Raw genomic sequence first — 56,131 nt, forward strand, 5'->3', positions numbered from 1 at the left:
GTTACACCAAGGACAAGAAAGACTTCAACACGGTTGCTGCTGATAACATCACGCAAATCAGCCCAACCAGCGCCGATGTCAGCAAAGGCAAAATCAACTGGGACCTGAGCGGCACCTACAAGTACAACAAGGACGTGAATTTCTACGGCCGTATCGCCACCGGTTTCCGCGCACCGAGTATTGCGCCAGCCAGCGATAAAGTACCTGTGACCATCGCCAATGCCGAAACCATCACCTCGTATGAAGCCGGTATCAAGGCCGACCTGTTCGAGCGCCGCGCCCGTCTGGCGTTCAGCGTCTACGATTACCAGATCAAGAACCAGCAATTGACGGTAGTGGGCGGCGACTCGAACGTGACGCGTTTGATCAATGCAGCCAAGACCAATGGCCGCGGTGCGGAACTGGAACTGGAAGGTTTCGTCACGCCTAGCCTGAAGATGTCCTTCGGCGGCAGCTACAACTTTACGGAAATCAAGGATCCTACCCTGTCGGTCGCCAAGTGCGCCAGCTGCACGGTATTGAACCCGATCAATGCTGCTGGTAACGTCGTCATTAATGGCAACCCGCTGCCGCAGGCGCCGAAGTGGACCCTGACCGCGACGGGCCGCTACTCGATCCCGACCGACAACGGCGAATTCTTCGTCTTCACGGACTGGTCGTACCGCAGCGAAATCAATTTCTTCCTGTACCAGTCGACCGAGTTTACCGGCAAGCCATTGCTGGAAGGCGGCTTGCGTACCGGTTACAACTGGGATGGTGGCAAGTATGAAGTGGCCTTGTTTGGCCGCAACATCACCAACACCCGCCGCGTGACGGGCGCCATCGACTTCGACAACCTGACCGGCTTCATCAATGATCCGCGTCAATGGGGTGTGCAGTTCAAGGGCAATTTCTAATTGCCTGACTTCAGACGCCGGCTCCGGCTGGCGTCTGCTTTGACCCGTTGACGGTTCGCGCCGCAGCGGGTTTTTTTATGCCTGGAATTATTTGGGCAGGCGCGACAGCAGTTGTGCCCAGGCGGGTATTGCTTGCCGCCAAAAGTCGTCGATATTGTCCGCGCGCACATCGAGGCCTAGAAAACGGGCGGCTGGCAGCAGCGCTGTCGCCAGCAAGTTTTCCGGTGCCGTGCCTGCATCGAAAGCCAGCGCTCCCGTCTGCTTGGACAGTTTTTCACCGAGTTCGTTATTGACCACCGGCACGTGCATGAACTGTGGATGGGGCAAGCCCAGCAGCTCCTGCAGATACAGCTGGCGCGGCGTGGAGTCCAGCAGGTCGGCGCCGCGCACCACGTGCGTGATCGCTTGCTCGCCATCATCGACCACCACCGCCAATTGATAGGCCCAGAAACCGTCGCCGCGCAGCACGACAAAGTCACCTACCTCGGCCGCAATATCCTGCTGTTGATGGCCCTGCCAGCGGTCGATAAAACTATAGCTGGCGTGGCCAGCCTGCGGCACGCGCAGCCGCAAGGCCCGCGCTTCCTTGCCCGGCGCCAGGCCATGCCGACAGGTGCCCGGATACACGGACACGCCATTTTTGGACGCGCCGGCCCGCAAATTCGAATCGGCAATTTCCTTGCGTGAACAACCGCACGCATACACCAGCCCATCCTCTTTCAAGCGCTGCAGCGCCGCTTGATACAGCGGCAAGCGCCGGCTCTGCCACGTCGCCTCGCCATCCCACAACATCTTGCAGCGCTGCAAACTGGCCAGGATCGCCATATCCGCGCCCTCGACATTGCGGTCATAGTCCAGGTCCTCGATACGCAGCAGCCACGTCCCCTGATGCACCTTCGCATCGAGATAACTGGCCATGGCGGCAACAAGTGAACCCATATGCAAGGGGCCGGAGGGGGAGGGGGCGAAGCGGCCGATGTAGGGGGTGGTGGGGACAGTCATGCGGGTAAATATGCTGGAAAAGATTGTTGCTGTTACTTTATTGGGGCTTGATCTACGGAACTGTAGGGGCAAGTATTGGTCAGAGTGAAAACCAAGTCAAATCGAAACCTGATAGCGCTGACTTTTATTTTATCTGTGATAATTGGATTTGATAATCTCATTTTTTCTTTTGATACAGTATAGGTAACTGACCTGCCTAAAGAGGTTTTTCCACCTAAAACTCTCTCTCTCCTTTAGCAAGATTTGGATTGGAAGTTATTTTAATTTCTTTGCCGTTGTCTTTTATTTGTATTGCAAATTTGTCAATTTTTGTTTGTTTCTTTTTGAATTCTGTATATGCTGCAAATCAGATGCATGACGTGATGCATGTCGTCGCGTGGCTGTGCGGTGGTGTGCTGGCCGAGAAAGCTATCGTCGCCGAGCCTGCTTTCGCCTGTGGCGCACAGGGTCAATCCCCGTACCTCGCTGGCGCGCAAGACCAGCACGATGTCGTAGCGCAGCAGCGGCTGGCCGAACAGTATCAGCATGTTTTTCAATTGCACGCTGTTGGGCGCACCCGGCAGGAAGGTGGCATGTTGTTGCGCCGTCAAGGGGCAGATGCGCAGGCGCGCGGCCAGTGCGCACCTGCGCCCGCATCGAAGCGCAGGCTGGCCGAAGGCTTGCGCAGGAAACGCACCGGTATGCCGTCGGGCACGTCTTCGGCCAGCAAGTCGCCGCCGGGCCAGCCAGTAGTGGCCGCCGCTGGCTGGCGGTTCGCCTGGCAGGGAAGAATACAAGGGCAGGAAAGTGGTCAGGTGTTCCCCGGCCTCGTCCTTGCGCACCATGGTCACGCTCTCGATGCTGTGGATGTCATAGGCAGATGCATGCGTGGCGTCGGCGATCAGGGCGTGATCGGCTTCGGTATGCGTGAGCCGCAGCGGCACGCCAGCCTTGCTGAACAGGTTGACCACGGGCGTGCAGCCCAGCAGCAGGTTGTCGCGGCTGACGCTCGCCAGCAGGCGCGCTGCATGGCTGTCGCTGCGCAAGTGGCTGAGCGGCAAGTGCAGGGTGAACTGGCGGCATTGCGCGGGCAGCAAGGCACCCAGCATGGGCCAGTCGATATCGAAGAAATGAAATTTTTCCGGGAAGGCAAAGTACTCGGTCAGCAGGCCCAGTGCCGGGTGCGAGCGGGCGTCAAACGGGATCAGCGCATCGGTGTCGGCATACCCGGCCGGGCTCAAGGGCATGCCGGCGACGGACAGCCAGGGACTGTGCTCATCGAGCGCAATATAAGCGCCCGCGTTGCGCAAGAACAAGGCGTCGAGCAGGGCCGCGCGCACCGACGGTTCGCCATCGGCGAAGACGCGCAAGTGGCGCAGGCCGGTTTGCTCCAGCTGATAACTGTCGTTGCTGCTGGCAAAAGTGATGCTGAGCAAGGCGCTCGCGCCGTCTGGCAGGCGCAGTCCGGGCGGGGGTGCGATGATGGCGTGAAAGCGCAGCTTCGCGATCGTCAGCGGCGCCAGCGTCACCTCATAGGCGCTGCTGAATTTGCAGGCCACGCCCTGTACCGGATGCGAACGCAGCACCGTGCCGCGCGCCACGGTGGTCAACTGGCTGCCGGCCGGTGTTTCTTCCTGAGCGATGCGGGCGATGGAGCACGAGGGGAAGGGCCGCAGATAATGCGGGTACAAGGTTTCCAGCAGGGAGTCGGTGAATTGCGGATAGTCGTCGTCGAGGCGTTTGGCGACGCGGGCCGTGAGCAGGGCGAAGGACTGGATCAGCCGTTCGATATGCGGATCTTCACAGGTGTCGCCAGCGATCAGCAGACGCCCGGCCGCCTTGGGAAAGCGGCTGGAAAATTCCCGCGTGTACTGGCGAAACAGGCCCAGTTCGCGCTCGTAATACGGTAAGAGTTGTTCCACGGTCGCGCTCTCCGCCAGCAGGAAAGTTCCATGCTGGCATCAGGCGCAGTGGTGGATATTGATTTCTGATAATGAACTTGCCTGGCCGCCTATTTACGCGCTGCGTGGCACTGCGGGTGCAGCCTTGCTGTTGCCGGTGGTTGCCGGCGCTGCGCCACCCTTGCGGTACAGCATCAAGGTGGCGATCAGCCCGCAGACGGCGGCAAAGGTCATCCACAAACCGGGGGCGGCGTTGTCGCCCGTGGAGCCGATCAGGCCGGTGGCGATCGCCGGCGTGAAGCCGCCGAAGATGGCCGTGGCCAGGCTGTAGGCCAGCGAGAAGCCGACCGTGCGCACCTCGACCGGCATGACTTCCGTCAAGGCCACCACCATCGCGCCGTTATAGCTGGCGTACAGGAAGGACAGCCACAGTTCCACGGTCAGCATTTTCTGGAAGCTGGCGTCGTGCACCAGCCAGCTCAGCGCGGGGTAGGTGCTGAGGATGGCCAGCAGGCTGAAGCACAGCAGCAAGGGCTTGCGGCCGATGCGGTCGGACAGCGCGCCCATGATCGGCAGCCAGATGAAGTTGGAAATGCCGATGCAGAAAGTGACGATCAGGCTATCGCTGGTGCTCAGTTTCAGCACGGTCTTGCCGAAGGTCGGGGTATAGACGGTGATCAGGTAAAACGACACGGTGGTAAACGACACCAGCATCATGCCGGCCACCACCAGGCGCCAGTTGCTGACCATCGACTGGAAGATGGCCTTCAGTTCCGGGCGGTGCTTGCGCTGCTTGAATTCTTCGGTTTCCTGCAGCGAACGGCGGATGATGAACAGGATGGGCACGATCATGCAACCGACAAAGAAGGGAATGCGCCAGCCCCAGGCGCCCACTTGCAGCGGGGTCAGGACCTGGTTCAGGCCATAGCCGAGCGCGGCGGCGACGATGATCGCCACTTGCTGGCTGGCCGATTGCCAGCTGACATAAAAGCCCTTGCGGCCCGGCGTGGCCATTTCCGACAGGTAGACCGAGACACCGCCCAGTTCCACGCCGGCCGAAAAGCCCTGCAGCAGCCGTCCCGTCAAGACCAGGAAGGGCGCCAGGTAGCCGATGGTGGCGTAACCGGGCACGAAGGCGATCAGCATGGTGCCGGTCGCCATCAGGGCCAGGGTGACGATCAGGCCCTGGCGGCGGCCGACGCGGTCGACGTAGGCGCCCAGCAGGATGGCGCCCAGCGGACGCATCAGGAAGCCGGCGCCGAAGGTCATGAAGGTCAGCATTAGCGAGGCGTAGGCGTCACCGGCAGGAAAGAATGTCTGGGAAATATAGTTGGCGTAAAAACCGAACAGGAAAAAGTCGAACATTTCCATGAAGTTGCCACTGGTGACACGTAACACGGTGCCGAATTTCGACTGCGCAGGGGGAGAGAGGGTGGTCATTGAAGTCTCAGTAATGTTATCAACCGCCTATCTTGTTGCAGGCGGCTTTGGTAGTAGCCAGGTTGCAACTACATTTGCAGCCACGGTTTCATCTCTATTATTACCGCTTTTTACGTTCGTTGTGTATGAGGGTTTACCACGTCAGGCAGGAATAGTTTCCAATGGGAAAGGCCTCTAATAAAAACTGCTGTAATATTGCCAGCAGTGGGAGCAGAACCGCAGCTGGCCTGCGTTCCCGCCCCATCCCCACCACAGCACAGCAGAGCCATCAAAGGCCGTACGGAGAGTGATTCATGGAACGATTGGCAGTATTTAAAATCATTGCGTTGCAGGCAAGTAAGGGTGAGCTGACCTTCCCCGCCAACGTCAAGGCCACCTTGAAGCTGCAGGATGCGCTCGATGATCCCGACTGCCATATCGAGGCGGCCGCGCGCATGGTGATGGCTGAACCGCTGCTGTCGGCCAGGGTCGTGGCGCTGGCCAACTCGGCCGCCTACAACCGTTCGGGCAATGAAATCGCCAATGTGCGCGCTGCCGTCTCGCGGCTGGGGTTTGCCACCCTGAAATCGATGGTGGCGTCGGTCATCGTGCGCCAGCTGGGCAGCCAGATCACCGATCCGCAGTTGCGCGCCAAGGCCGCCAAGCTGTGGGAGCACACGGCCCATGTGGCGGCCTTGAGCCAGGTGATCGCCAAAAAAGTCACGCATGTCGATGTGGAAACGGCCATGTTTGCCGCGATCGTGCACGAAGTGGGCGGTTTTTATTTGCTGTCGCGGGCCGAGGAATATCCGGGTTTGCTCGACGACAATACGGAAGACTGGATCGAATACGGCGAAAAGCTGATCGGCCGCGGCGTGCTGCGCCAGCTGGAAGTGCCGGACCTGGTGCTGCAAGCGGTGGAAGGCATGTGGCATGGCGGCAGTCCGTTTCCGCCGCGCACCCTGGGCGCGACCCTGGTGCTGGCGAACGATTTGTCGCCGGTGGCCTCGCCCCTGCATCCGCCCGACAGCGCCGCGCGGCGCCAGGCGGCGGCGAAGATCGATTTCGGCATCGGCGGCAGCACCCTGCACACCATCCTCGATGAATCGGCGGAAGAGATCGAATCGCTGGCGGCGGCCTTGCTGGTCTAGCACGATAGCCCACACGCTTGCATGTCTTGATAGGTGGGCTATTCGTCATTTACGCCATATGGCGTGCGTCATAGACTTTGTTTAGAGCAACCCCTTTTAATCTAAACAAGGATACATCATGGCACGCTTTACAACATTGCAAGCGACAACGGTGCGCAGGCACACGACACGGTTTCTGGCGCGCATCGGCATTTCAGTGGCGCTCGCCACGGCATTTGCCGGGATGCCGGCGCCAGCGGGCGCTGCCGGCAAGGGCAAGGTACTGGTGATCATGTCCAGTGCGCATCAACTCGAATTGCGCGACGGTAAACAATACGCGACGGGATATTACCTGGATGAATTGGCGGTGCCCCTGCGCAAATTGATCGATGCCGGTTACACGCCGGTGTACGCCAGTCCGGATGGGACGGTGCCATCGTATGACCGGGTTTCCCACGACAAAATGTTTTTCGATGGCAGCGAGGAAAAACTTGCCGCGGCGGTCAAGCTGGTGCAGGGAGAGCAGGGGCCCGTGCATCCGAAAAAACTCTCGGCCGTGCTGGCCGAAGGCACGGCTGGCTATGCCGGTATCTTTATCCCCGGTGGCCATGCTCCCATGCAGGATTTATCGCAGGACCAGGAGCTCGGCAAGATTCTGTTGACCTTCCATGATACGCAGCGTCCCACCGGCGTCATTTGCCATGGTCCGACCGCGTTGCTGTCGACCTTGAGCGATCCGCTGGCATTCCGCAAGGCGCTGATCGCCGGCGATATCGAGAGCACCAGCAAGATTGCGGCCGGCTGGCCGTATGCGGGTTATCGCCTGACGGTCTTTTCATCTGCCGAAGAAAAATTCATCGAAGGGCCCAAGGCGCAGCTGGGCGGTTACGTGCAGTTCCACGCGGCCGACGCACTGGCCGAGGCTGGCGCGCATGTGGACCGGGTGGCGGCCTACCATCCGAACGTGGTGGAAGACCGGGAACTTGTCAGCGGCGAACAGCCGTTTTCGTCCGATGCGTTTGGCGATGCCTTTGTCGCCAGGCTCGATAGCTACCAGGCGCGCTAGGCGGCAGCAATACGGGCGTGGCGGCGCAGTACTTGCGGCGGCTGCCCGTAGGCGCGCAGGAAAGCGCGCCGCATCCGTTCCGGATCGGCAAAGCCGGTTTCCTGCGCCACGATGTCGATCGGAAGGCGCCCCTGTTCTATCATCAGCCTGGCCGCTTCCAGGCGCAGGTTTTCGATCGCCTTGGCCGGCGATTGTCCGGTCTCGGCACGAAACGCCCGGCTGAACTGGCGCGGACTCAGGCAAGCCTGGGTGGCCAGTTCATCGACCGATAGCGGATTGCGCAGGTGACTTTCGGCATATTTCAAGGCGTTTTGAATCCGGTCCGATCTGGGGCTCAGTTCCAGCAGGACGGAATGCTGCGACTGGCCGCCTGCGCGCCGGTGATGGACCACCAGGTTTTTTGCCACCAGCCGCGCGACGTCGGCCCCCAGGTCTTTTTCCACCATGCCCAGCGCCAGGTCGATGCCGGCGCTCATGCCGGCAGACGTCCACACGGGCCCATCGTGGATAAAGATGCGGTCTTCCTCGACCGTTATAGCGGGGAACTTTTTTTGCAGGTCGCGCGCCGCGTACCAATGCGTGGTCACGCGGCGACCATCGAGCAGGCCGGCATCGGCCAACACCAGCGCACCGCTGCACATGGACGCCATGCGCCGCACGGTGGGCATGGATGCGCGCAGGAAGTCCAGCAGCGCGGGGCTGGCGGGCGGCGCACCGACGGCGCCGCCGACGATCAGGGTATCGAAGCCGTCGTGGTGCAGCTTTTCGGTGCCGATCGACACTCCCATGGAACTGCGCATGTTGCCGCCGTGTTCAGACATCACGCGGATCTCGTAGACTGCCTGGCCGGTGACCAGATTGGCGAACTCGAAGGCCGATAGGGCGGCAAAACTCATGAACTGGAAATTCTCGGTGGCGATGAATCCGATGCGTTGCATGTAGGGCTCCGGCAGGCTGCTAAGGATGTCTTAAAAAGCGGGAATCAAATGATATATGCCATATTACCGCAATGGCCGATGGCGCGTGCCGTCATTGCTTATGCCATATCTGCATTTTGATGCCTGTTTCACATGGCATACAATCATTGGCCCGGCTATCCGCCGTCCGCTGACAGAATCACCTCCTCTTACCAAAAGGATTTTATGCAGAAGCTGTTTTCTTCCCTGGCCGCCACGGCGCTCGCCGCCAGCCTGGCCCTGGCTTTCCCTGCCCATGCGGCAACTCCGTCCAACTTGCCGCTGGTGCAGGAAGCGCCGCTGCGCGCCCACCTGGCTTTCCTGTCGAATGACTTGCTCGAAGGCCGGGGCACGGGCCAGCGCGGCGCCGACCTGACGGTGGCCTACCTGGAAACGCAGGCGCAGATGGCGGGCTTGAAGCCGGTGCGCGGCAACAGTTATCGCCAGTCGGTGCAGATTGCCGGCGTGAAATCCTTGCCGGCCGACAGCAGCCTGCAGGCGGTGGCCGGTGGCAAGGCCGTGCCGCTGGCTTTTGGCCCGGACTGGGTGTGGGCGACCGGCGACTCGGTTGCCACGCATACCTTCGATGCGCCGCTGGTGTTTGTCGGTTATGGCATCACGGCGCCGGAAGAAGGCTGGAATGATTTCAAGGGCGCCGATGTCAAGGGCAAGATCGTGGTCATGATGGTCAACGATCCACAGCCGACCGAAGCGGAGCCGAACCGTTTCGCCGGCAAGGCGCTGACCTATTACGGCCGCTGGACCTATAAATTCGAAGAAGCCAAGCGCCAGGGCGCCGCTGGCGTGTTGCTGATCCACACCAAGCCATCGGCCTCGTATGACTGGAGCGTGGTACAAAACAGCTGGAGCGGCACCGAGCGCTTCCAGCTGGCCGAGCGCACCCCGGGCACGCCGCTGCAGGGCTGGATCACGGAAGACGCGGCGCGCCGTCTGTTCGCTGCCGGCGGGCAAGATTTGGATGCCTTGCGGGCCAGGGCCGAGCGCAAGGATTTCCAGGCGGTCGCGCTGGACGTGAAACTGGCGGGCGAAATGAAATCGGCCGTGCGCAAGGTCGAGCAATTCAACGTGGCCGGCATGGTGCCGGGCACCGATGCCAGGCTGAAAGATGAAGCCGTCATCTACAGCGCCCACTGGGACCACCTGGGGATACAGCCGAAAGAGGGCGACAAGCCGGGCGCCGACATCATTTATAACGGCGCCGTCGACAATGCGTCGGGATCGGCCGGTTTGCTGGCCATGGCGCAGGAAGCGGCGAAAAAGCCGGCCAGGCGCACGCAGATTTTCCTGTGGGTGGCGGCCGAAGAGCAGGGCTTGCTGGGCAGCGCCGCGTATGCAGCCGATCCGCTGTGGCCATTAAATAAAACCGCTGCTGCGCTGAATTTGGACAGCCTGAACTTCGTGGGCGCCACGCACGATATCGGCGTGCAGGGCAGCGAACGCACGGAACTGGGCGCCATGGCGGCCACGGTGGCGAAATCCATGGGCATGCATATCGCACAAGCGCGCCCGGACCTGGCGGGCGGCTATTTCCGCAGCGACCACTTCAGTTTTGCCAAGGCCGGCGTGCCCGCGTTTTCCATCAATGGCGGCCGCGAGTATGTAAAAGACGTGGAAGCCTCGAAAGCCAAGGCAGCCGCTTACGGCCCGCGCTACCATCAGGTGACCGACGAATACGACCCAAGCTGGGATCTGTCCGGCATGACGCAGCAAGCCCAGTTCACCCTGAACCTGGGCCAGGCAGTCGCCAATGCCGTCAAAATGCCGGCCTGGAAGGCGGGCGATGCGTTTGGCAAGGTGCGCGAGCAAGCCAAATAACACAGTTGCAGCATGAAAAAAACCGCTCGGTTTGTATGAACTGAGCGGTTTTTTTGTGGCGCCATTCAAGCGCCATTCAAGCTTGTGCCAGGCGCCGCTGGTCGAAACTGTATTTGCCCCACACCAGCAGCATCAGCAGCGGCATGGCGCCGCCGACGGCGCACAGGGCCAGCCAGCCGCCGGCGGCAAAGCTGGCGCTGGCCAGCGCGGAGCCGGCCGAAGCGCCGATAAAGCCGGACGCGATGAACACCGTGGTGACGCGGGCGCGTGCCTGCGGCGCCAGTTTATAGATGATGGACTGGTGCGTCACTTGCAAGCCCATCACGCCCACGTCGAGCAGCACGATGCCGATCAGCAAAAGCGTCAGCGAATACGCGCCCAGGCCGATGAAGGCCCAGCCTGCCAGCGAAGCGATGGCCAGCAGCCAGGTCGCCTGGCGCGCATAACCGCGGTCGGCCATGCGGCCCGCCGTGTTGGCGGCCAGCGCGCCGGTGGCGCCCGCCAGGCCGAACATGCCGATCTGCAATTCCGAGTAATGATAGGGCGCGCCGCTCAGCAAGAAGGTCAGTCCGGTCCAGAACACGCTGAAAGTGCCCAGGCCCAGGCCGGCGAACAGGGCGCGCTGGCGCAGCAGCGGTTCCTGGCGGATGATGTCGCCCAGGGACGCCATCAGCTTGCCGTATTGCAGCTTGCCACGAGGCGCTTCGTCGGGCAGGATGTTGCGCAGTATCAGCAGCAAGGCGGCCACGACGGCAGCCGCCAGCACGTAGACGCTGCGCCAGCCGCCGCTGATGTGGGCGACGATGCCCGACACTGTACGCGCCAGCAAGATTCCCAATAGCAGCCCGGTCATGACGGTGCCGACCATGCGGCCACGGCTATGGTCGGGTGCGTAGGACGCCACCATCGCCGTGACCACCATCAGCGCGCTGGCCGTGATGCCCATCAACACGCTGGCGATGGCGAAAATGTAGATATTCTGGCTGGTAGCGGCCAGCAGCAGGGCGGCGATCTTGGCCAGCAGCATCCAGGTCAGCAGTTTGCGGCGGTTCAGCACGTCGCTGAGCGGCACCAGGAATACGATGCCCAGCACATAGCCGATCTGCGTGGCCGTGACCAGGTAGCCGGCGTGGGTGACGCTGACGCCGAACGAGGCGGCCAGCATGGACGTCAAAGGCTGGACGTAATACAGGCTGGCGACGAGCACGCCGGCGGACAGGGCGAACAACAGGATGCGGGTCGAGGTCAGCAGGGTGCTGGCGTCGATCTTGGGGCTGGCTGGTTTCATGCGGTACGACTTTCTTGGAGTGATGCTTTTGGAGGTGCATGATAGCGCCCAGGCGGTTTTCCTGCCGGGCGCCGGCGATTTTGCCAGCGAGGCTGATTACATTGACAAGACAAAAAAATCCCGGCGATCGTTGCCGACAGCCGGGATAAAGGTATATAGCGGGATATACCAGGAGGATAAACAGATAAATTCCTTGTTACGCTTCCGCAGCCAGTTCAGCATGCACCTGCGCCGTGATTTCGTAGGAACGCAGGCGGTGCTGGTGGTCGAAGATTTGCGAGGTGATCATCAGCTCGTCGGCGCCGGTTTCCCGGATGAATGCCGCCATCTTCGCTTTCACCGTGGCAGGCGAGCCGATGGCCGTGCACGACAGCACGGAATCGAGCATGGCCCGCTCTTGCGGTCCCAGCTGTTCCAGGTAGCCAGGCACCGGCGGCTGCAGCCGCGATGGGCGTCCCGTGCGCAGGTTCACAAACGCTTGCTGCATCGAGGTGGCGCGCAAATGCGCTTCTTCATCGGTGTCGGCCGCAAATACGTTAAAGCCCAGCATCACGTGCGGCTTGGCCAGCTGCTTCGATGGCTTGAAGTTGGCGCGGTAATACTCGACGGCCATCTTCATCATTTGCGGCGCGAAATGCGAGGCAAAGGCGTAAGGCAAGCCCATGTGGGCGGCCAGTTGCGCGCCGAACATGCTCGAACCGAGTATCCAGACCGGCACATTCGATCCCTTGCCCGGCACGGCCAGCACGCGCTGGCGCGGTTCGTCGGACATATAGTCCATCAATTCCAGCACGTCTTGCGGAAACTGGTCGGCATCCGATTGCAGATCGCGGCGCAAGGCGCGCGCGGTGGTCTGGTCGGAGCCGGGCGCGCGGCCCAGGCCCAGGTCGATGCGGCCTGGATACAAGGCTTCCAGGGTGCCGAACTGTTCGGCGATCACCAGTGGCGAATGGTTCGGCAGCATCACGCCGCCGGCGCCCACGCGGATGGTCCTGGTGCCAGCCGCCACATGGGCGATGACCACCGCCGTGGCGGCGCTGGCGATGCCGGGCATGCCGTGGTGTTCGGCCAGCCAGTAGCGGTTAAAGCCCCAGCGTTCGCCATGCTGCGCCAGGTCCAGCGTGTTCTTGAAAGAAATCGCGGCGCTGCTGCCTTCGGCGATGGGGGCCAGATCGAGTATGGAAAATGGAATCATGAGAGCAATATCGGGCTATTGGGGTAAATCACAATGGACGATTTGTCTATCCCCTGATGCGCGCAGGGTTGTATGCGCACTGCGCTGGACTGTGCAGGAAAGACAAGGCTGGCGCTATGATAATGCGAAACGGCTTTTTGCGTACTGATCGGTAAAAAACTCGTGCTTATTGGAAATTCAATACGGCAATGTTAAAGTGATCATCCGACTTTTTCCTGCCTGATCGATTCCTTCATGCTCAAGAAACTTGCCCAGCGTGCCTTGCTGCCGCTGCTGATCCAGTGTGCTTTCCACTTGCCTGTACACGCTGCCGATGCTGTAGTCAGTGCTGAAGCGCAAGACACTGCCCGCTACGCGCTGGCGACCTATCCCGAAGCGATGATCGGCAGCCTGGCGAAGATGGTCAGTTTCAACACCGTGGCAGACCCTGCCGTGCCGTTTGAAAGCAATCCGCAGCACACGGGCTTCAAGCGCTACCTGCAGCAAGAGGCGCAGCGCCTGGGCTTTGATTTCCACGACTACGGCCACGTGGTGGTGATCGGCATGGGAAGCGGCAGCGAGCGCGTGGGCGTGATCACGCATGGCGACGTGCAGCCGGTGGACCCCGCCAAATGGGCGCGTTCGCCATTCGAGCTGGACCGTACCAGCGAGCCGGGCAAGCTGCTGGGACGGGGCTCGGAAGACGACAAGGGGCCGATCGCCACGGCCCTGTATGCAATGAAATCCATCCAGGATAAACAGGTGCGGCTGCGCAAGCGGGTGGAACTGTATGTGTACATGGCCGAGGAATCGGATTGGGAACCGTTGAAACAATTTCTCAAGACCCATACACCGCCGGACATCAATATCACCATCGATGCGGAATACCCGGTGGTGACCGCCGAAAAGGGATCCGGCTCGATCAAGCTGAACCTGCCGGCAGATACGGCCTTGCCGACTGGCATTGCGCCCGTCTTGCGCAGCCTGACAGGTGGTTTTTTCGGCAGCCAGATACCGGAAGATGCGCAAGCCACCATCGAGCGCGCGCCTGCCGCGCTGGAAGCGCAGATACGCGCCCGGGCACAGCAGCAAAAAGGCATGCGCTACACTTTTGAGCGCCAGGGCACGACCCTGACCGTCAAGGCGCAGGGCGTATCGGCCCATTCGTCGAAACCGGAAGATGGCCTCAATGCCATCAGCATGCTGGCCGACGCCCTGGACGTGCAGCCATGGACGGGCACGCAGGCGGCCGACATGCTGTCATTCCTGAACCAGCTGGTGGGTACGGGACTTTATGGCGAGAAATTCGGCCAGATTGCCTACCGCGATGCCTTCATGGGACCGATGACCGTGGCGCCCACGGTGCTCAAGCAAAACCATGGTGAGTTGCAACTGAATATCAATCTGCGCCGGCCGCAAGGCAAGACGGCCCATGCCTTGCGCCAGCAAGTGCTGGACGCGTTTCATGGCTGGCAGGCCCAGCGCCAGGTGGCAGCCGAGCTGCAGGTGCAGATCGGCGAACCATGGCTGCAAACCAGTGCGCCGCAGATACCTACCTTGCTGCAGGTATTTTCCCATTACACGGGCATCACCAATCCGCAACCGGTGGCCATCGGCGGCGGCACCAATTCGCGGCTGTTCCCGAACGCTGTCAGCTTTGGCCCCGCCATGCCGCACACGGTGTACACGGGCCATTCCGAACATGAATTCATCACAGAAAAACAGTTGCTGCTGAACTTGCAGATGTACACGGCCGTGCTGATCGAACTGGCGAAATAGCGGCTTTTACCCCGCCAGAAAGCAGGAACCTTTATTCAGGGCCGGAGTCTTATTTCTCCATATCATACGAAGGGAAGGTCATGGCACATTGCAGAAAACGGGGAAGTAGCCTGGACAGTACGGCGGCGCCATGAACTGGCCGCTGGAGCGGGAAGTGGCGCACAAGCTGGCGCAGATGCGTGGCTGGCTGGAGCAGCAGCGCGCCGGGGCCGTGCGCTTGCGCGGTGCGGACTGGTTTGCCTGGGCCACGGCCGGGGCATCGAACAGTCAACAGCCGATGAGCCCCTGCGGCGGTGCCGAGCTATTGGTGACGCGCGACGGGGCGTACATCCTGAGCGATGAAGCGGAAGCACCCCGCCTGCGCGAGGAAGAGGTGCGCGGACCATGGACGTGGCAAGTCTCGCCGTGGATGCCGGCGCAACTCCATGAATTGCGTGAACATTTCGTGCAGCATGCAGCTGGCGGCGCTGTGGTGTTGTCCGACTTGCCCCGTCTGCATGAACGAGGCTTGCTCCGCAGCATGTGCGAAGAGCGGCTGGTCTTGCTGGAACCGGAGCAGCGGCGCTACCGCCACGTGGGCCAGCTGGCGGCCAGCGCGGCCAGTGCCGCGTTGCGCCTGGCGCGCCCGGACTGGACGGAACAGGAACTGGCGGCAGCCTGCATCCGCGCCCTGTGGTTGCGGGGCTTGCAGGCGGTGCATGTGATGGCGATGGGCGCGGAGCGCCAGCCGCGCTACCGGCGCGCACCAGCCAGTGCCGCCCTCCTGGGCGCGCGTGCCGTGCTGGCCGTGTGTGCACGCCGCCATGGCCTGTGCGCCAGCCTGAGCCGTCAAGTGTGCTTCGGCGAAGCTGGTCAGCGGCTACGCAGCCGTGTCCGCAATGGTGCCGCTACGGAAGTCAGTACGGCAGCCAATAAGGGGGCCAATAAGGGGGCCAATAAGGGAGTCAACCCGGCAGCCAATAAGGCCGCGATTGCGGCAGACGCCAATACGGATCCCGGCAAGCAGTCCCATCAGCAGGCCAAAGAGGATAGCAGCCAGCGGGCCAGCCAGGATGCCAACCCCCGTAATGGGCCCACCAGTGGCGTGACTGCCGGTGTGACGGGCGTTGTCACCAGCGGACTCACTAGCGGACTTACCAGCGGACTTACCAGCGGACTCAGCAGCCAGTTCGCCAGCGGCGCTAATGATGACACCGCTGCTGTCATCACGGGCCATGCCGATGACAATTCGGTAGAGCATGACGACGCGACCTTGCTGGCGCTGGAAACGGTCGCACTGGAAGCCTGTGTAGCTGGCAATGCCTTGAGCATGGTCTATCATGCACTCGACAGCGCCTATGCCTATGCAGGCCATCCCGATACGGTGCTGCATCACCGCCAGGGCGGCATACACGGTTATCTGGCGCCGGAAGTGATGGCCAGCGCCCATACAGAGATCATCCTCAAGCGTGGTATGGTCGTGGCCTTGCATCCCAGCTTGCCTTGCGGCATGGTCGAAGATACTTTTTTACTCGACGGCGGCCAATTGCGTAATCTGACGTATGACCCTGCCTGGCCGTCGACCCTGATACAGGGGCGGCGACGGCCATTGACCCTGGTGCCGGGTTGATGCACCGATTGATGCTGAGGATTAATAGCGCTGTATCACGCCCCTTTGCACGCTGACCCGGTCGCCGATCTGGAAGCCAGGCTGGGTAGTTTGCAGCAGCGTACGGGTCGAGCCATCGTCCAGCCGCAAGGTCACGCGGTAGAGCATATTATTCGCCGCGCCGCCGGTGCCACCGGTTCCCGAGACGCCTGCCTGCATGTCGCCGCTGCCTTGATCCATGCTGCGTGGCACGGTTTCTATCGATTGCACGCTGGCCGAGCTGATACTCATGCCGGACTGGCTGGCGTCGCTGCTGGTGCTCATGTCGCTGGCCGTGGTGCTGCTGCTGGTCTTGCCGGTATTGCCGCTGCCGGGTGTGCTGACGCCAGCGTTGGCGTTGTAGGCATCGGCGCCACTGTTGCGCGCCAGGCTGGTGCTGTCGCTGGAGTGGCAGGCAGCCAATACGGTACAAAGCAAGGTACACATCAAGCCAGTCAACAAGGTGGTGTTTTTAGATCTCATCTTGGTCTCCTTTGCTAATGATAGGGCTAAAGACAGGGGCGATAACCGGGGCGATGGCAGATGGCTGATCGTAAATGGCTGATTGTAAATAGCTGATCCTAAATAGCTGATCGTATGGTGCATGCTGGACGTCGCCGTGGCTAGTACAAGTAAGAGCATCTGGTGCGATGAATGTTCAGCGCCTGTCATGGCCGCTTGCGCCATATCAAGTGGTCTAATTATCACGCTTGGTATAAATAGATGCTTGCAATAAACATTGCGTGCACTTGCACCTTCCTTCGCTGTTTACTTCAGGAGAGAAAATGTCCTCAGGCCCTACCGCAAAGCTGATCGATGAGTTGGTGTGGAGTGTACGTGGCGCCGAGCAAGACGCCCGCACGCGGCATGTGCTGGCGCAAGCCTTGCATGGGCTGGTGCGCCTGGCGCGGTCGGAACAGTTGCTGGAGATTCAGCGCGATGCGGCGCGTGCCGTCGGTGCGGGCAGCCGCCGCGAAATGCGCGCGCTGCTGCGGCGCATCGCTACGTCGGGGCACGGCGAGCAGGGGCAGCTACCGCTGGAATTGATGGGCAGTCATACCGGCCAGGCCTGCGTTGCGCCTGGCCTGGCGAGTCGCTAGTTTTTTTCGCGGGCTGCGATACGGCCCAGTGCGGCCGCCGCCATGCCAGGCCACAGGAAAGTCAGGGGCAGGGTGACGATGGCCGCCGCCGTGATGTCGACCAGCCAGTCCGAGACGGCGCCATGGCGGTAAGGCAGGAAGCTCTGGATGAACTCGTCCAGCGCGCCCATGGCCGCCACCATCAGCATGGTGTGCGCGGCGCGGCGCTGCATGCCGCCGGCCGTGCCGCTGAACAGGATCAGGGCCAGCACGCCGTAGCCGATGGAATGCAAGACCACGCCGGAGGCGTATTGGCCGATATCGGCGCGTGCGCCAGGAATATCGCCAATCAGGATGACCAGTGCATACAGGATCAGTGCGCTGCGGTAGCGCCAGCTTTGGTATTGCTCGGAAAAACAGTAGCGTGTCAGGGTTGCCAGCATGGGTAGTCAGGGTAGTGAAAAAGACCACCATAGCATGGGCACGGCGGCAAGAGATGATTCTTGCACAATACTTTGTCTGCAGACAAAAAAAGGCCCGCTGCTGAGCGGGCCAAAAACCCAAAAGGGTTCAAGAGTTGAGCGGTGCTGACCATGTCGCAGCAGGGAAATGTTGCCTGCGCCACAGTCATGAAGAGGGTGTGGTGTACCACGGGGGCACACCTGTCTGCCGTCGCGCATATCGGTTGCGTGTACAGCAGATGAAGCTAGTATAGGGAGGGAAAATGACCGGGCTATGACACGCCGCAACATTTTTTAAAGAAAGATTGTTGATGCCTGGAACGGCGCAAAAGGCGGGGGTGGCGGACGCGTGCACAGACGCCGGATAAAAAAAAGCCCGCTGGTGAAAGCGGGCTTAAAACTATTTTCTTGGAGGAGAATAGTGGAGACAGGTGCATTATGCTGCGTCGCACGATATGTGTCTAATGGTATTTTCAGATATCGATTATCGTTTTTTGATATAACTGAGCCGATTGTGCCGTCAGGGATTTATTCCTTGACGGCAACTGTATAGTTCAGCGCCATGCGGCCGCCATCGACATAGATGGTTTGTCCCGTCATGTAGCTGGCGTCGTCGCTGGCCAGGAAGGCGGCGATGCCGGCCACTTCTTCCGGTTCGCCGCAGCGGCCCAGCGGGGTGCGCGACAGGATGGTGTGGCGCGCTTGCGGACTCGACAGGACAGCTTGCTTGGCCAGTTCCGTCAGGATGGTGCCGGGGCCGATACCGTTGACCCGCACGCCGTACGGCGCCAGGTTCAGCGACATGACCTTGGTCAGCTGGTTGATGGCGCCTTTCGATACCACGTAAGGCACCTGGTTCGGGATCGCCAGCTCCGCGTTCACGCTGGACATATTGATGATGCAGCCACTGTTGCGCTTGACCATTTCGCGCGCCACGCCCTGGCCGCACAAAAACATCGATTTCAGGTTGATGCGCATCACGCGGTCGAAATCATCTTCGCAGACGTCGAGGAAGTCGGCCGCATGGGTCACGCCCGCATTGTTGACCAGGATGTCGATATGGCCGAAGCGGGCCACGGTTTCTTTCAGCATCGCGTCGACATCGGCTTTCTGGCTCACGTCGGCGCAAAAGAAGTGCGCCTGCGGGCCCAGCGCGGCGGCTGCTTGCGCGCCTCCTTCCTTGATGTCGACCAGCATGACTTGCGCGCCTTCCGCGATCAAACGGCTGGCGCACGCCAGGCCGATGCCCTGTGTGGCGCCCGTGACGATGGCGGTTTTGCCTTGTAATTTCATGGTGTTTCCTCTGCGGCTGGTGGCGCCGCGCTGGCCGGACGGCCATCCTGCGCGGCAAAAGCAGATTTTAATCCCTGCGCGGCGCTTACAGGAGGATCGCTTGGTTCGGCAACTGATTGCTGCGCGGGCCGGTGGCGGGAAAATGACTTTGCAATAAAGTGTTGAGTTGCTGCAGCGCTTGCAGGGTGCTGTCGTGGAACTTGCCGCTGGCAAAACCCGTGGTCATGGTACGGCACACGGCTTGCCATTCTTCGGGGCTGACACGGCGGCCCACGTTGCGGTCGGCCACGATATCGACCTGGTGCGAGGCGAGGTTGATGTAGATCAGCACGCCGCAATTGTCTTCCGTGTCCCACACGCCATACTGGGCGAACAATTCACGCGCCCGTTGACGGTTGCTGACGCCCGCATATGCCATGCCGGGCGTCAATGCCGCTTCGACGATCAGGCGGATTTCTGCGTTATGGACTTTTTCGCCATCGGCGATGCTGTGCTCGATGGCTTTCAGGGTGGCTTCCGGGAACGCCTTGCGCGCTGCCGCTGGCGTGCTGCGCAAGTGTTTCAAGGTACGTCCGCAACGTTGTCCGAACGATAGGTGTTTCGTGCCGTGATGTTGATTCATTACCAGTCTCCCGAGGCGCCGCCGCCATCAAAACTGCCGCCGCCACCGCCGCCAAAACTGCCGCCATCGCCACCGCCGCCGCCAAAACCGCCGCCGCCCGTAAAGCCGCCACCGCTGCGGTTGTTCAGCGCCTGGTTGAGGATGCTTCCCAGCACCACGCCGGTGGCGCCGCTGGACCAGTTGCTGCCGCGCTGCAAGCGGTTCGGGCCGCCGCGCGAGCGGTACACGATCAAGGCGACGAGGAAGCCGAAAAACAGCAGCGGCAGCCAGAAGCTGGCGCCCGTCTGCACGGCGGCCGGCGCCTGTTTCTGGGCCGGCGCAGGGAATTGTTCCTGGTTCAGCAAGGTGGCGATGGCGCCCGTGCCCGCCACCAGGCCGCCGTAATAATCGGCCTGCTTGAAATGGGGCGCGATCACGTCTTGCAGGATGCGTTTCGATTGGGCATCGGTCAGCACGCCCTGCACGCCACGGCCCGCCTCGATGCGCAGGCGGCGCAGCGCGGACGGATTGTCTTTCGCCACCAGCAGCAGCACGCCGTCATCGACGCCCTTGCGGCCCAGCTTCCAGGCATCCGTCACGCGGATACTGTATTGTTCGATGGCTTCCGGCGCCGTGCTCTTGACCAGCAGCACGGCGATCTGGCTGCCCGTCCTGGCTTCATAGTCGCCCAGCACGGCTTCCAGCGCCGCTTTTTGCTTGTCATCCAGCATGCCGGCCTGGTCGGTGACGCGGGCGGCCAGCGGCGGCACGGCCACCAGCTGTGCGCTGGCCGGCAAGGCCAGCCAAAACAGCAGCGCCCCGCACAGCGCCGCCAGGTAGGCCCGGATGTTCATCTTATTTGCCGAAGTCGACGGTAGGCGCCGTCGAGATGGCTTTTTCATTCTCGACCGTAAACGATGGCTTGACCTTGTAGCCGAAGACCATGGCCGTCAGGTTGTTCGGGAAGCTGCGCGCATGCACGTTGTAATCTTGCACCGCCGCAATATAGCGCTGGCGCGCCACGGTAATGCGGTTTTCCGTGCCTTCCAGCTGCGACTGCAGGTCGCGGAAACTGGTGTCGGCCTTCAAGTCAGGATATTTCTCGGATACCACCATCAGGCGCGACAGGGCAGACGACAGCTGGCCCTGCACCTGCTGGAATTTGGCGAAGGCATTCGGGTCGTTCAGCACTTCCGGCGTGATCTGGAAACTGGTGGCGGCGGCGCGCGCCTTGGTCACCGCTTCCAGGGTTTCGCGCTCATGGGTGGCATAGCCTTTCACCGTGTTGACCAGGTTGGGGATCAGGTCCGAGCGGCGCTGGTACTGGTTGACCACTTCGCCCCAGGCCGCCTTGGTCGCCTCGTCCTTGCTTTGGAAATCGTTGTAGCCGCAGCCCGTCAAGATGCCGGCCAGCACGGTAACGCTCAGGGCCAGGCGCATCCATTTGGTGAATTGTTTGGTGATTTGCATGATGGGTTCCGTGCGTAGTGAGGGGATGCGGCAAATATACCTGAATCTGCAGAAGATGCCGCTTTCATCCGCTTCACTTCAGCGTGGTCAAATTACCACATAGAAATAATTGATATATCAGATATGTCATCGTGATATATTAGAAAAAAGAATGTCAACAAATCAAGGTTGGAGACGCTGATGCAAAAGCCCCTGGCACGAACACCACGCCCGCAAAAACAGATCCCTTTCCAGCGATGGGCCGGCCTGGCCGCCAGCCTGATGCTGGTCGCCTGCGGTGGCGGTGGCGCCGCAGCGCAAGCGCCTATCGCCGTGGCGCCGGTGCCGACACCGGTGCCGACGCCGACTCCGACACCCACGCCGACACCGACACCCACGCCCACGCCCACGCCCGCCTCGCTGTGGCCCGCATCGGCCCGCGCCGATGCTGCGCTGGCCGGCCTGGAACCCGCCTTGCCGGCCAGGCTATGCGCCACGTTGAGCGCCAGCCTCGTCAGCAATGCGGCCGGCGTGCTCGATGCGGCCGTGGATGCGGCGCCGGCCGATTCCCAGCCGGACGCTGCGCGCATCCAGGCGGCTCTCAACGCCTGCCCGGCGGGCCAGGCGCTCAAGCTGGTGGCCGGTAGCCAGGGGCAAAATGCCTTCCTGTCCGGCCCTTTGAGCTTGCCGCCTACCGTCAGCCTGTGGCTCGATGGCGGCGTGACCCTGTTCGCTTCGCGCCGTCCGGCCGATTACCAGATCGCCGGCAAGAATGCCTGTGGCGAAGCATCGACCAGCGACAATGGCTGCCTGGCCTTGATCACCACCACGCCGAACGGCAATGGCTTGTATGGCGAAGGCGTGATCGATGGCCGTGGCGGCGCCGTGCTGACGTCGGGCGCGTATGCGGGCCGGCTGACGTGGTGGGACGTGGGCGCGCTGACCAAGACGGGCGGCAGCGCCATGAGCAGCCAGAACAATCCGCGCCTGGTGCAAGTGAATAATGGCAGCAACTTCACCGTGTACCGGCTGAGCTTGCAGAACGGGCCGAAGTTCCACCTGGTGTCCAGCGGCGTCGATGGCTTGACCGTGTGGGACAGCAAGCTGCTGTCGCCCACCCTGGCGTATTCCGTGGCCGGTTACCGCTGCGCTGCCGGCAGCATGCCGGTAGTGTCCGGCACGCCCAATGTCAGCACGCCCAGCACCTGCTTTACGCCCGATACGGTGAAAAATACGGATGGCATCGATCCGGGCCAGTCGAAGAATGTCTTGATCGCCTACAACCATATCAGCGTGGGCGACGATGGCATTGCCGTCAAGGCGCATACGGGCAAGATCGGCCCCGTGTCGGCCATGCGCATCTGGCATAACCGCATGTACTTTACGCACGGCATGTCGATCGGCAGTGAAACGGATAGCCATGTCGATGGCGTCAGCATCCGCGACCTGGCCATCGATGGTTATGACATGGGCGCCACCAGCGGTTTCCGCATCAAGACGGACGATAGCCGTGGCGGCGAAGTCAAGAACGTGACGGTCGATGGCCTGTGCGCACGGCGGCTGCAGCAGCCGATCGCCATCGACAGTTATTACGGCGATGCGGCCGACGCCAGGAATGCGCTGCTGCCGAATATCCACGACATTACCCTGCGCAATGTGCGTTACCTCGATACGCCGGGCTCCCGCTACAACGGCGACAAGGCGCTGCTGCTGTTGCGTGGCTACCAGTCGGCCACGCAAAGCTATCCGCTCTACAACATCGTTTTCGACAACGTGGTCTTCGACAGCCTGCCCGGCTGGGTCGCGACGAAGATAAGCCAGCCCGTGCCATCGAATGCGGCGCTGGTGATGGGCCCCGGCCCCGTCTCTTTTGCCAGCGTGCTGACGGCCGCTGCCGGAGCGAACGGGGTCAGCGTGACCGACCGCCGCAGCGCGCAGGCGGCGCCCTGGGATTGCAGCGCGGCCTTTGTCGATTTTCCGGCCGCCAATGCGCCCATGTCCCTGCCTTGATGTACTACACCGAGCGTTACACCCAGCAAGACCATCATAATAAAAGGAGACCAGAGTGTTTATTGATCGTTATCCATTCCGGCGGGCTGTGGCCTTGCCTGTTTTGCTGTTCCTGTCCGCTTGCGGCGGCGGCAGCAGCGATGCGGGCGCGCCCGCAACCGTGCTGGCATCGGTGCAAGTGAGCCAGAGCGTCGACCGCAGCGCCGTGTCGGTGGGCGACCGTGTCACCTGGACCATGAGCGCCAGCAACAAGGGACCGGGCGCCACCAGCGGCCCCATTACCCTGGTCACGACCGTGCCGGCCAATATCAGCGGCATCAGCGTCACTGCCACGGGCGCCACCTGCGGCCCCGCCGTCAGCACGCTGACCTGCACCATCGCCGCGGGCCTGGCCGCCAACGCCAGCGCCAGCGTGGTGTTGTCGGCCACGGCAGCGGGGGTGGATAAACTGGCCAGCAGCGTGATGGCCAGCGGCCCCGATGCGCCCGCCTGCGTGGCGGCTGCCGGCTGCGCGGCCACCACCACCGTGACGGCCGCCGCCTTGCCGAACGTGAGCGTGACGGCCAGCGTCGACAAGGCCAGCGCCATCGTCGGCGATAAATTGACCTGGAGCATCAAGGCGCTCAATAGCGGCAATGCGTCCAGCGCCGGCGTTATCACCTTGAACACCAGTTTGCCTGTCAATATCAGCGGCGCCACTGTAACGGCCACGGGCGCCAGCTGCGCGGCCATCAGCGGCGCCACGCTCAATTGCAGCATCGCCGCCGGCCTGGCGCCGAACGCCAGCGCCAGCGTGCAGATCAGCGCGAATGCGGCAGCGGCCGGCAGCCTGGTCACGACCGTGGTGCCGGCCGGCGCCAACGCCAGTTGCGCCACGCCGGCAGTGTGTACCACCAGCACCAGCGTGACGGCTGCCGCGGTCGCCAATGTGTTGCTGAGCAGCACGGTTGACAAGGCCACGGCCAATCTGGGCGACACGATCAGCTGGACCATCCAGGCCATCAATAGCGGTTCCGCAGCGACGACGTCTGCCGTGACCTTGAGCAATACCTTGCCTGCGAATATCAGCGGCGTGACGGTGACGCCGACGGGCGCCAGCTGCAGCATTTCGGGTAGCAGCGTGAGCTGCAGCGTGCCGGCTGGCCTGGCCGCGGGCGCTTCGGCCAGCGTGCGCATCGCCGCTGTCGCCAGTGCTGCTGGCAACCTGGTCAATACGGTGACGCCAGGCACGGGCAGCAGCTGCGCCAGCACGGCCGTTTGCAGCAGCACCACGCTGGTCGCTTCCGGTGTCGTCGCCTCCACGGCAACCCGGCCGCAACTGGATGCGGCCACGGCAGCGGGATTGACGCCCGTCAAATACCTGGCGCAAGGCGGCAAGAGCTTGCCAGCGAGCAGCTTGCCGGTCGATAACTGGGACCCGACGGCTGGCGTGGGCGATGTCAGTACCTTCACGGCGCAGTTCACGGTCGATGCGGCGGGCAAGAGCGACGCCAGCAATTTTGTTACCGTGCAAGCGGCCATCGATGCGGCCGTCGCACTGGGCAATAAAGTGCCGCCCGTGTTTATCCGCGTGCAGCCCGGCACCTACCGCGAAACGGTGTGTTTGCCCAGCAGCGGCACGCCGGCCATCCGTTTATACAGCCTCGATAGCGATGCCTCGCATACGGTGATCGTGTTTAATAACGGCAATCCGACGGTGGATGCGGCCAAGACCAACGGCAACAAGTGCAATAGTTCGCCCGCCAATCCCATCGGCACCAGCGGCAGCGCCACCTTCGCCGTCAACGCGGCCGATTTCCAGGCCAAGAACCTGACTTTTTCCAATGATTATGTGAAGGGCAGCTTTGCCGGCAGCAATCAATCTGCCGTGGCCCTGATGACGCAGGGCGACAAGATCGTGCTGGAAAATGTGCGCCTGCTGGGCCACCAGGACACCTTCTACATGAAAAGCGGCAATGTGGACCAGGTGTCGCGCGTGTACGTGAAAAACAGCTATATCGAGGGCGATGTGGATTTCATCTTCGGCCGTGGCACGGCCGTGCTGGATAATTGCACCATCCACACCTTGAACACGGGCAACGGTACCGGCTATGTCACGGCGGCCAGCACCGATTACCGTAACGCCTATGGTTTCCTGATCACCAACAGCCGCTTCACGGCGGAAACGGGCACGCCGGCCGGCCAGATCTACCTGGGCCGTGCCTGGGATGAAGGCGTTGCCAGCCTGGCCGCGTATGGCGTCACCTCGCCGAATGGACAAGTGCTGATCCGCAACTCGGTGCTGGGCGAGCATATCCGCAAGGCCGATCCATGGGCAGACTCGACGGCCACGCGCCCCTACAGCTCGGTGCCGGCGGGCGCCTTGCCGGCCAACCGTTTGCTTGAATATGGCAACACGGGGCCGGGAAATGGCAACTAGGAAGAACGCGGTTTAATCTTCTCTGACAGCGCCGTGCTTGTCTGCTGGCAAGCGCGGCGCTGTCGTAGCAAACCCGCGCCGCGTTACAATACGGGGTTTGCAACTGAATATAGAGAAGGTGTGCCGTGAATTTCATCAATAAATTATCCGCCGCGTGGACGGCCAATAATTCCCTGCTGTGCGTGGGCCTGGACCCTGACCTGGCGAAACTGCCGGCGGAATTGCGCGATGCGCCCGATGGAATCACCACCTTTTGCACCCGCATCATCGACGCCACCGCCGACCTGGTGTGCGCGTTTAAACCGCAGATCGCCTATTTCGGCGCGCTGGGCGCAGAAAAACAGCTGGAAGACATCTGCCGCTATGTGCGTGAACACTATCCGCACATTCCGCTGATCCTCGACGCCAAGCGCGGCGATATCGGCGCCACCGCCACCCAATACGCGCGCGAAGCGTTCGAGCGTTATGGCGCCGACGCCGTGACCGTCAACCCCTACATGGGCGAAGATTCGCTCGATCCTTACCTGGCGTGGGCCGACCGCGGCGTGATCATCCTGTGCCGCACTTCGAATCCGGGCGGTTCCGACCTGCAATTCCTGAATACCGATGGCGAACCGCTATACCAGCGCGTGGCGCGCCTGGTGGCCGGCAAATGGAACAAGAGCGGCCAGTGCGCACTGGTGGTGGGCGCAACGTTCCCTGAAGAACTGGCGCAAGTACGCGCCATCGTCGGCGACATGCCGCTGCTGGTGCCGGGCATCGGCGCCCAGGGCGGCGACATTGCCGCCACGGTCGGCGCAGGCCAGACGGCGGGCGGCATGGGCATGATGATCAGTTCTTCGCGCGCCATCATTTACGCCAAGCCGCAGGATGGCGAAGATTTCGCCGACGCAGCACGCCGCGTGGCGATCGAAACGCGCGACGCGATCAACGCGCACCGTAGCGTTTAAGGTCGGGGCAAGATGCAAAATGCCGGGCTAGCCCGGCATTTTTTATTTAATCGCGTTGCGGCGCGACCATCTCTACATAATCGTAGAGTTCACCCAGTATCTCTTCCCCCCGCTCATCGACCGATTCCGACAAGGTATCGATTTCCGTAAACAGCATCTCGATGGTGCGGGCGCCGGCCTCGCCATCGAACAGGCGGGCGGCGCGGTGCTGTTCCCAGCGCAGGCTTTCCGCTTCGCTCAATGTCTGCGGGAAATTGCGCGCGCGGTAGCGGAACAGCAATTCCTGCAGGCGTTCGTCGGCAAACGAGGGACGGGCGGCGGCCAGTTCGGCTGGCGTCTTGCGGCGCAGCGAGTCGAGCAGGCGGCGGTCGTCATTGCTGATAAAGCCGCCATACAGGTCTTCATCCACGTCGACGGCGCCTTCGCCAGCGGGGCGCTGGAACACGGCGGCCCAGGTGGCCGACATGTCGGGCAGGGTAGCTGCATGGCTGGCGTTGGCCCGCGCTGCTTCGACATCGATGCCCCAGCGCTCGGCCATGGCCGGCGACAGGGTCTTCAAATTGCCGACCAGCATGGGCGACTTATTCAGGTGCACGCTTTTCACGGGCAGGCGAGTCATGCCTTCGGGCATGGCGTCGGCGCGGGTAAACAAGCGCGTGCGGATGGTGTCGGCGTCCAGCGTCGCCAGTTCGCGCGGGTCGTACTGGCAATCCCACACCAGCACCTCGTTTTTATTGCTCGGGTGCGTGGCCAGCGGCCACACCAGGCCCAGGCAGCCGCGCTCGGCGGGGAACATGCCCGAGACATGCAGGAAAGGCTGGCGCTGGGCAGCGTCCAGGTGCATGCCCATTTCGCTGGCGACCCGGTCTTTCTTGTGCAGCGCCAGGCAAAATTCGAACAGCTTCGGCTGCGTCTGCCTGATCAGCCGGGCCAGGGCGATGGTGGCGCGCACGTCGGACAGCGCATCGTGGGCCGCTTCGTGCAGCAGGCCGTTGGCCTTGCTCAAGTGTTCCAGCTTGAAGCTGGTCTGGCCATCGTCGCGCCTGGGCCATTGCAGGCCGTCCGGGCGCAGCGCATGCGTCATGCGCACCACGTCGAGCAAGTCCCAGCGGCCGCAATGGTTTTTCCATTCGCGCGCATACGGGTCGTGCAGGTTGCGCCAGAGCAAGAATCGCGTGACTTCATCATCGAAGCGGATGGTGTTGTAGCCCACGCCGATGGTGCCAGGCTCGGAAAAGGCCGCTTCGATGACGGCCGCGAATTCATGCTCGGGCACGCCCTGCTGCAGGCATTGCTGTGGCGTAATGCCGGTGATCAGGCACGATTGCGGGTCAGGCAGGAAATCATTGGCAGGCTGGCAATACAGCATGATGGGCTCGCCGATTTCATTCAGCTCGGCATCGGTGCGGATGGCCGCAAACTGGGCCGGGCGGTCGCGGCGCGGCTGTACGCCAAAGGTTTCGTAATCGTGCCAAAGAAAAGTCTGGATAGTCATTGATGGTGGTGGCGTTGTGGTCGCTAAAAAAGTCGTGGCTATAGTTTTTTGAATACTTGCCGATACTATATGTGATCAGAGAGGATCGCTCTCGCTGCGCTAAGCGCATGGTGTCATATATTGCCCGTTCAAGGAGGCCTATCGTGTCAATTCCCATCGCCGCAAGCAGTAATTCCGCCAGTTCCCTGAATTCCGTCAATGCTGACGATCATAAAGTCCGTCAAAAGGATGGCGGCAGCGCCGAGATGAGCGTCAACGACAAGTCGCGCCTGCAATTGAACGCGTCCATCATGCAGGCCTCGCTCAATGTGTCCATCGGTTCACAGAATGATCCGCTGGCGCTGGTCTACAAATCGGCCATCACCAGCATCAATGAAGCGTTGAAAGGCCAGTATGGCGATGACGCCGTGCAAAACGCAGCGTCGCAAGACAATAGTCCCGAGGCGACGGCGAGCCGCATTGTATCCTTGTCGACCGGGTTTTTTGAAGCCTACAAGAAACAGCATCCGGGCGAGGATGACGATGCCACCCTGCAAAAGTTCATGGACACCATCGGTGGCGGCATGGAAAAGGGTTTCAAGGAAGCGCGCGACATCCTCAGCGGCTTGAAGGTGCTGGGCGGCGATATCGCCAGCAATATCGACAAGACCTATGCGCTGGTGCAAAAGGGTTACGCCGATTTCCAGGCCGCGCACAGCAGCAAGAAGGCGGATTCGCCAGCCGCGCCAGCCACGCCAGCGAGCCCGGATAAGCCAGCCACCAAGGCGGCCTGATTTACTACAGGGAAACGGTATTGCGTCCCGAGGCCTTGGCCCGGTACAGGGCAGTGTCGGCCGCGGCGATCAGGCCGTGTTCATCTTGCCCCTGGGCCAGGCTGGCCACGCCGAAGGAACCCGTGATATGCGGCAGCGGACAGCGCATGTCGTTGAAGATGACGGCTTGCTGCATGCGCTCGCACAGCCGTTCCGCCACCAGCATGGCGACTTGCTCGCTGGTATCGGGCAAGATCACCATCAATTCTTCGCCGCCATAGCGCACGGCAAAATCCGTGGGGCGCGAGGCGGCCCCCAGTACCTGGGCGGCGATGCGCAGCGCCTGGTCGCCGGCCTGGTGGCCGTGGGTGTCATTAAAACGCTTGAAATGGTCGAGGTCGATCATCACCAGCGACAGCGGTTCGCCGCTGCTGTGGGCGGTGACGATCATATTCGGCAGCAAATCGTTGAGCCAGGCCCGGTTGTACAAGCCCGTCAGGCTGTCGACCATCGATAGCTGGCGGTAGAATTCGCCGAGTTTCTGGCGCCGGCGCAGCAGGGCGTTGGCGGCGCGGATGCGGAAGGACAGCAGGCGCAGCAGGTTGCGCGCCAGGCCGTTCGACTGCTCGATCAATTCCCAGACGAGGCTGGCGTGAATCACCAGCAAATCGGTTTCTTCCAGTGCGGAAATGGCGGCCAGGTTGCTCGCTTCGTCCAGCACCGACTGTTCTCCCACGCTTTCGCCGGGCAAGACCTTGCTGACCGTGCCGTCGTCCATGCCGGTATGGGTGTCGGCCGCGACGGCCAGCGCGCCGCGCAACACGATGTAGAGGCTGGCGCCTTGCGTATCGGCCAGCGCTTCGCCCGCCTCCAGGCGAATCACGGGGCAGGGCGCCAGCATGGTCGCCGTCCGGCTATCCGCCCCATCGCGAAATAGCTGTAGATCGCCGATGTTGCAGTTTGAAGCGCTGAAGTTGCCGATTTGTTCCACAAGCCCACTTTCAAAAAGCCAGCGTCACGCAAGCAGTGAGCCGGTTGCTTCATGATAGCTTAAAGCGGGCTTTACTGTAATGAAAAAGGCTTTCCAGAAGTGAAATTATGTGTGGAATACGACAATTATTTTATCGGTATGATAATTGCGTTAAAGGCAATGTTGGCGGGGCTTGCCAAAAATCGTTTCCGCAAATGCAAAGGCAGCCTTGAACGGCTGCCCAGGTCTCTATAAAAACACGGGGAATTACTCGGCGGCTTCTTCCGCTTCGGTCTCGTCGACCACGGCATTCTTGCCGCTGGCGTGGCGCTTGCTGCCGTGCAGGCGGCCCATGGCGCTATCGATGGCGCGCTTGAGCTTCTCGGTGGCGCCGCTCAGCGATTGATGCACGCTGGCATTTTGCTCGGTGACGGCGATAGGTTGATAACCGGCGACGCGGGCTTCGATGACGCAGCGGATATCGTCCGCGCCGCCTTTCGGGCCATTCGTGTCGCTCAGGTGGACTTCGATGCGGGTCAGGTTGTCGCGAAAGCGGCTCAGTGCGTTTTCAAGGACGGATTGCACATGTTCGGTCAATCCAGGGGTGTGGGCGATGGTGCTGTCGGTATTGATATTGATTTGCATATGCTTGACTCCTTCAATTCAAAAAAAACCCATCACAGCCGTGCTACGGCCTTATGCAGATGACCTCCTGCATGAGACTTATCTTACTCCTGTTTCCCCTATTTCAAGGGGCTTTGCACGATTAAGATGGGCTTAACCCTTCAGCCAGGTCAAGTTTCCTCACTGAAACTATCTGCCATCGGCTATCGCGGCAGCGCTAGTCGTGGGCTGCCCCGACCTGCACGATCGTCTTGCCAAAGTTCTGGCCTTTCAAAAGGCTGATCAAGGCTTGCGGCGCCTGCTCCAGGCCGTGCAGCAGATGTTCGCGGTAACGGATTTTTCCCTCGGCAAGCCATGCTCCCGCTTCCTGCAGGAAGTCGGCGAGCTGGGTGGGGGCATATTCCGTCTGGATGAAGCCGCGCAAGGTCAGGCTCTTGCCCATGATCTGCGCCATGGTGCTGGACAGACGATCGACGTGGCCTGTGGCGCCGGCGCTGGCTTCATATTGCGAGATCAGGCCGCAGACCGGCACGCGGGCGTAAGTGTTCAGCAGGGGCAGCACGGTATCCCAGATGCGCCCGCCGACGTTCTCGAAGTAGACATCGATGCCGTCCGGGCAAGCCTTGGCCAACTGCCCGGCAAAGTCCGGCGCCCGGTAGTCGGCGACAGCGTCGAAATGCAATTCCTCCTTCAGGTAAGACAGCTTTTGCTGGCCGGTGGTGATGCCCACGGCGCGGGCGCCGCGCAGGCGGGCGATTTGTCCCACCGCCGAGCCTACTGCCCCGCTTGCCGCTGCGACCACCACGGTTTCGCCGGGCTTCGGCTGGCCGATGTTGCGCAGCCCTGCGTAGGCGGTGAAGCCCGTCATGCCCAGCACGCCCAGTGCGGTGGAGGGCGGGGCGGTCGCCGGGTCGAGCCGGCGCAGGCCGCTGCCGTCGGACAGGGCAAAGCGCCGCCAGCCTGACGACGCCAGTACCCAGTCGCCTTCCTGCCAGTGTGGATGGCGCGACTGGCGCACGCGCGAGACCGTCGCACCGACGATCGCTTCGCCGATCTGGATCGGGGTGTTGTAGGATTTTTCGGCGCGCATCCACCAGCGCATATACGGATCGATCGACAGGAAAATCGTTTCCAGCAGCACCTCACCCTGGGCCGGAACGGGGACTGCCAGGTTCTCCAGGCGCAGGTCGGACAGTTGCAGCTCCCCATCCGGACGCGCGGCCAGCACGATCTGTTGATTGGCATACTTGCTCATAGGTTTCTCCTGTTGGTGGGACCTTGCGCTATTCTGTCGGCTGCTCAGCGTAGCGCATTAACATACATTGTGTATGCGAATGAAATATTAACATACATCGTGCATGTCATTGCGTGCTGCGAATCGACAGGAGGGCGCCATGGCGCGACAAAAACGTGCGGATATGATCGCGGTCACGCGTAGCAAGCTGATCGCCGCTGGCCGCAAGGCTTTCGCCAGCAAGGGGTATGCCGATACGGCGATGGAGGATTTGACGGCCGACGTGGAGCTGACGCGCGGCGCGCTATACCACCACTTCGGCGGCAAGAAGGGTTTGTTTGAAGCCGTGATCGCCCAGATCGATGCAGAGTCGGCCGAGCGCCTGCGGGCCGTGGTGGCGCAGGCAGCGACACCGTGGGAAGGTTTCGTCGAGGAATGCGTTGCCTGGGTGGAATTGGCGCTGGAACCGGAGATCCAGCGCATCGTCCTGATGGATGGTCCTTCCGTCCTCGGCGATACGGCGCGCAGGGCCAGCCAGACGAGATGCCTGCTCAACACGATGCGCAGCATCCAGGACTTGATCGACAACAAGATCATCAAGCCGGTCGATGCGCAGGCCACGGCCTACCTGGTCAACGGCGCCGCGCTCAATGCCTCGCTGTGGATCGCCAGCGCAAGCGATCCGCGCGTGGCATCGATAGAAACGGTGGCCAGCTTCCGCGTTCTGCTCTCGGGGCTGCTACAGACGGCGTAAGCACATTGTTCAGCCATTCTTCAACCATTGATCAGGCCGGCGGCGATATTGATCGACAGGCCCAGCACCACCAGGTTGAAGAAAAAGCTCAGCACCGACTGGCCCAGCACGATCTGGCGCATCAGGCGCGTCTGCACGGTGACATCCGAGGTTTGCACGGCCACCGCGATGGTGAAGGAGAAATACAGGAAATCCCAGTAATCGGGATTTTTCTCTTCCTCGGGAAAACGCAGCGGACGCTGCTGCGGGCTGGCCTGGTAATACAAATGGGCGTAGTGGAAGCAAAACAGGGTGCCGACCAGGAACCAGGAACCGACCAGGGTCAGGATGGTCAGGCCGTAGTGCAGGGCGCGCATGTCGGGCGTCATGTCTTTCATGGCCGACAGTTGCGAGACGATCGCCGCCAGGCTCATCACCGAAGCCACCGACAGCGCCGACAAGACCATGGCCGCCCGTTCATCCTGGCGCGCGGCCACGGCCTTGACCTGGTGATGGCTGGCGCGCATCATCATCCAGGCCATGGTAATCAAATACAGCCACACGGCGACATTCCACGCCGTCAGCAAGCGCGTCATCTGGCGCCAGGAGTCGGGCAGCAGCAAGCCGGCCGCCACGCCGATGACGATGGCCAGACTCAAGTGAGGACGGCTGCGGATGAAGCCGTGCAAGGGGAAGGCGTTTTTCATGGCGCAGGCTGGCGTGGTGGTCGATACCGCATCTTATCCTGTCGTGCCTTGTGCCGCGGCTTCCTTGGCGTGGTGGGGAAACCGGTCCATGCGCGACAGCACGGGGAACAGCACGGCCCACAGGCCCGTCACGGCCAGGGTGGCGGCGCCGCCGAACAGCACGGCGCGCACCAGGCCGAACCAGCCAGCCGTCAGGCCCGACTCAAACTCCCCCAATTCATTCGAGGCGCCGATAAACACGGAATTGACGGCGCTGACACGGCCGCGGATTTCGTCGGGCGTCTCGAACTGCACCAGCAGGTGGCGGATATACACGCTGACCATGTCGCCGGCGCCCATCAGGAACAGCGCCACCAGGGCTACCGCGACATGGCTGGTGGCGCCCAGGGTCAAGGTGCCCAGGCCAAACACGGCCACGCCGCCAAACATCCAGGCGCCGACCCGGCGCGTGATCGGGAAAAAGGCCAGCGCGATCGAGCAGACGGCCGCGCCCACGCCGGGCGCCGTGCGCAGCAGGCCCAGGCCGCTGGGGCCCGTATGCAGCACATCGTGCGCCAGCGCCGGCAGCAGGGCGGTGGCGCCGCCGAACAGCACGGCAAACAGGTCCAGCGAAATGGCCCCCAGCACGATCGGTCTGGACCAGACGAAGCGCAAGCCTTCGAGCAGGGTATGCCAGCTGACCGGTTCGCGCCTGACCACCTGCGGCGCGGGCGTGGTGGCGCGCATCAGCAGCACCGATAACACCAGCAGCGTGGCGGCCACCAGGTACACCACCTTGGGGCCGAAGTAATACAGCAAGCCGCCCAGGATGGGGCCGAGGATGATGGCGACATGCGAGCTCGACGAGCTGAGCGCGACGGCGCGGCTGAAACTTTCGGTGGGCACCATATTGACCAGCACGGCTTGCGTGGCCGGCATCATGAAGGCGCGCGCGCTGCCGAACAGCACCAGCACGGCAAACACGGGCCAGACGGCGGCCATGCCGCTGACGGTGAACGCCAGCAGGGCCAGTGCGCAAGCGAGTTGCGCCGTCAGGCACCAGGCGATGATATTGCGGCGGTTATAGCGGTCGGCGGCGTGGCCGGCCGGCAAAATCAAGACCAGGAAGGGGGCGAACTGCGCCAGGCCGATCAAGCCCAGGTCGAACAGGCTGCCCGTCAGTTGATATACCTGCCAGCCGATGGCCACGCTTTGCATTTGCACGGCCAGGGTGCCCAGCACGCGGGCTGACAGGTAGAAGGAGAAATTACGGTGGCGCAGGACACTGAAGCCGTTGCCGGGCGAAACGAGGGACATGAACACTTTCCAGAGAGCAGCGGGGTATGGGAAGGCAGCGGGCGGCGCCCGCAGCGCCTTCCCGCTGCATGGAGGGTGTTACTTGGCCAGGTCGGCTTCGGTGGTAAACGCGTCCGCGTAAAACTCGTCCGCCGGCAGATTGCACAGCTTGACAAAATCGCGGTTGGCCGACTCCACCACGACGGGCGCGCCACAGGCGTACACCTGGTAGGCCGCCATGTCGGGCAGGTCGGCCATCACGGCCTGGTGCACGAAGCCCGTGCGGCCTTGCCAATGGTCTTCTTCCAGCGCGTTCGAGACTACCGGCACGTAGGTGAATTGCGGCAAGTCAGCCGCCCACTGGCGGCACAGCGCATCCATGTACAGGTCGTGCGGCCGGCGCGCGCCCCAGTACAAGGTGATTGGACGCGGCGATTTCTCGTTGATCATGTGCTCGACGATGGCTTTTAATGGCGCAAAGCCGGTGCCCGACGCCAGCAGCACCACCGGCTTGTCTGAGTCTTCGCGCAGGAAGAAGGTGCCCATCGGGCCTTCGAAACGCAGAATGTCGCGCTCTTTCATGCTGCCAAACACCTGGTCGGTGAACAGGCCGCCCGGCATGTGGCGGATATGCAGGCTGACCGGGCCGCCCTCGACGGGGGCGCTGGCCATGCTGTAGCTGCGGCGCTTGTTGTCGCGCAACATGATTTCGATATACTGTCCGGCGCGGTAGTTCAGGCGTTCGCTGGCCGGCAATTGCAGGGTCAGCACGACCACGTCGGGCGCGACTTTCTCGATCGTGGTGACGCGCGACGGCATTTTCTTGATGGGATAATCACTGCTGCCAGCCACTTCACGCGCTTGCACCACCAGGTCGCCCTGGGGCACGGCGCAGCACAGCAGGGAATAGCCTTGCGCCGCTTCTTCGTCCGTCAGCGAACGCGATTGATACGGCTTGTGCTGTACGCTGCCGGACACGACCTTGCCTTTGCAAGAGCTGCAAGCGCCGCTTTTGCAGCTATACGGCAAGCCCACGCCGGCGCGGATGGCGGCCGACAAGACGGTTTCGTCCGCTTCGCAACTGAATTGATGGCCGCTGGGCTCAACAGTAATTTGAAAAGTCATACTATCCTTGAGATGAAAAACATATTAATTCAATCATTGCACAAGCCGCTGGGCCTGCCGCGCCTGCTTATTCTTGGCTGCGGCGATGTCGGCATGCGGCTATTGCCCTTGCTGAGCACGCGTTTTCGCGTGTTTGCCGTCACCAGCCAGCCTGCGCGCTGTGCCGAACTGCGTGCGGCGGGCGCCGTGCCCATCGTGGCCAACCTCGATGACCGCGCCAGCCTGCGGCGGCTGGCCGGGCTGGCGCCGTGGGTCGTGCACCTGGCGCCGCCCCAGCCGGCGGGGCTGCTGGACCGGCGCACGCGTAATCTGGCCGCCATTTTACCTGAGCACGCCCGCCTGGTATATGTCAGCACCAGCGGCGTGTATGGCGATTGCGGCGGTGCGCAGGTGGCCGAGACGCGTCCGCCAGCGCCGCAAAATGCCCGCGCGCGGCGCCGTGTGGATGCCGAAACCGTCCTGCGCGCCTGGGGCGTGCGCCGCGCCGCCAGCCTGGCCATCCTGCGCGTGCCCGGTATTTATGCCGATGACCGTTTGCCATTAAAACGTTTGCGCGAGGGCACGCCGGCGCTGGTCCCGCAAGACGACGTGTACACCAATCACATCCATGCCGACGACCTGGCGCGCATCATCGAACGGGCCCTGTGGCGCGCCAGGCCGGGCCGCGTGTATCACGCCAGCGATGACAGCCAATTGAAGATGGCCGAGTATTTTGACCTGGTGGCCGATGCCTTCGGCTTGCCGCATCCGCCCCGTTTGCCGCGTGCCGCGTTGCAGCAAGTGGTCACGCCGATGTTGCTGTCGTTCATGTCCGAGTCGCGCCGCCTGGACAATACGCGCATCAAGCGCGAGCTGGGGCTGCGTTTGCGCTACCCGCGCGTGGCTGATGCGCTGGCGGTGTTGTCAGCCAGAAAACTCGCCATCAGTTAAAATGCGCGGTTATTTCCGCACTTTCTGCCGGCCGGGCGCATGCCGCGCCTGCCTGCCGCGCGCTACCAGTTATTATTGACCGAGGATTATCCATGACCACCCTGACTTACGAAGAATACCTGGACGAGGTCACCACCGTCCTCACGGAGCTGTATGACCTGGAAGACCAGGCAGCCATCAAGCTGGTGGTGTCGGCCCAGGATGCGGAGTTTTTTGTGCCGCACGACGATCACGCCGAGATGCGCACCGTGGAGCAGGCGAAGAAGGATGCCGTGACCTTGTACGAACGCAAGCAGAATCGCCAGCAAACGCAGGAAAAGCAGCAGCAGCGCGTGCGCCAGCAAAAGAAACCATGATGGTGTCCGGCAGTTGCCGGACTTTCTGCCTGCCTCACTGTTGATATTGCGCAAACGCGCCGCGACGGCGTGACGGTAATGTGAGCAAACAGGCGGGCAGGCGCCGCAAGATTGTTTGTATTACTGCTTGTAACTCAGTCTGCAACATTCCGTATAGTGGCCCGCAGGAGCATGCAATGTACTCCGTAACTCATCCCAGCAAGGAGCAGGTACGGGCCTATATGCGGTGGCGGAAAGGGGCGCGCCAGGCGCCTCCCGCGCCCTATGAAATAAGGCGCCAACTGGCTTGCAGCCTGGTTGACGTATCGCCGGCCATCCTGGCCGTGCAGGGCTGGCAGCTCTCCGCCGACATGGCCCGGCTGGGCACCCTGATGGCCATCGCATGGCTGATGGATAGCGGAGTTGCTCACCGAAAAAATTGATAGCCTGCAGCAAATTTTTCCATTTTGAGTTATCCTCTAGCACATTAAAAGTGCGTCAAATCTATTCAATTATCACAAATTTGCTTTAAGTTAAGCAAAAATCAACAATAACGTGTATTATATGGTCTGCAAACCAAAAACCGCATAAGTAATGGCGTTTTTTAGTATCTTCCCCAAGATTTATTGCAAAGCAGCCCTGTAATCATTTTTTATTTGCAGTAATACAACAAGTTCGGATTTTTGATCATGTCTCTCAAACAAATTACCTCTTTGCCTACCTATAACCCAAATCGCGTTCTTGACGCCATCATCGACAAGCTGCAGCTGAAAAATGATGCCGCCCTGTCGCGCGCGCTGGAAGTGGCGCCACCCGTGATCAGCAAGATTCGTCACAACACCTTGCCGATCGGCGCCACGATTCTGATCCGCATGCACGAAATCAGCGATTTCAGCATCCGTGAACTGCGCGAACTGATGGCTGCCTGATTGAAGGTTGCGTAGTTGACGTTGCTTTAATGTGCTGCCTTACGTGGTAGACAGACGGCAACGTGAGAGGTGCCGCCTGGTTTTATCCGGCTTGCCGCGTGCGGCAGCCCACACGCTATCCATGCCGGCTCATCGCGAGTCCGCTTAATAGCCTGTCCTGTCAGGACGACGTCTCCTGGCTGGCGGCAATGGATGGCCGGTCGACATAAAAACTGCCGACCTGCGCCTCAGCCAATGAAGATTTGACCACCGCTGCAGCGAGCGAACCCGGTGCGCTGGAGAATGCCGTCCGCGCCGCGCCCGAGTAGGCGGTCTGTGCCGGCGTCGCCATGCCGGAATATGCGGTCTGGATCGCCATGCCTGAATACGCCGTCTTGACGGCTGCACCCGAATATGCTGCCTTCACGGCCGCGCCCGAGTAAGCCGGCGCGATGGCCATGCCCGAATACGCCGTTTGCACGGCCCTGCCCGAATACGCCGTTTCCGTGCGTTCGTAGGCTTCCCCGAATGTCTGTTCATACAACTGCTTCATGCGCTCGCCGACGCGGTGATGCGCTGCTTCGTCGTCTGCGCCGCGCAGGCCGATGTAGGGGAAGTGATGCAGGAAATAGCCGAAGACCTGTTCGCAGTCGGCTGCGTATTTCAGCGTGTCAAGAATATGGTAGTGCCAGAAGGTGTCCACATCCATCAGCGGCGCCGTTTCTTCCTGCGGGAATTGCTTCATCAGGATCAGGAAGCGGCGGTACTCGAACTCCACGGCATTCGCCTTTTCCAGGCTCCAGCCTTCGCCCGATTCCCGGTGCATCAGCTTGACCTTGATCGCATCCAAATTCAATTCTGCAATTGCCTTGAAACTGTCGTTCGTATCCATGAATATCCTTGTATAAAAAGAAATGTGACTGGAATGACTGTACAGCTGAGGTGAAAAAGGCGGTTCTGGTGGGGCAACTCCTGTCAGGGTGGAAAGATTGTTCTGCGTCAATATTGCATTGAATTAGAAAATAAGCAAGCATTGCATGATGCTAGTGTCAGGCAATGATGTCCGAGGCGTCCTGCCGGGAATAGGCCGAGGCGTCTGCCCCCAGCGGCACGCTGACATGCACGCGCATGCCGGCGCCGGGGCTGCTTTCGATGTAAAACGTGCCGCCCAGCAGGCTGATACGTTCTTCGATGCCCACCAGGCCAAACGAGCCCTGCTTGTTGCGGCCATCGACGGCCGCGCCCACGCCGTTGTCGCTGACCGTCATCGACATCGTATCGTGGCATTTCTTCAGCGCCACCTGGACCCGGCTGGCTTGGGCGTGCTGGGAAATATTGCTCAGCGACTCTTGCAGGATGCGAAACAGGGCGGTCGCGCACTGGTCGCTGAGCGAGATATCGTCGTGGCTTTCGATGACTTCGCAGGCGATGCCTGTGCGCAGGCGAAACTGGTCCACCTGCCATTCGACGGCCGCGTTCACGCCCAGGTCGAGCACGGTGGGGCGCAAGTCGTTGATGATCTGGCGCACGCTCTTGATGGTGGCGTCGATCTGGCCCAGGGTGGCGCGGGCGCGTGCATTCAGGCGGGGGTGATGTTGCGCCGTGCGCGAGGCGAGCATGTCGGCATCGATGCGCAGCACCAGCAGGTTTTGTCCCAGGTCATCGTGGATTTCACGCGCGATGCGCTTGCGTTCCTCTTCCTTGATCTGGTCGGCGTGGGCCGCCAGCCGGCGCAATTTTTGATTCGACAATTGCAGGCGCAGCTGGCTGGCGCGCAATTCCTGCGTCATGCCGGTGGCCATCTGGATGGCCCGCCGGCGCGACGATGACAAGGTATGGAATAGCGTGTAGAGCAACATGCTGCCAGAAAAGCCCGCCAGCAGGGCCAGCCAGGGCAGGTAGGCGTCGAAGCTGGTGTACAGGTCGCTCTTGCGCACGCTGAACAGGGCTTGCCATACGCGGCCGTTGTAATCGATCAGCATGGTGCTGCTCAGGTATTTGCCGGACTGGCCCGGCTGCCACCAGGGGGCATGCAAGCCTGCCGCCGTACTGTCGTAGAGCGGGCGCATCTGGTGCGGCACATCGAGCGGCTGCCGGGTTTGCGCGCCGACGTCGAACAAGGTCAGGCGCACATTGCGCACCGCCATGTCGTTGAGCACGCTGCCGACCATCAGCGCCAGGTCGAAACCGATGCCGACCGACCCTTCATAGGCGGCGCGGCGCTGCTGTACCGTCGCGAGCGGCATGCCGTTGCGGTAGATGGGCAGGCGCAGGGCCATGCCTGTCAGTTGTGGGCGGTTCGGCATGGGCACGGGCATGCCGGAATTGCTCATCTGGCCAGAATCGCGCGACTGCGCCAGCACATCGCTGACAGGGGGGCGCACGGCAATGTCATAACCGTATTTTTCCGGGGCGCTGGAGATCGGTTCGATATACGTCAGCACGGAATAGTGCGCGCGTGACCCCGGTGGTTCGATGGAAAAAGCAGGATAGCCATCGCGTCCGGCCGGATAGTCGCGCCGCATCGCCGCTTCGAACGCCGGGCGCTGTGCGTCGCTGATTTCCCGCGTGTAATTGAGGTTCATGACGCCAGGGAAATTGCGCTGCAAATCCATGCTCGCCACGTAGCGGTGGAAGTCTTCGCGGCTGACATGGTCGCTGGCCTGGAACAGGCTGGCCGCGCCGCGCAGCAAATCGCTATACGATTTGACCTTGGCATCGATATCCTGCCGTGTATTGCGCGTCAGGTTCTTGAACAGTTCGTTGGCGTCGTTTTCGATCGATAGCGAAGCGCCCATGTAGAACAGCATCCCAACCAGCATGGACATGACACCGCCGAGCACCCAGAGTGGTCTTTTTTCTGGCATGGGCTGTTTCTCGCCGGTTGTAGCAGACATTGCCATCCGCATCAAAAAGAGGAATCGGGTGCTGCCTGCCGGAGTACTCCCGCCGGCTTGCACAAGCGCTATCGAAATTGCAAATTACGCAATAGGTGCTTACTATACAAAACTAGTCACATTGTAGTCAATAGGCAAGATTCTCACGAAAAAAACTTGTTGCTGAAATGAAAAAGCCCCCGCATCGCCAGGCAATCCGGGGGCTTTTTCACTGCAGGACAGCGCTTATTTTGCTGGCTGCCAGCTGTCTTTCAGGGTCACGATGCGGTTGAACACGGGTTTGCCTGGCTGGCTGTCCACGCGGTCGGCCGCGAAGTAGCCATGGCGTTCAAACTGGAAACGCTGTTCCGGCAAGGCCAGTTCCGCGCCCGGTTCCAGCCAGGCCTGCACCACGTCCTTGGCCAGTGGATTGAGCAATTGCTTGAAGTCCTTGCCGCCCGCATCGGGTTGCGGATCGGTGAACAGGCGGTCGTACAGGCGTACCTCGGCGGCAATCGCCGTCGGCGCGCTGACCCAGTGCATATTGCCCTTGACCTTGTAATTGGCGCTGCCTTCGGTGCCCGATTTGCTGTCCGGGAAGTAGTTGCAATGCACGGCGATGACCTTGCCGTCCGCATCTTTCTCGAAGCCCGTGCACTCGATCACATAACCGTAGCGCAGGCGCACGCGGCTGCCCGGCTTGTCGTCGATCGGCGGATACAGGCGGAAATAACCCTTGTTCGGCACTTCCATGAAGTCGTCTTCCTCGATCCACAGCTCGCGTGAAATCGGGAAAGTGCGCAGGCCGCGTTCCGGGAAGTGCGGGTGCACGGGCGCCGTGCATGCCACGCTTTCGCCCTCGGGGAAGTTGTCGATGATTAACTTCAAAGGACGCAGCACGGCCACCGTGCGCGGCGCTTTCGGGTCCAGGTCTTCACGCAGGCAGCCTTCGAGCACGCTGTAGTCGATCCAGCCGTCGGACTTGGTCACGCCTGTGCGTTCGCACATCAGCTGGATCGCTTCCGGCGTGTAGCCGCGGCGGCGCATGCCCACCAGGGTCGGCATGCGCGGGTCGTCCCAGCCGTCGACGATTTTTTCTTCCACCAGCTGGCGCAGCTTGCGCTTGCTGGTGACGATGTAGGTCAGGTTCAGGCGCGAGAATTCGAACTGGTGCGGCACCGGTTTCTGGAAGAAGCCGCCTGCCGACAGGGTTTCCAGCAGCCAATCGTAGAAGGGGCGGTGATCCTGGAATTCCAGGGTGCAGACCGAATGGGTGATGTTTTCCAGCGCATCCGAAATCGGGTGCGTGTAGTCATACATCGGGTAGATGCACCAGGCGTCGCCCGTGCGGTGATGGTGTGCATGGCGGATGCGGTAGATGGCCGGGTCGCGCAAGTTCATGTTGGGCGAGCTCATCGCGTCTTCGCTGACTTTGGCGCGCAGGATGTGTTCGCCATCCTTGAACTGGCCCGCCTTCATGGCGCGGAACAGGGCCAGCGATTCTTCGCGCGGACGGTCGCGGAAGGCCGAATTCTTGCCGGCCTGGCCGAAATTGCCGCGGTTGGCGGCCATCTCTTCGGCGCTCTGGCTGTCGACATAGGCGTAGCCGGCCGTGATCAGGTATTCGGCCATCGCATACAGCTGGTCGAAATAATCGCTGGCGTAGTGCAAATTGCTGACGCCGCCGGCCGCTTCCCAGTCAAAGCCCAGCCATTTCACGCTGTCCTTGATGGTGTCGACGTATTCCTGTTCTTCCTTGGCCGGATTGGTGTCGTCGAAGCGCAGGTTGCACTGGCCGGCGTAATCGCGCGCCAGGCCGAAATTGACGCAGATCGACTTGGCGTGGCCTACGTGCAGATAACCGTTTGGTTCTGGCGGAAAACGCGTGATCACCTGGGGCAGGCCGGGACGCACATGGGTGCCGGCGGCCAGGTCGGCTTCGATGATGTTACGCAAAAAATTGGGTGCCAGCGCCGGTGCGGCGGCAGCGCTACTATGTTTATCGTTGCTCATTGATCAATGCGGAAGAGTGACAGTAAAGAGCATTTTACCGTACCGCAAGCGTCTTTCTGCTGCCAATTTGTCTTCAATTTGTCCGCATTACGCGCATGCCAGCGACTTCGCGGCCGTTCTATAGGATAATTCGCCTTTATATCAGCAGAAAATCATCACCCCGGAGCCTCCCATGGAAAATTTATACAACGTCCTCGGTGTCGCCCCCAATGCCAGCGATGATGAAATCAAGAAAGTCTATCGTTCGCTGGCGATGCGTTTTCACCCCGACCGCAACCAGGCTCCCGGCGCCGAAGCGCGCTTCAAGAGCGTGACCAAGGCCTATGAAATCCTGGCCGACCCGGTCAAGCGCGCCGAATATGATCAAAGCGTCAACCATCGCATCATCATCGATGCGGATGCGGAAGCCTATGCCCTGTGGTGCGGCGTGTTCCGTTTACACGGCACTGCACTGCCGGCAGATTAAGTTCTTTTAGCTGCCACTACCGCAGCCCGACATGATTTAAAAAAACAACAATGGCGACTTCAACAAGGCGCCGCGTATCACATTGGAAAGCACAACATGAGAAGAGTACACCCTGAATTCGCGTACCAGTCGCGCGAGCTGGAAGGCCAGATCGAAGGCATCCTGGGCGATCCGCCGAACCGCAAGAACTACAAGAGCATGGTCGACGCGCTGGTGGGCGAATACGCCAGCGGCGGCGGCATCGAAGACGTGAACATGCTGGCTTTTGCGCTGGTCGACCACATCAGCTTCAGCGATCCGAAAGGCTTGCTGGCCGAAAGCGAAGATTACGAGTTCGGCGACCCGGCCCGCGTGTTTGCCATGGCGTCCTGCGCCGATCCGGAAGCGGCCAAGATGTATGCCGCCATCGAAGACAGCTTCCCCGACCTGGCGCGCCAGGCCATCATCACGGCTTTCCTGCACAAGCATCCGCGCCTGTGGGACGACGATGACCAGTCGCTGGACCAGCTGGCTGCCAATGACGATGGCGACGATGAGCACGACGAAGACCAGGCGACCGACGATTTCGCCAATATGTTTGACCAGGATGGAGATGACCATGGCCGATAATGATGATAAAAAAAGCAACCTTCCCGCGCTGACGAAACAAGTCACGGAACTGGTGTTGTCCGGTTCGCTGGGCCACGCCGAGCAGGCGTTTGCCGATGCGGCCGATCAATATGGCGACCTGGCCGTGGTGGAGGTGTTGAGCTCGATTCCGCCGCAAGTGACGGCCTTGCACCTGGCCGGTTTCGACGGCGGCAAGATGTCCTTGGCCACCTTGCTGGTGCCGCCCAAGGCCTGGGCCGACAGCCTGGCCTTCATCGCCGCCACCTGGAGCGACGACCAGATCGAGGATGACCCGGAACGCATCGCCGAAGCGCTGTTCGCCCACATCCACGGCGTGGTGTTTTCCACCGACGACGCCGAGCGCCGCCGCGAATTGCTGCTCGAAGCCTCGGCCACCGACTGGGGCGCGACGGCGTTTGCCATCCTGTTCTCGATGGCGCCAAAAGAAATCCTGGAAGTGGCGGGCGAAATCGTCATCAAGGGACCGTATGTGACGGGCGTGACTTCGTCCGACAACGATATCGTGCCGCTGGCAATCGAACTGGCGCAAGCCAATGAAGATGGCTGGGACCGCTCGCTGTTCGAACTGTTCCCTGACTTCCGCCACAGCGCCGACCTGGCCGACGCCGAGTATTCGGACGACCCGGATGAAGAGCCGACGATGTTGCAGCGTAGCACCAAGGAATTGCTGTACCGCCTGCGCAAGCAAGTGCCGAGCACGCGCAGCGCGCCGCGCGCCAGCGCCCGCCGCAGCCTGGGCACCGGTATCTTCTCTTGATGAAAGCAGGGAACCGCTAATGCTGCCAGCAATTGTTGTAGAGAATCTTCCGCGCCTGATCCGCGCCATCAAACTGTTGCCGACGGACCCGCGTCCCGACGCTGCGCTGAACCTGGCCGACGAATTGACGGGCATCACGGCCATGGTGGCCGAGAAGTTCACCAATGAACGCACGGCCGACGGCATCCAGAAAGCCTTGTACCTGACGGTGGGCGGCGTTTCGCTGGGCCTGGAACACGCCTTGCATCACGAAGGCGACCAGGCTGCGCTGGACTTTTTGGTCGAGCATGGCGCCGAGCATGCCTTCCAGGTGGGCTTTCGCCTGATCAAGGAATTGTCGCAACTGCCCGAAGATGCGCTGGTGGGCGAGTATGACCAGGACCCCGTCTACATGGCGCGGCGCCTGCGCGAGCTGTTCATCGATATTTGCCAGGCCGACCCGAACCAGAACTGGGCCGGCTATGAAAAATATGCCTTGCAGTTGCAGCAGCGCAAGGAAGTGCAAGCCGTGGTGCGCCTGGCCAGCTGGCTGCGCCGCCACCATGACAACGGTCCCGTCAGCGACAGCGACCTGAATGCCGAGGGCGTGATTGCGCTGGCCATCATCTTCGCCATCGAAGGGGGAGGGCGCATCATTGCACGCACGGGCCAGAAAGAGTTCGAGCGTTTCGTGCGGTCCGTGCGCAAGAACAAGCCCGACTTCGAAGAAGGCTGGGCCGCGCTGCTGGCCAAGGTGCCCGCACAGCACCACCCGGTGCTGCAGGACCGCATCGCCTCGTACCGCCGCAGCTGTACCGTGGTGCAGAAAATCCGCACGCGGGCCAGCATGAAAAGCCTGTTCGAAGACCTGGAAAACTATGCCGGCTCGGAGCTGGACGCGGATTATTCTTAACTGATTGGGGCAGTCCCTTCGGGCCTGTCCCCAACACTTTCCATATTCACTTGCCTTCTTTCGCCGCTGCTTCGGCCAGCTGCACGAAGGCCGTCACCAGCGGCGAAGTTTCATCGTCCCGTAAAGCCAGGAACAGGCTGGTGGTGGCCTGCGGGTCGGCAATCGGGCGGTAGCAGACGCCATCCATGCGGATGCGGTCGAACGAAGCGGGCAGTACGGAAATGCCGCAGCCGGCCGCCACCAGGCCGATGATGGTCGATGCTTCGCCCGCCTCCTGGGTGATGCGGGGAATGAAGCCTGCCGCCCGGCACAGGCGGAAAATCCGCAGATAAATCCCCGTCCCCGCATTCTTTGGATACATGACGAACGCTTCGCCGGCCAGGTCGGCCACGGCCACTTCCTGCTGGGCTGCCAGCGGGTGGTTGACGGGCAGCACCAGCAAGAGCGGGTCTTGCCGCAGCTCCGTGAGTTTGATGGCGTCAGGAAAGGTGGTTTCGGGCGTGCGCACGAAACCCAGGTCCAGCGAGCGGGCGGCGATCGCTTCGAGCTGGTGCAGGGTGGCGATCTCATGCAGGGTCAGGCTGACATGCGGGAACTGCTGGCGATAGCGGTTGATGACGGTGGCGAAATAGGGCGTGAAGGGGGTGGAAAAGGTAAAGCCGATGCGTAACTCTCCCGCTTCGCCCCGCTGGGCGCGCTGCGCCGTGATGGCGGCCTGTTCCGACAGGGCCAGGATGCGGCGCGCATCGTCGAGAAACAGACGGCCCGCTTCCGTCAGCCGTACCGAACGTTTATTTCGCTCCAGCAATTGCGCCCCCAGTTCCGCTTCCAGCGCCTGGATTTGCTGGCTCAGCGGCGGCTGGCCGATATGCAGGCGCTCGGCCGCACGCGTGAAATGCAGCTCTTCGGCGACGGCGACGAAGTAGCGCAGGTGGCGTAATTCCATATCCAGTAATCTTTTTTAAATATGAGTTGGGCCTTAAATATATATTGGACGATATGAGTTGACAATCTTATGATGAAAATTCGCTCCTACCGAACACGTCCATGTCTGATTTATCGCTCGCCCTTGCCGCACCTTCTATACCTGCTGCTCCTGCCATCGCCAAGGGCACGCCCGAATTCACGCGCACCAACCGCGCCCTGTTCTTTGGCGGCTTTTCCACCTTCAGCTTGCTGTATTGCATACAGCCGCTGTTTCCCCTGCTGTCGCACCAGTTTCACCTGAGCCCGGCGCAAAGCAGCTGGTCCTTGTCGGTCTCGAGCGGCTTGCTGGCCATCTCGCTGGTGCTCTTGAGCGCCGTGTCGGACCGCATCGGCCGTAAATCGCTGATGGTGTTTTCCATGGTCAGCGCCGCCGTGCTGACGGTATTGTCTGCGTTTGCCCAGGATTTTGCACAATTGCTGGCCATCCGCGCCGTGCTCGGCATTGCGCTGGGCGGCATGCCGGCCGTGGCCATGGCCTATCTGGGCGAGGAAATCGATCCGCCGTCGCTGGGGCTGTCGATGGGCTTGTATATTGCCGGCAGCGCCTTTGGCGGCATGTCGGGACGCCTGATCGCCGCCGTGCTCAGCGATTTCCTGTCGTGGCGCTGGGCGCTGGGCGTGCTGGGCGTGGCCGGCATGCTGGCGGCGGCTGAATTCTGGCGCAGCTTGCCCGCGTCGAAAAACTTTACAGCCAGTACCAAAGGCTGGCATGCCTTGCCGCACGCGGTACGCCAGCATTTTTCCGATGCCGGCCTGCCATGGCTGTTTTGCCTGTCCTTCCTGCTGATGGGCTGTTTTGTCAGCCTGTATAACTATATCGGTTACCGCCTGCTGGCCGCGCCATTTGGCTTGCGTCAAAGCACCATCGGCTTGCTGGCCTTCTTGTATCTGATCGGCATTTTCAGTTCCGTCTGGGCGGGCCGCCTGGTGGACCGGCTGGGACGGCGCGGCGTGCTGTGGATCATGCTGTCGATCATGTTGGCGGGCATCTTGCTGACCCTGTTCAATTCGCTGTTCATGATCGTGGCCGGCATGGCGCTTGCCACCTTCGGTTTCTTTGCCACCCACTCGATTGCCAGCAGCTGGGTCAGCCGCCGCGCCCGCGCGCCGCAAGCGCTGGCCTCGGCCTTTTACCTGCTGTTCTATTACCTCGGTTCCAGCCTGCTCGGCTCTGCCTCGGGCATGATGTGGGGTTTCGATGGCTGGACCGGCGTGGTCATCATGTTGGGTTTATGCCTGGGGGGCGGCCTGCTGATTGCCTTGCGGCTGCGCCATTTGCAGCCCTTGGGGGCAAGCGTGGCGGCGGCATGATGCCGATCTGGTAGATGCTCATGCCCTGTGCCGTGTCGGTACCGATCGGGTGACAAGGCCGTAAGCGCCGGGGAACCTCCAGTGGACTTGCCTGTCCAACAGCAGACAACCCGTAACACAAGGAGGCTTCCCATGATGCAGGCAAGCGAAGTGGCACGGCGCTTTGGCGTCATCGAGCAAGCGATAGGCCAGGCGGCAAAAATGTGCGGCAGCGCACAAGCCATGCCGATGGACTTGAAGGATTGCATGGACCAGCTGGAGCAGCAAAAGAGTGCAGTGCGCCGTGCCATCGATACGCATGACGATGCGCGCATCCGCCAGGCCGTCGACCAACTGGAATCGCTGGGCGACCGGGCCAGGCAGGCGTGCGGCATGGCCACCCAGCTGACACCGGAAATGAAACAGGCGGTGCTGAAGGTGCATGATGAACTATCGGACCTGAAGCATCAGCTGCACTGATTTCACATCTGCCTGAATAAGTGTGCATAGAGCGGGCTGACCCGCAGTTGCGCCGGATGCTGGCGCAGGGTCAGCGACAGCTTGCCGGCATCGTCGCGCACGGCGCTGGCGATGGCGCTGGCGTTGACGATGGTGCCGCGGTGGATTTGCCAGAATTGCTGCGGGTCCAGTTGCGGCAAGAGTTCCTTCAGGCTGGTGCGTATCAGCGCTTCGCTCTCCTGGCATACCACGTTGATGTATTTGTCCAGCGCTTCGAAATACACCACGTCCGCCATGGGGATCATGCGCACGCTGTTGCCCACGGCCGCCCGTATCATCTGCAGGCGCGGGGCGGGCGGCGTCATCGCCTGCAGCTGCGCCAGCAAACGGGCCAGGTTGTCGTCTGCTGGCGGGGCTGCCTGCGTGTCGGCCTTGTTTGCATGCAGGCGCTGGCGCAGGCGTTCCACCGTCTTGCCCAGGCGGACATCGTTGACAGGCTTCAAGACGTAGTCGGCGGCCGCGTGCTCGAAGGCGTTCAAGGCATATTCGTCATAGGCGGTGACAAACACGATGTGGGGAAACGGGCGCGTCTGCGGCCATTGCTCGGCCATTTCCTCGGCCGCTTCCAGTCCCGTCTTGCCGGGCATCTTGATGTCTAGAAAGAGGATGTCCGGTAACAGGGCCAGGCCTTGCTGCAGCGCTTCCACGCCATTGGCGCAGGTGGCGACGATTTCCAGTTCCGGCCACAGCCGCCGCAAGGCGTGAGTGAGGGCGGCAGCCAGTATCGGTTCGTCTTCGGCGATCAGTGCGCGGATGGGGGAAGTAGCTTCGTTCATGGCTGGATGCTCGTAGTGGTGTGCAGGGGAAGGATCAGGCAGGCGATGGCGCCGCCCTGTGGCTGGGCGTTTAAAGACAGGCTGGCCGCGTCGCCATGCATCACGTGCAGCCGTTCGCGGATATTCGATACACCGAGCTGGGTGCCCTTGGTCTGGCCCGGATGATCGAGGCCCAGGCCATCGTCACGCACCGTCAGGCTCAGTTGTGCACCATCGCTGCTGGCCTCGACCGTGATATGGCCGCCTTCGATTTTCGGTTCCAGGCCGTGCTGGATGGCGTTTTCCACCAGTGGCTGCAGCAGCATGGGCGGTACTGTTACCTCGCGCAAATGATCAGGCAATTGCAGGGTATAGCCGAGGCGCGCACCCATGCGGATGGACATCAGGCCCAGGTAAGCGTCCATCAGCGTAAATTCCTGGCCCAGGGTGGTGGTGTCGGTGCGTGAAGAACTGAGGGTGGCGCGCAAGTATTGAATCAGTTGCTCGAGCAGCAACTGCGCCTTGTCCGTGTCAAAACTGATCAAACCTTGCAGATTGGCCAGGGTATTGAACAGCATATGCGGTTCAATCTGCGCCTGCAGCAGTTGCAGCTGGGTTTGCATGGCCTGGCGCGCCACCGATTCGGCGCGGGCCTTTTCCTCGGCCGCCGCCGCTTCCAGGCGGGCAATTTTTTCACGGTTGGCAAAAAACAGCACGGCGCCACCACCGCCAATCAGGGTAAAGGTCAGGGTGCTGATGATTCTGGTGGGTAGCAGGCTGGCGATGCTATCGACCGGCACGCCAGTCAGCCAGCTGAACAGTTTCAATCCGGCTACTTGCCCCAGCGGCGCGACGACCAGCATCAGGCCGATCAGATACCAGAGCTTGTGCTTGCGCTGCTGGTTCAACAAGGTCAGGCGCAGTCCGTTAAACACAATATAGATGATGCTGCCGATACACATCGAGGCGATAAAGTTCAGTGTGATGTCGCTGCCCGGATCGAGCCCGTAAGTGATCACGATGGTAAAGATGATGCTGATCACCAGCGCATAACGGGCGCCATACAGCATTTGATACCAGCGGTTTTTTTTCTTGTGGGTGACAGGCGGGGCGGAATGCATGGTGCAACCTTTAATTGACGATATGGCTATCCTCGGCCGTCCTGTGTGTCTGGTCAAGCCCGTTGCGACGAAACGGGCTGTGCACGGCGCGAATCGTGGTGGCATGGCGGCATGGCTGCGAGCTGGACTTTACTTTTCCCTGCGCCGGCGCGATAGTCTGGTTTTCGACACATACCGACTGGTGGACTCCCATGTGGCCTTATCCACGCATCCTGGCACACCGCGGCGGCGGCACGCTGGCCCCTGAAAACACGCTGGCCGCCTTGCGCTGCGGCCTGGCCTATGGCTACCGCGCCGTGGAATTCGACGTCATGCTGGCGCGCGATGGTCTACCGGTGGTGGTGCACGACCCGCAACTGGGCCGCACCGTGGCTGGCACTGGAAACATCAACGATTACACGGCGGCGCAATTGGGCAAGATGGAGGCGGGCGCCTGGTTCGGCCCCGATTTTGCTGGCGAGGGAGTGCCTGCCTTCGAAGCCGTCGTGGACTATTGCAAGGCGCAGGGCATCTGGATGAATATCGAGATCAAGCCGGCGCCTGGTTTTGAGGAACAGACGGGAGCAGTGGTGGCGCGCGCCACGCGCGATTATTTTGCGGCCGAGATTGCCGCCGGAGCACTCTTGCCCTTGCTATCGTCGTTCAGTATCGAAGCCCTGCAAGCGGCCCGCCAGGCCGCGCCCGCGCTGGCGCGCGGCTGGCTGGTGGAAGAGATTCCCGCTGGCTGGGCGCAGCAGGCGAAGGAGCTGGGCGTGGTGGCCCTGCATTGCAACCACAAGCAACTGACGCCTGCGCTGGCGCAGGCGGTCAAGCAGGAAGGATTGGGCTTGTTTTGCTACACCGTCAACACGCCCGAGCGGGCCAGCGAGTTGCTGGCCTGGGGCGTGGATGGGTTTTGTACGGACAGGATAGATTTGATTGCCGCGCAATAGTGGGGTCTGACCCGGCGGGTCAGACCCCAAACAGCATATTAAAACGTCAGACGCAGCCCCACCGTCAAGTTACGTCCCGTCAACGGCGCTGCGTTCTTGATGAACGAGGTGTTGCTGAACGCCAGCTGGTTTGTCAGGTTGTTGGCCTTGATGTAGAACTGGGCCGGCGTGGTGCCGATGCGGGTGTCGTAGTTGGCGCTCAGGTTCAGCATATTGTAGCCCGGTGTTTCCGTCTCAAAAGCCGCCACCTTGTCTTGCTTGTTGACACGGTAGAACTCGGCGACACCGCTCCACGCTTGCCAGTTGGCATCGAATCGCACACCGAAACGCTGTGCCGGAATGCGCGGCAGATTGCCGCCGCCATCGGCCAGTCTGGCGCGCACGCTGTCGCCGAACAGGCTGGCGCCAAACATCAGGTTGAGCTGCTGGCGGATTTGCCCTTCGAAGCCCGTGAACGTGGCGTCGCGCTGCGTGTACTGGATCAGCTGGAAACCTTCATGGCTATCCAGGGTGGAGCCGAAGATGTAGTTGTCGATCTTGTTGCGGTAGGCGCTGGCCGAGAAGGTGGTGGCGCCTGCGTATTTGCGCAAGGTCAAGTCGATATTGTTCGACGTTTCCTTGTTCAAATCCTGGTTGCCCAATTCATAGGTGGCCGTGGCCATGTGCACGCCGTGTGCATACAGTTCTTCGGCGCTGGGCAAGCGATGGGTGCGCGACAGGGTGGAACCCAAGGAATACTGTGGCGCGAATTTCCAGACCGCGCCCAGCGAGACCGAAGTGCCCTTGGCGCTGCGGTCTTGCAGGGTGGCGCTGTCGACGGCGATGTCTTGCCATTCGTGACGCAAGCCCGCTTCGAAACGCCATTGATCGAGCTTGTATTCCTCGATCAGAAAGGCCGCGTGTTTTTTCGTTACGGTGGGCGCCACATACGCCTCTTCGCCGAGGGCGGAGAAATCGCGCTTCGACGTCTGCAAGCCGACCACGCCGCGCCAGCCGAATACGGGATGGTGTTCCATTTCCAGCCGCGCATCGTGCGCCTTGTTCTTGAAGGTGGTCGCCACTTCCGTGCCTTCGATTTCATCGTGCTGGTAATCGGTGAAGGACGCGCGCAGGCGCAGCTTGGCAAAGCCGGGCACGGGATCGCGCAATTCGCCGCGCACATCCCAGCGCTGGCTTTTCAGCTTGACGTAGGGCACGTCGCCGCTTTCGTGATCGTGGTCGTGTTCTTCTTCATCGCCATGATTGTGACCTTCGTGGCCGCCGCAATGCAGGTGCGTGCCGTGCGGATGGCAGCTTTCAAATTCGTGGTTGTGGCCAGGCAAGCCATATTCGGCGTGCTGGCTGGTGAAGGCCAGGCCCAGGAAACCCCGTTCGCCCACCCACGACACGCCGACGCTGCCTGTATCCGTGCGGTTATAGCTGCCAGGCACGGTGGAGCCGCCATCCCAGCCGCTGCCCACTTTGTATTCGCTGGCGTTGCGCTTGACGCCTTCTGCGTGCACGGCGATATTGCCCGAGCCGCCCGTCACTTCAAACGCGCCCGCCTTTTCACGCGCGGCCGAATTGACGCGCACTTCCGCGCTGCCTTCGTATCCCTTGGCCGGCACGCGGGTAGGAATTTTCTTGTCGATCACATTGACCACACCGCCGACGGCGCCGCCGCCATAGGCCAGCGCGGACGGGCCGCGCAGCACTTCAATCTGTTCCGACAGCATCGGTTCGGCCGCCACCGCATGGTCGGGGCTGATGGTGGACGCGTCTTGCACTTCGGCGCCATCGGACAGGATTTTGACGCGCGGGCCATCCATGCCGCGGATGATGGGGCGGCTGGCGCCGGCGCCGAAATGGCTGGACGTGATGCCGGGCTGGCCGGCCAGGGTTTCACCCAAGGTTGCTTCGCGTGCACGTACCAGTTCTTCGCCTTCGAGTACAGTCACCGGGGTGCTCATCTCGTCGCTGCCCAGGGCCAGGGCGCTGGCCGAGACGGTGACGGCGGGCAGGGCAGGGGCTTGTTGTGCCCATACGCTGGCGGGAGCGGCAAAGGCAAGCGTCAGGGCCAGGGTCAGCGGGGTCGGTCGGTGCAGGTGCTTGGTAACGGTCATGGGGCTGGAATTCCTTTGTTTATAACAGTGTTTTCATTGAGTGACAGGCGCTTCGGAAAATATCAGCTGCGCCATAAAATGATAATGATAACGCATTATCATTATTGGGTGGCGAATTTTGCATGCAGTAAAGATAAACAGTCGCCGACATGGTGCTGAAGTGGAGAGGGTGGATGGTGTATTCTGTGGGCTATGGAACGCACAACACGTCAAAAAACCGCTATACAAGCCGCCATCGAGTCGGCCCAGCGCCCCTTGTCGGCGCAAGAGATACTCGAACAGGCCAGTCTGCAAGTGACGCAACTGGGCATCGCCACCGTCTACCGCAACCTGAAGTCGCTGGTGCTGGAAGACAAGGTGCAGGTCGTAACCTTGCCCGGTGAAAACCCGCGTTATGAATCGAACGCGGTGGCCAATCACCACCATCACCATTTCCAGTGCACCCAGTGTCAGCGCGTGTTCGATGTGCATGATTGTCCTGGCGACTTGAAACGGATGGCGCCGCAAGGTTTTGTGGTCGAGCACCACGAGCTGACCTTGTATGGCCGCTGTGCCGATTGCAATACCGGCGCCAGTGCCGTGCTTGCCAAGCCGCACGATTGCAGCCACGCCGACCCGGCCTGAGGGGCCGTATCCAGCGTCTACTCAGCCTTTACCCTTGCTTGTCCCTTAATTCCGGGCCCCCATATCACGTATAATCACCCCTTTAAAGCTGCCGCCACTTTTTGCCAATAAAACATGAAATCATCTGAAATCCGCGACAAGTTCCTCAAATTTTTCGAGTCCAAGGGCCATTCCATCGTCCGCTCCAGCTCCCTGGTGCCAGGCAATGATCCGACCTTGCTGTTGACGAACAGCGGCATGGTGCAATTCAAGGACGTGTTTACGGGCACCGACAGCCGTCCGTACACGCGCGCCACCTCCGTGCAGCGCTGCGTGCGCGCCGGCGGCAAGCATAACGACCTGGAAAACGTCGGCTACACGGCGCGCCACCACACCTTCTTCGAAATGCTGGGCAACTTCAGCTTTGGCGACTATTTCAAGCGCGATGCGATTCATTACGCCTGGGAACTGCTGACCAAGGTGTATGGCTTGCCGGTCGATAAGCTGACCGTCACCGTGTATATCGAAGATGACGAAGCGTATGACATCTGGGCGAAAGAAATCGGCGTACCAACCGAACGCATCATCCGCATCGGCGACAACAAGGGCTCGCGCTACGCTTCGGATAATTTCTGGCAAATGGCGGACACGGGCCCATGCGGTCCGTGCACGGAAATCTTCTACGATCACGGCGCCGACATTCCAGGCGGCCCACCGGGCTCGCCAGACGAAGACGGCGACCGTTTCATTGAAATCTGGAACCTGGTGTTCATGCAGTTCAACCGCGACGAAGCGGGCGTGATGCACAAGCTGCCGAAGCCTTGCGTCGATACCGGCATGGGCATGGAACGCCTGGCGGCCGTGCTGCAGCACGTGCACAGCAACTATGAAATCGACCTGTTCCAGCACTTGATCAAGGCTGCTGCGCGCGAAACCGGCGCCACCGACCTGGAAAACAAGTCGCTGCGCGTGATCGCCGACCATATCCGTTCGGCCGCCTTCATGATCGTCGACGGCGTCATTCCGGGCAGCGAAGGCCGCGCTTATGTCTTGCGCCGCATCATCCGCCGCGCCTTGCGTCATGGCCACAAACTGGGCCAGACCAAGCCATTCTTCTACAAGCTGGTGGCCGACCTGGCCATCGAGATGGGCGGCGCTTACCCTGAGCTGGAAGAAGCCAAGCACAATGTGGCGCAAATGCTGAAGGCCGAGGAAGAGCGTTTCGGCGAAACCCTGGAAACCGGCATGAAAGTGCTGGAAGCGCAGCTGGCCAGGGATGGTTCGGGCATCGATGGCGCTACCGCGTTTACCCTGTACGAAACCTATGGCTTCCCGCCAGACCTGACGGCCGATATCTGCCGCGAACGCGACATCACGTTCGACCAGGCGGGCTATGACGCAGCCTTGAAAGAAAGCCAGGAACTGTCGCGCAAGGGCGGCAAGACGCATAAAGACAGCAAGGTCGAGTACGCAGGCGAGAAAAACAAATTCGTCGGCTACGACCAGCTGAGCTTCAATAGCAAAGTGGTGGCCCTGTACGCCGCCGGTACTGCCGTGCAGGAACTCAAGGCAGGCGAAGCCGGCATCGTGGTGCTCGACACCACCCCGTTCTACGCGGAATCGGGCGGCCAGGTGGGCGACCAGGGTCTGATCTCGTCCGGTGCGGGCGTGTTTACCGTCAGCGACACCCTGAAAATCCAGGCCGACGTGTTTGGCCATCATGGCGTGCTGGCTTCGGGCAGCCTGAAAGTGGGCGATGCAGTGGCTGCTGAAGTGGACCAGGCCAAGCGCGGCCGCACCATCCGCAACCACTCGGCCACGCACTTGATGCACAAGGCCCTGCGCGAAGTGCTGGGTAGCCACGTGGCGCAAAAAGGCTCGCTGGTCGACCCGGATAAAACCCGTTTCGACTTCAGCCACCATGCGCCGATGACGGTCGATCAGATCGCTGCCGTGGAAACCATCGTCAACAAAGAGATCCTGGAAAACCACGCCACGCACGCGCAGCACATGTCGTTTGACGATGCCGTCAAGCATGGCGCGATGGCTTTGTTCGGCGAGAAATACGGCGATGAAGTGCGCGTACTCGACATCGGCAGCTCGAAAGAGTTGTGCGGCGGTGTGCACGTGCAGCGCACGGGCGATATCGGTTTCTTCAAGATCATCGCCGAGAGCGGTGTGGCCGCCGGTATCCGCCGCGTGGAGGCGGTGACGGGCGAGGGCGCGCTGGCGCTGGTGCAAACCATCAACCGCCGCCTGCTCGACGCCGCCAGCGCGCTGAAAACGCCGCCGGAAGAGCTGACGGCCCGCATCGGCCAGGTGCAAGACCACGTCAAGGCGCTGGAGAAAGAACTGGCTGCGCTGAAATCGAAACTGGCGTCCGGCCAGGGCGATGAGCTGGTCACGCAAGCCGTGGATGTGAATGGCATCAAGGTGCTGGCCGCCACCCTGGACGGCGCCGATGTGGCCCGTTTGCGCGAAACCATGGACAAGCTGAAGGACAAGCTGAAAACGGCCGCCATCGTGCTGGCCAGCGTCAATGACGGCAAGGTCAGCCTGATCGCCGGCGTGACGGCAGACGCGACTGCCAAGGTCAAGGCAGGCGAACTGGTGAACTTCGTTGCACAACAAGTGGGCGGAAAAGGCGGCGGACGCCCTGATATGGCGCAAGCTGGTGGCACTGATCCGAGCGGTTTGTCAACTGCCCTGGCGGGTGTCCCAGCCTGGGTCGGCGAACGCGCAAAATAAGGCGATATACGTCGAAAGCCAGCAGGCATGCGGGTTC

The 56,131-nt window shown here is 61.4% G+C and carries 51 protein-coding genes (1 of these 51 cut by a window edge); 25 read left to right on the forward strand and 26 right to left on the reverse strand.

The window, feature by feature from the left end; all coding sequences use genetic code 11:
• On the forward strand, window positions 1-896 hold the end of the coding sequence (locus ACL9RI_RS15470) for a TonB-dependent receptor (RefSeq protein ID WP_422727406.1). Its footprint begins 1,375 nt before the window's first position; only the last 896 of its 2,271 coding nucleotides appear in the window; its start codon lies beyond the left edge, outside the window; its stop codon occupies window positions 894-896.
• A gap of 87 nt (window positions 897-983) precedes the next feature.
• Here ACL9RI_RS15470 and gluQRS read toward each other — a convergent pair whose 3' ends face one another.
• The 3 genes from gluQRS to ACL9RI_RS15485 all read right to left on the reverse strand — a co-directional run bounded on the left by gluQRS (window position 984) and on the right by ACL9RI_RS15485 (window position 5,218).
• Window positions 984-1,898 (reverse strand): tRNA glutamyl-Q(34) synthetase GluQRS, encoded by a 915-nt coding sequence (gluQRS, locus tag ACL9RI_RS15475; RefSeq protein WP_422727407.1) that lies wholly within the window; start codon window positions 1,896-1,898, stop codon window positions 984-986.
• Between the two features lie 302 nt (window positions 1,899-2,200).
• The gene (gene tssF, locus ACL9RI_RS15480) at window positions 2,201-3,799 is read right to left on the reverse strand and encodes a type VI secretion system baseplate subunit TssF (protein ID WP_422727408.1); all 1,599 of its coding nucleotides are present in this window, start codon (window positions 3,797-3,799) and stop codon (window positions 2,201-2,203) included.
• 93 nt (window positions 3,800-3,892) lie between these two features.
• Window positions 3,893-5,218, reverse strand: coding sequence for an MFS transporter (locus ACL9RI_RS15485; RefSeq protein ID WP_422727409.1), 1,326 nt, complete (start codon window positions 5,216-5,218; stop codon window positions 3,893-3,895).
• A gap of 293 nt (window positions 5,219-5,511) precedes the next feature.
• Between ACL9RI_RS15485 and ACL9RI_RS15490 the strand changes: the two genes are divergently transcribed.
• Window positions 5,512-6,348 carry an HDOD domain-containing protein gene (locus ACL9RI_RS15490; RefSeq protein ID WP_422727410.1) on the forward strand — a complete coding sequence of 279 codons (837 nt, stop codon included), beginning with the start codon at window positions 5,512-5,514 and terminating at the stop codon, window positions 6,346-6,348.
• A 118-nt stretch (window positions 6,349-6,466) separates the two neighbouring features.
• Entirely contained in the window at window positions 6,467-7,393 is a 927-nt protein-coding gene (locus ACL9RI_RS15495) for a type 1 glutamine amidotransferase domain-containing protein (protein WP_422727411.1), read from the forward strand.
• On the opposite strand, the gene ACL9RI_RS15500 is transcribed toward ACL9RI_RS15495, so the two are convergent.
• Window positions 7,390-8,331: a GlxA family transcriptional regulator gene (locus ACL9RI_RS15500; RefSeq protein WP_422727412.1), complete on the reverse strand. Its 942-nt coding sequence runs from the start codon at window positions 8,329-8,331 to the stop codon at window positions 7,390-7,392. The two genes, ACL9RI_RS15495 and ACL9RI_RS15500, sit on opposite strands and share 4 nt — an antisense overlap.
• 204 nt (window positions 8,332-8,535) lie before the next feature.
• Here ACL9RI_RS15500 and ACL9RI_RS15505 point away from each other — a divergent pair, with 204 nt between their 5' ends.
• Entirely contained in the window at window positions 8,536-10,185 is a 1,650-nt protein-coding gene (locus tag ACL9RI_RS15505) for a M28 family peptidase (RefSeq protein ID WP_422727413.1), read from the forward strand.
• A 76-nt stretch (window positions 10,186-10,261) separates the two neighbouring features.
• On the opposite strand, the gene ACL9RI_RS15510 is transcribed toward ACL9RI_RS15505, so the two are convergent.
• Window positions 10,262-11,473: an MFS transporter gene (locus ACL9RI_RS15510; RefSeq protein WP_422727414.1), complete on the reverse strand. Its 1,212-nt coding sequence runs from the start codon at window positions 11,471-11,473 to the stop codon at window positions 10,262-10,264.
• Between the two features lie 196 nt (window positions 11,474-11,669).
• Window positions 11,670-12,668, reverse strand: coding sequence for an LLM class flavin-dependent oxidoreductase (locus ACL9RI_RS15515; protein ID WP_422727415.1), 999 nt, complete (start codon window positions 12,666-12,668; stop codon window positions 11,670-11,672).
• A gap of 234 nt (window positions 12,669-12,902) precedes the next feature.
• Between ACL9RI_RS15515 and ACL9RI_RS15520 the strand changes: the two genes are divergently transcribed.
• Together ACL9RI_RS15520 and ACL9RI_RS15525 are read left to right on the forward strand one after the other, a co-directional pair.
• Complete coding sequence (locus ACL9RI_RS15520) at window positions 12,903-14,426, forward strand: dipeptidase (RefSeq protein WP_422727416.1); 1,524 nt, start codon at window positions 12,903-12,905, stop codon at window positions 14,424-14,426.
• 130 nt (window positions 14,427-14,556) lie between these two features.
• Window positions 14,557-16,035, forward strand: a complete 1,479-nt coding sequence (locus ACL9RI_RS15525) for a peptidase M24 (RefSeq protein ID WP_422727417.1) — start codon at window positions 14,557-14,559, stop codon at window positions 16,033-16,035.
• Between the two features lie 21 nt (window positions 16,036-16,056).
• On the opposite strand, the gene ACL9RI_RS15530 is transcribed toward ACL9RI_RS15525, so the two are convergent.
• Entirely contained in the window at window positions 16,057-16,536 is a 480-nt protein-coding gene (locus ACL9RI_RS15530; protein ID WP_422727418.1) for a hypothetical protein, read from the reverse strand.
• A gap of 302 nt (window positions 16,537-16,838) precedes the next feature.
• Here ACL9RI_RS15530 and ACL9RI_RS15535 point away from each other — a divergent pair, with 302 nt between their 5' ends.
• Window positions 16,839-17,153, forward strand: coding sequence for a hypothetical protein (locus ACL9RI_RS15535; protein WP_422727419.1), 315 nt, complete (start codon window positions 16,839-16,841; stop codon window positions 17,151-17,153).
• Here ACL9RI_RS15535 and ACL9RI_RS15540 read toward each other — a convergent pair.
• From ACL9RI_RS15540 to ACL9RI_RS15560, 5 genes are all read right to left on the reverse strand, one after another.
• Window positions 17,150-17,575, reverse strand: a complete 426-nt coding sequence (locus ACL9RI_RS15540; RefSeq protein ID WP_422727420.1) for a VanZ family protein — start codon at window positions 17,573-17,575, stop codon at window positions 17,150-17,152. The two genes, ACL9RI_RS15535 and ACL9RI_RS15540, sit on opposite strands and share 4 nt — an antisense overlap.
• Window positions 17,576-18,121: 546 nt before the next feature.
• Window positions 18,122-18,886 (reverse strand): SDR family NAD(P)-dependent oxidoreductase, encoded by a 765-nt coding sequence (locus tag ACL9RI_RS15545; protein ID WP_422727421.1) that lies wholly within the window; start codon window positions 18,884-18,886, stop codon window positions 18,122-18,124.
• 85 nt (window positions 18,887-18,971) lie between these two features.
• Window positions 18,972-19,508, reverse strand: coding sequence for a TPM domain-containing protein (locus ACL9RI_RS15550; RefSeq protein ID WP_422727422.1), 537 nt, complete (start codon window positions 19,506-19,508; stop codon window positions 18,972-18,974).
• Window positions 19,508-20,341, reverse strand: a complete 834-nt coding sequence (locus tag ACL9RI_RS15555; RefSeq protein ID WP_422727423.1) for a TPM domain-containing protein — start codon at window positions 20,339-20,341, stop codon at window positions 19,508-19,510. Before ACL9RI_RS15555 ends, ACL9RI_RS15550 begins: the two co-directional genes overlap by 1 nt.
• 1 nt (window position 20,342) lies before the next feature.
• Complete coding sequence (locus ACL9RI_RS15560) at window positions 20,343-20,927, reverse strand: LemA family protein (RefSeq protein ID WP_422727561.1); 585 nt, start codon at window positions 20,925-20,927, stop codon at window positions 20,343-20,345.
• Window positions 20,928-21,137: 210 nt separating this feature from the next.
• Between ACL9RI_RS15560 and ACL9RI_RS15565 the strand changes: the two genes are divergently transcribed.
• From ACL9RI_RS15565 to pyrF, 3 genes are all read left to right on the forward strand, one after another.
• On the forward strand, window positions 21,138-22,946 hold the full coding sequence (locus tag ACL9RI_RS15565) for a glycoside hydrolase family 28 protein (protein WP_422727424.1): 1,809 nt from the start codon (window positions 21,138-21,140) through the stop codon (window positions 22,944-22,946).
• A gap of 55 nt (window positions 22,947-23,001) precedes the next feature.
• On the forward strand, window positions 23,002-25,365 hold the full coding sequence (locus tag ACL9RI_RS15570; protein WP_422727425.1) for a pectinesterase family protein: 2,364 nt from the start codon (window positions 23,002-23,004) through the stop codon (window positions 25,363-25,365).
• A gap of 125 nt (window positions 25,366-25,490) precedes the next feature.
• Window positions 25,491-26,315 (forward strand): orotidine-5'-phosphate decarboxylase, encoded by an 825-nt coding sequence (gene pyrF / locus ACL9RI_RS15575; RefSeq protein ID WP_422727426.1) that lies wholly within the window; start codon window positions 25,491-25,493, stop codon window positions 26,313-26,315.
• A gap of 46 nt (window positions 26,316-26,361) precedes the next feature.
• On the opposite strand, the gene sbcB is transcribed toward pyrF, so the two are convergent.
• Entirely contained in the window at window positions 26,362-27,810 is a 1,449-nt protein-coding gene (sbcB, locus tag ACL9RI_RS15580) for an exodeoxyribonuclease I (RefSeq protein ID WP_422727427.1), read from the reverse strand.
• 143 nt (window positions 27,811-27,953) lie between these two features.
• Here sbcB and ACL9RI_RS15585 point away from each other — a divergent pair, with 143 nt between their 5' ends.
• Window positions 27,954-28,583: a DUF5610 domain-containing protein gene (locus ACL9RI_RS15585; RefSeq protein ID WP_422727428.1), complete on the forward strand. Its 630-nt coding sequence runs from the start codon at window positions 27,954-27,956 to the stop codon at window positions 28,581-28,583.
• Between the two features lie 4 nt (window positions 28,584-28,587).
• Here the strand turns inward: ACL9RI_RS15585 and ACL9RI_RS15590 are convergent, their stop codons facing one another.
• The 3 genes from ACL9RI_RS15590 to ACL9RI_RS15600 form a co-directional block, all read right to left on the reverse strand.
• A complete protein-coding gene (locus ACL9RI_RS15590; protein ID WP_422727429.1) occupies window positions 28,588-29,553 on the reverse strand; it encodes a GGDEF domain-containing protein in 966 nt (321 codons plus the stop codon).
• A 246-nt stretch (window positions 29,554-29,799) separates the two neighbouring features.
• Entirely contained in the window at window positions 29,800-30,177 is a 378-nt protein-coding gene (locus ACL9RI_RS15595; RefSeq protein WP_422727430.1) for an HPF/RaiA family ribosome-associated protein, read from the reverse strand.
• 196 nt (window positions 30,178-30,373) lie between these two features.
• The gene (locus ACL9RI_RS15600) at window positions 30,374-31,411 is read right to left on the reverse strand and encodes an NADP-dependent oxidoreductase (protein ID WP_422727431.1); all 1,038 of its coding nucleotides are present in this window, start codon (window positions 31,409-31,411) and stop codon (window positions 30,374-30,376) included.
• A gap of 139 nt (window positions 31,412-31,550) precedes the next feature.
• Between ACL9RI_RS15600 and ACL9RI_RS15605 the strand changes: the two genes are divergently transcribed.
• Window positions 31,551-32,144, forward strand: coding sequence for a TetR/AcrR family transcriptional regulator (locus tag ACL9RI_RS15605; RefSeq protein ID WP_422727432.1), 594 nt, complete (start codon window positions 31,551-31,553; stop codon window positions 32,142-32,144).
• A gap of 20 nt (window positions 32,145-32,164) precedes the next feature.
• Here the strand turns inward: ACL9RI_RS15605 and ACL9RI_RS15610 are convergent, their stop codons facing one another.
• The 3 genes from ACL9RI_RS15610 to ACL9RI_RS15620 form a co-directional block, all read right to left on the reverse strand.
• A complete protein-coding gene (locus tag ACL9RI_RS15610; protein WP_422727433.1) occupies window positions 32,165-32,830 on the reverse strand; it encodes a DUF1345 domain-containing protein in 666 nt (221 codons plus the stop codon).
• A 33-nt stretch (window positions 32,831-32,863) separates the two neighbouring features.
• Window positions 32,864-34,126 carry an MFS transporter gene (locus ACL9RI_RS15615; protein ID WP_422727434.1) on the reverse strand — a complete coding sequence of 421 codons (1,263 nt, stop codon included), beginning with the start codon at window positions 34,124-34,126 and terminating at the stop codon, window positions 32,864-32,866.
• Window positions 34,127-34,204: 78 nt separating this feature from the next.
• Window positions 34,205-35,230 (reverse strand): CDP-6-deoxy-delta-3,4-glucoseen reductase, encoded by a 1,026-nt coding sequence (locus ACL9RI_RS15620; protein ID WP_422727435.1) that lies wholly within the window; start codon window positions 35,228-35,230, stop codon window positions 34,205-34,207.
• 12 nt (window positions 35,231-35,242) lie between these two features.
• Between ACL9RI_RS15620 and ACL9RI_RS15625 the strand changes: the two genes are divergently transcribed.
• The 4 genes from ACL9RI_RS15625 to ACL9RI_RS15640 all read left to right on the forward strand — a co-directional run bounded on the left by ACL9RI_RS15625 (window position 35,243) and on the right by ACL9RI_RS15640 (window position 37,424).
• Entirely contained in the window at window positions 35,243-36,160 is a 918-nt protein-coding gene (locus tag ACL9RI_RS15625; protein ID WP_422727436.1) for an SDR family oxidoreductase, read from the forward strand.
• A 92-nt stretch (window positions 36,161-36,252) separates the two neighbouring features.
• Complete coding sequence (locus ACL9RI_RS15630; protein ID WP_422727437.1) at window positions 36,253-36,516, forward strand: hypothetical protein; 264 nt, start codon at window positions 36,253-36,255, stop codon at window positions 36,514-36,516.
• 176 nt (window positions 36,517-36,692) lie between these two features.
• On the forward strand, window positions 36,693-36,938 hold the full coding sequence (locus tag ACL9RI_RS15635; RefSeq protein WP_422727438.1) for a hypothetical protein: 246 nt from the start codon (window positions 36,693-36,695) through the stop codon (window positions 36,936-36,938).
• A 246-nt stretch (window positions 36,939-37,184) separates the two neighbouring features.
• A complete protein-coding gene (locus ACL9RI_RS15640; protein WP_029496207.1) occupies window positions 37,185-37,424 on the forward strand; it encodes a hypothetical protein in 240 nt (79 codons plus the stop codon).
• Between the two features lie 160 nt (window positions 37,425-37,584).
• Here the strand turns inward: ACL9RI_RS15640 and ACL9RI_RS15645 are convergent, their stop codons facing one another.
• The 3 genes from ACL9RI_RS15645 to ACL9RI_RS15655 form a co-directional block, all read right to left on the reverse strand.
• A complete protein-coding gene (locus tag ACL9RI_RS15645; RefSeq protein WP_422727439.1) occupies window positions 37,585-38,295 on the reverse strand; it encodes a glycine-rich domain-containing protein in 711 nt (236 codons plus the stop codon).
• 157 nt (window positions 38,296-38,452) lie between these two features.
• Window positions 38,453-40,231, reverse strand: coding sequence for a CHASE domain-containing protein (locus ACL9RI_RS15650; RefSeq protein WP_422727440.1), 1,779 nt, complete (start codon window positions 40,229-40,231; stop codon window positions 38,453-38,455).
• Window positions 40,232-40,525: 294 nt separating this feature from the next.
• Window positions 40,526-42,292 carry a glutamine--tRNA ligase/YqeY domain fusion protein gene (locus ACL9RI_RS15655; protein ID WP_422727441.1) on the reverse strand — a complete coding sequence of 589 codons (1,767 nt, stop codon included), beginning with the start codon at window positions 42,290-42,292 and terminating at the stop codon, window positions 40,526-40,528.
• Window positions 42,293-42,464: 172 nt separating this feature from the next.
• Between ACL9RI_RS15655 and ACL9RI_RS15660 the strand changes: the two genes are divergently transcribed.
• The 4 genes from ACL9RI_RS15660 to ACL9RI_RS15675 all read left to right on the forward strand — a co-directional run bounded on the left by ACL9RI_RS15660 (window position 42,465) and on the right by ACL9RI_RS15675 (window position 45,037).
• The gene (locus ACL9RI_RS15660) at window positions 42,465-42,758 is read left to right on the forward strand and encodes a DnaJ domain-containing protein (RefSeq protein ID WP_422727442.1); all 294 of its coding nucleotides are present in this window, start codon (window positions 42,465-42,467) and stop codon (window positions 42,756-42,758) included.
• Window positions 42,759-42,854: 96 nt separating this feature from the next.
• Window positions 42,855-43,367: a hypothetical protein gene (locus ACL9RI_RS15665; RefSeq protein ID WP_422727443.1), complete on the forward strand. Its 513-nt coding sequence runs from the start codon at window positions 42,855-42,857 to the stop codon at window positions 43,365-43,367.
• Window positions 43,357-44,145 (forward strand): hypothetical protein, encoded by a 789-nt coding sequence (locus ACL9RI_RS15670; protein ID WP_300751956.1) that lies wholly within the window; start codon window positions 43,357-43,359, stop codon window positions 44,143-44,145. Before ACL9RI_RS15665 ends, ACL9RI_RS15670 begins: the two co-directional genes overlap by 11 nt.
• Before the next feature lie 19 nt (window positions 44,146-44,164).
• Window positions 44,165-45,037, forward strand: coding sequence for a hypothetical protein (locus tag ACL9RI_RS15675; RefSeq protein WP_422727444.1), 873 nt, complete (start codon window positions 44,165-44,167; stop codon window positions 45,035-45,037).
• Window positions 45,038-45,083: 46 nt separating this feature from the next.
• Here ACL9RI_RS15675 and ACL9RI_RS15680 read toward each other — a convergent pair whose 3' ends face one another.
• Window positions 45,084-45,983, reverse strand: coding sequence for a LysR family transcriptional regulator (locus ACL9RI_RS15680; RefSeq protein ID WP_422727445.1), 900 nt, complete (start codon window positions 45,981-45,983; stop codon window positions 45,084-45,086).
• 101 nt (window positions 45,984-46,084) lie between these two features.
• On the opposite strand from ACL9RI_RS15680, the gene ACL9RI_RS15685 reads away from it, so the two are divergent.
• Window positions 46,085-47,335 (forward strand): MFS transporter, encoded by a 1,251-nt coding sequence (locus ACL9RI_RS15685; RefSeq protein WP_422727446.1) that lies wholly within the window; start codon window positions 46,085-46,087, stop codon window positions 47,333-47,335.
• Window positions 47,336-47,467: 132 nt separating this feature from the next.
• Complete coding sequence (locus ACL9RI_RS15690) at window positions 47,468-47,794, forward strand: hypothetical protein (RefSeq protein WP_422727447.1); 327 nt, start codon at window positions 47,468-47,470, stop codon at window positions 47,792-47,794.
• Window positions 47,795-47,796: 2 nt separating this feature from the next.
• Here ACL9RI_RS15690 and ACL9RI_RS15695 read toward each other — a convergent pair whose 3' ends face one another.
• Both ACL9RI_RS15695 and ACL9RI_RS15700 read right to left on the reverse strand, forming a co-directional pair.
• Window positions 47,797-48,609 (reverse strand): LytR/AlgR family response regulator transcription factor, encoded by an 813-nt coding sequence (locus ACL9RI_RS15695; protein WP_422727448.1) that lies wholly within the window; start codon window positions 48,607-48,609, stop codon window positions 47,797-47,799.
• Window positions 48,606-49,709 carry a sensor histidine kinase gene (locus ACL9RI_RS15700; RefSeq protein ID WP_422727449.1) on the reverse strand — a complete coding sequence of 368 codons (1,104 nt, stop codon included), beginning with the start codon at window positions 49,707-49,709 and terminating at the stop codon, window positions 48,606-48,608. Before ACL9RI_RS15700 ends, ACL9RI_RS15695 begins: the two co-directional genes overlap by 4 nt.
• A 191-nt stretch (window positions 49,710-49,900) precedes the next feature.
• Here ACL9RI_RS15700 and ugpQ point away from each other — a divergent pair, with 191 nt between their 5' ends.
• Window positions 49,901-50,641, forward strand: coding sequence for a glycerophosphodiester phosphodiesterase (gene ugpQ, locus ACL9RI_RS15705; RefSeq protein ID WP_422727450.1), 741 nt, complete (start codon window positions 49,901-49,903; stop codon window positions 50,639-50,641).
• 38 nt (window positions 50,642-50,679) lie between these two features.
• Here the strand turns inward: ugpQ and ACL9RI_RS15710 are convergent, their stop codons facing one another.
• Window positions 50,680-52,743: a TonB-dependent receptor domain-containing protein gene (locus ACL9RI_RS15710; protein WP_422727451.1), complete on the reverse strand. Its 2,064-nt coding sequence runs from the start codon at window positions 52,741-52,743 to the stop codon at window positions 50,680-50,682.
• Between the two features lie 192 nt (window positions 52,744-52,935).
• Here ACL9RI_RS15710 and ACL9RI_RS15715 point away from each other — a divergent pair, with 192 nt between their 5' ends.
• Together ACL9RI_RS15715 and alaS are read left to right on the forward strand one after the other, a co-directional pair.
• Window positions 52,936-53,367, forward strand: coding sequence for a Fur family transcriptional regulator (locus ACL9RI_RS15715; protein WP_422727452.1), 432 nt, complete (start codon window positions 52,936-52,938; stop codon window positions 53,365-53,367).
• A gap of 114 nt (window positions 53,368-53,481) precedes the next feature.
• Window positions 53,482-56,094 (forward strand): alanine--tRNA ligase, encoded by a 2,613-nt coding sequence (gene alaS, locus ACL9RI_RS15720; RefSeq protein WP_422727453.1) that lies wholly within the window; start codon window positions 53,482-53,484, stop codon window positions 56,092-56,094.
• Window positions 56,095-56,131: the final 37 nt, after the last annotated feature.

This window comes from Janthinobacterium sp. Mn2066 (genome assembly GCF_049319705.1).
In the GTDB taxonomy this organism is placed as follows: Bacteria; Pseudomonadota; Gammaproteobacteria; order Burkholderiales; family Burkholderiaceae_D; genus Janthinobacterium.

Bases quoted from the DNA above. Each gene is read 5' to 3' on its own strand.
- ACL9RI_RS15530 (WP_422727418.1), bottom strand. From the start codon at position 16,536: ATGAGATCTAAAAACACCACCTTGTTGACTGGCTTGATGTGTACCTTG.
- ACL9RI_RS15695 (WP_422727448.1), bottom strand. From the start codon at position 48,609: ATGAACGAAGCTACTTCCCCCATCCGCGCACTGATCGCCGAAGACGAA.
- ACL9RI_RS15620 (WP_422727435.1), bottom strand. From the start codon at position 35,230: ATGACTTTTCAAATTACTGTTGAGCCCAGCGGCCATCAATTCAGTTGC.
- ACL9RI_RS15500 (WP_422727412.1), bottom strand. From the start codon at position 8,331: ATGCAACGCATCGGATTCATCGCCACCGAGAATTTCCAGTTCATGAGT.
- ACL9RI_RS15540 (WP_422727420.1), bottom strand. From the start codon at position 17,575: ATGCTGGCAACCCTGACACGCTACTGTTTTTCCGAGCAATACCAAAGC.
- ACL9RI_RS15650 (WP_422727440.1), bottom strand. From the start codon at position 40,231: ATGTCCATGCTGGTTGGGATGCTGTTCTACATGGGCGCTTCGCTATCG.
- ACL9RI_RS15520 (WP_422727416.1), top strand. From the start codon at position 12,903: ATGCTCAAGAAACTTGCCCAGCGTGCCTTGCTGCCGCTGCTGATCCAG.
- ACL9RI_RS15600 (WP_422727431.1), bottom strand. From the start codon at position 31,411: ATGAGCAAGTATGCCAATCAACAGATCGTGCTGGCCGCGCGTCCGGAT.
- ACL9RI_RS15485 (WP_422727409.1), bottom strand. From the start codon at position 5,218: ATGACCACCCTCTCTCCCCCTGCGCAGTCGAAATTCGGCACCGTGTTA.
- ACL9RI_RS15490 (WP_422727410.1), top strand. From the start codon at position 5,512: ATGGAACGATTGGCAGTATTTAAAATCATTGCGTTGCAGGCAAGTAAG.
- ACL9RI_RS15690 (WP_422727447.1), top strand. From the start codon at position 47,468: ATGATGCAGGCAAGCGAAGTGGCACGGCGCTTTGGCGTCATCGAGCAA.
- ugpQ (WP_422727450.1), top strand. From the start codon at position 49,901: ATGTGGCCTTATCCACGCATCCTGGCACACCGCGGCGGCGGCACGCTG.
- ACL9RI_RS15670 (WP_300751956.1), top strand. From the start codon at position 43,357: ATGGCCGATAATGATGATAAAAAAAGCAACCTTCCCGCGCTGACGAAA.
- ACL9RI_RS15560 (WP_422727561.1), bottom strand. From the start codon at position 20,927: ATGCGCCTGGCCCTGAGCGTTACCGTGCTGGCCGGCATCTTGACGGGC.
- ACL9RI_RS15555 (WP_422727423.1), bottom strand. From the start codon at position 20,341: ATGAACATCCGGGCCTACCTGGCGGCGCTGTGCGGGGCGCTGCTGTTT.
- ACL9RI_RS15630 (WP_422727437.1), top strand. From the start codon at position 36,253: ATGACCACCCTGACTTACGAAGAATACCTGGACGAGGTCACCACCGTC.
- ACL9RI_RS15495 (WP_422727411.1), top strand. From the start codon at position 6,467: ATGGCACGCTTTACAACATTGCAAGCGACAACGGTGCGCAGGCACACG.
- ACL9RI_RS15515 (WP_422727415.1), bottom strand. From the start codon at position 12,668: ATGATTCCATTTTCCATACTCGATCTGGCCCCCATCGCCGAAGGCAGC.
- alaS (WP_422727453.1), top strand. From the start codon at position 53,482: ATGAAATCATCTGAAATCCGCGACAAGTTCCTCAAATTTTTCGAGTCC.
- ACL9RI_RS15655 (WP_422727441.1), bottom strand. From the start codon at position 42,292: ATGAGCAACGATAAACATAGTAGCGCTGCCGCCGCACCGGCGCTGGCA.
- ACL9RI_RS15610 (WP_422727433.1), bottom strand. From the start codon at position 32,830: ATGAAAAACGCCTTCCCCTTGCACGGCTTCATCCGCAGCCGTCCTCAC.
- gluQRS (WP_422727407.1), bottom strand. From the start codon at position 1,898: ATGACTGTCCCCACCACCCCCTACATCGGCCGCTTCGCCCCCTCCCCC.
- ACL9RI_RS15535 (WP_422727419.1), top strand. From the start codon at position 16,839: ATGTCCTCAGGCCCTACCGCAAAGCTGATCGATGAGTTGGTGTGGAGT.
- ACL9RI_RS15605 (WP_422727432.1), top strand. From the start codon at position 31,551: ATGGCGCGACAAAAACGTGCGGATATGATCGCGGTCACGCGTAGCAAG.
- ACL9RI_RS15595 (WP_422727430.1), bottom strand. From the start codon at position 30,177: ATGCAAATCAATATCAATACCGACAGCACCATCGCCCACACCCCTGGA.
- ACL9RI_RS15615 (WP_422727434.1), bottom strand. From the start codon at position 34,126: ATGTCCCTCGTTTCGCCCGGCAACGGCTTCAGTGTCCTGCGCCACCGT.
- ACL9RI_RS15640 (WP_029496207.1), top strand. From the start codon at position 37,185: ATGTCTCTCAAACAAATTACCTCTTTGCCTACCTATAACCCAAATCGC.
- ACL9RI_RS15700 (WP_422727449.1), bottom strand. From the start codon at position 49,709: ATGCATTCCGCCCCGCCTGTCACCCACAAGAAAAAAAACCGCTGGTAT.
- ACL9RI_RS15675 (WP_422727444.1), top strand. From the start codon at position 44,165: ATGCTGCCAGCAATTGTTGTAGAGAATCTTCCGCGCCTGATCCGCGCC.
- ACL9RI_RS15715 (WP_422727452.1), top strand. From the start codon at position 52,936: ATGGAACGCACAACACGTCAAAAAACCGCTATACAAGCCGCCATCGAG.
- ACL9RI_RS15645 (WP_422727439.1), bottom strand. From the start codon at position 38,295: ATGGATACGAACGACAGTTTCAAGGCAATTGCAGAATTGAATTTGGAT.
- ACL9RI_RS15625 (WP_422727436.1), top strand. From the start codon at position 35,243: ATGAAAAACATATTAATTCAATCATTGCACAAGCCGCTGGGCCTGCCG.
- ACL9RI_RS15550 (WP_422727422.1), bottom strand. From the start codon at position 19,508: ATGAATCAACATCACGGCACGAAACACCTATCGTTCGGACAACGTTGC.
- ACL9RI_RS15510 (WP_422727414.1), bottom strand. From the start codon at position 11,473: ATGAAACCAGCCAGCCCCAAGATCGACGCCAGCACCCTGCTGACCTCG.
- ACL9RI_RS15565 (WP_422727424.1), top strand. From the start codon at position 21,138: ATGCAAAAGCCCCTGGCACGAACACCACGCCCGCAAAAACAGATCCCT.
- ACL9RI_RS15635 (WP_422727438.1), top strand. From the start codon at position 36,693: ATGTACTCCGTAACTCATCCCAGCAAGGAGCAGGTACGGGCCTATATG.
- ACL9RI_RS15525 (WP_422727417.1), top strand. From the start codon at position 14,557: ATGAACTGGCCGCTGGAGCGGGAAGTGGCGCACAAGCTGGCGCAGATG.
- ACL9RI_RS15685 (WP_422727446.1), top strand. From the start codon at position 46,085: ATGTCTGATTTATCGCTCGCCCTTGCCGCACCTTCTATACCTGCTGCT.
- ACL9RI_RS15545 (WP_422727421.1), bottom strand. From the start codon at position 18,886: ATGAAATTACAAGGCAAAACCGCCATCGTCACGGGCGCCACACAGGGC.
- ACL9RI_RS15665 (WP_422727443.1), top strand. From the start codon at position 42,855: ATGAGAAGAGTACACCCTGAATTCGCGTACCAGTCGCGCGAGCTGGAA.
- ACL9RI_RS15660 (WP_422727442.1), top strand. From the start codon at position 42,465: ATGGAAAATTTATACAACGTCCTCGGTGTCGCCCCCAATGCCAGCGAT.
- ACL9RI_RS15680 (WP_422727445.1), bottom strand. From the start codon at position 45,983: ATGGAATTACGCCACCTGCGCTACTTCGTCGCCGTCGCCGAAGAGCTG.
- sbcB (WP_422727427.1), bottom strand. From the start codon at position 27,810: ATGACTATCCAGACTTTTCTTTGGCACGATTACGAAACCTTTGGCGTA.
- ACL9RI_RS15505 (WP_422727413.1), top strand. From the start codon at position 8,536: ATGCAGAAGCTGTTTTCTTCCCTGGCCGCCACGGCGCTCGCCGCCAGC.
- ACL9RI_RS15710 (WP_422727451.1), bottom strand. From the start codon at position 52,743: ATGACCGTTACCAAGCACCTGCACCGACCGACCCCGCTGACCCTGGCC.